This is a genomic window from Bifidobacterium thermophilum (genome assembly GCF_002846655.1).
Lineage (GTDB): Bacteria > Actinomycetota > Actinomycetes > Actinomycetales > Bifidobacteriaceae > Bifidobacterium > Bifidobacterium thermophilum.
This window is the reverse complement of the sequence record NZ_PCGX01000009.1, coordinates 56,183-113,853: the sequence shown is the minus strand read 5'-3', so window position 1 is coordinate 113,853 and position 57,671 is coordinate 56,183. Positions and strand designations below refer to the sequence as shown.

Here is a 57,671-nt window from a genome sequence, read left to right as displayed (position 1 = left end):
ACGGCCCGCTCATCCGCTCGTACGCCTCATGCGAGGAATACTACGGGTCCTGGGCGAGTACTTGGGAAAGCCAGGCGCTGATCCGTGCGCGGTATGCGGCGGGGGACGGCACGCTCGCCCATGATTTCCTTGACAATATCGCCAATCCGCTGCGCTATCCGACGGCACCGCTCAACGGGCAGCAGATCGGTGAAATCCGCAAGCTCAAAGCCCGTATGGAAGCTGAACGGCTGCCCAGGGGCGTGCGCCGCGACCGGCACCTTAAACTCGGCAAGGGCGGACTGTCCGACGTGGAATGGACCGTGCAGCTGCTGCAACTGGAGCATGCCGGAACCTGTCCCGAGTTGCGCACCGGCTCCACGATGGACGCGCTTGACGCGCTCGAAACCCAAGACATGCTCGGACGCAAGGACGCGGACACGCTGCGTCGCGCATGGCGGATCTGCACCGCGGCCCGCAACGGCAACTACCTGTGGTCCGGACGTGCCGCGCGCGCGGACATCCTGCCTGACGACCTCGATTCGCTCGGTGGAATGGCCGTATATCTCGGGTATGGGGCCAATCGCGGCCAGCAATTTGAAAACGACATCCTCGCCTTGATGCGCCAATGCCGTGAGGTCGTGGAACGTCTGTTCTACGGGCAGCAGTAAGCTCCTGGCAGGCTTGGGGCAAGCTGACGCGACCGGTCCCGGCGAACCCGCGGTGACTCCGTGGCGCGGGCCAACCCGCGCCGAACGCGAGTGTGCCGCGAGCTTGGCCGCAAGCCGCCGGCATGTCCCTGAATCGTCCTACAGTTGGCTAGGTCACATAAGGTGGCCACCTCTCAACAGGAAGGTGAGCCTTGTCTGAACTCAACACCCAGTTGCCGGCAAACGGCGTTCCTCAAGAAACCGCATCGTCCATGGTCGGCAAAAGCGTGGTCACGCTTGACGATCTGACGACATCCCAGATTGTCGATTTGCTCCATAAAGCGCAGTACATCGAAACGCATCGTCATGAGGTGGCGCATACCTGCGACGGCAGGGTGCTGGCCACCCTTTTTTATGAGCCCAGCACGCGCACGCGTCTGAGCTTCGAAACGGCGATGCTCCGGCTCGGCGGCCATGTGATTGGTTTCGCCGGCGCCCAATTGTCCTCCGTGACCAAGGGCGAATCCATCGCCGACACCGTGAAAACCGTGTCCAATCTCGTCGACGTCATCGCGATGCGTCACCCCAAGGAAGGCGCTGCGCTCGTGGCGGCCCGCGCGGCCAAGGACTTCGGCATCCCCGTCATCAACGCTGGTGACGGCGGGCACATGCACCCCACCCAGACGCTCGCCGACCTTGCGACTATCACCTCGCGTTATGGCAGAATTACCGGGCTGACCATCGGCCTGTGCGGCGACCTGACCTTCGGACGGACCGTGCATTCGCTTGTCGAGACCCTGTGCCGTTTCGGCAATGTGAACTTCGTGCTCATTAGTCCTGACGAACTGAAAATGCCGCGGTACGTGATTGACCGCATCAAACGCGCGCCCTCCTGCACCTACACCGAGGTGCGTGACCTCGCCGGCGTGATCGGCGATTTGGACGTGCTGTACATGACGCGCGTACAGAAGGAACGCTTCTTCAACGAGGACGATTACCTGCGCCTGCGCGACACCTACATTCTTGATGAGGCGAAGCTCCAGCTCGCCAAGCCTGATATGGCGGTACTCCACCCGTTGCCGCGAGTCAACGAGATTTCCGTGGACGTCGACCACGACCCGCGCGCCGCCTACTTCGAGCAGGTACACAACGGCATGCTCATGCGCATGGCCTTGGAAAGCTCGGTGGTCGGCGACACGCTGCCCGGGTATGAGGAATGGAAGAACGAGGAGGTCCACGCCTGATGGAAGTCACCAGCATCCGCAACGGCATCATCATCGACCACGTGCCCGCGGGCACCGCGCTCAAAGTGCTGCAATATCTCAAAATCGACCCGACCAGCACGAAGCTCGCGCTCATCATGAACACGGACAGCCGCCAGTACGGTTCGAAGGACATCATCAAGATCGAAGACGCGGGGGATTTGAACCTCGACGTGCTTGGCTTCATTGCGCGCCAGGCGACCATCGACATCGTGCGCGGCGGCAAGATCGTGCGCAAGGAGAGGCCGAATCTGCCTGAACACATGGTCAACGTCATCAAATGCAAGAATCCGCGGTGCGTGACCACCACGGAACGCGGGATCGACCAGATGTTCCATCTGGTGCACTCGGAACGCCAGGAATACCGTTGCGACTATTGCGACGAGGAAGCCAAGCTCTGAGCCGCGCCGCGAGCGCCGAGGAAAGGAACGATGAGTATGCTCACGCTGCACGACATCCGCGTCTGGGACACGGGGGAGAGGATCGACCTCGTGATCCCCGGCACGGACGCCCAGCGCTACTTCGACGAGCCGGGAGCCGTGTCTGACGGCGAGTTCGACGCCTCCGGGCTGACCGTGGCACCGGGATTCGCCGACCCGCACGTCCACTTCCGCGATCCGGGACAGACCTACAAGGAATCCATGCGTTCCGGGTGTGCTGCGGCGGCCTCAGGTGGCTATACGCGGGTGCTTATCATGCCGAACACGTTGCCCGCGATGGACGGCAAACCCGCCCGACCGGGAACGCCCGGCGCGGATGACGTACTCGCCGCCGGTGCCCGTGACACCATCGACTATCTTCAGCATTACGACGCGACCCATGATGGCGCGCTGCCCGCACGCTACGACCTGTGCGTGTGCGCGTCCGTGGATCGTGCCGGAGCACAGGCCACTGACCCCGAGAATTGGCGAGTGCACCTGCCCGGTGTCGGCGATGATACAAAAGACCAATACCAGTTGGCGCATCCGGTCACCGCGATCAGCGATGACGGCGCGGCCGTCCCGGACGCGATTCTCGACCAGGTGCTTGCCAACGCGAAAGCCACTGGACTCTACCTCATCGAGCATTGCGAACACCATGACAGCGGTATCATCAACGAGGGCCCGGTCAGCCGCAAGCTTGGCGTGCCCGGCATCCCCGAGGACACCGAGCTGCGCATCGTCACCCGTGATATCGAAGCTTCGCGGCGCACCGGCGTGCACGTGCATTTCCAGCATGTGAGCACCGCCGGGTCGTTCGAGGCGATTCGCGCAGCCAAGGCGGAAGGCCTGCCCATCACCTGCGAGACCGCACCGCATTATCTTGCATTGAGCGACGAGGCGATTCTCACCTACGGCGTCATGGCGAAAATGAACCCGCCGCTTCGTTCCGAAGCAGACCGCAGGGCCACCGTCGCAGCGATTGCGGACGGGACGGTCGACCTGATCGCCACCGACCACGCCCCGCACGCGCAAGATGAGAAGGCCGCGGGCCTTGAACAGGCGCCGAACGGAATCATCGGCCTTGAATGCGCGTACGGCGTATGCCATCGGGTGCTGGTGGACGGCGGCTACATCTCCGAACAGCGGCTCATCGAACTCATGTCCGTGGCTCCGGAGCACCTCATGGGGCATACGCCGACCGACGTGGCCGGACTGCTGAATACCTCCTCGCGATGCGCGACCAAACGCACCCTGGACCTTGCTGCGGTGGAGCACCACGAAACCGTGGATTTGGCGATTCTCGACACCTCCCGGCACTGGACCGTGGACAAGAACCGCTTCCATTCCAAGGCGCGCAACACGCCGTTCGACGGCTGGCAGGTCACCGGCCTGCCGCTCGCCACTATCATCGGCTCGCGGCTGGTGTTCTCCCGTATCGGAGCCTGAACCGGCAACCGTCGCAATACCCAAGCCACATGCTCACAGCGTTTTGAAAGAAGGCACATGGACAAGCTCATCGAAGCGATCAATACGACGCACAATCCAAGCGTCGTCGGGCTCGACCCGACCAACCAGGTGGTGCCGGCGCAGCTCATCGACTCCTTCCACGAGGAGGTCGCCGACCAAGTCGATGACCCGGCTGAAATCCCCGCCATGCAGCGTGCGGTCGCATATTTCGAGTTCAACCGCGCGATTATTGACGCGATCGCGGGCATCGTGCCTGCCGTCAAACCGCAAATCGCGATGTATGAAGCCTTGGGGCCCGCCGGCATCGACACCTATGAGATGACCTGCGAATACGCGCAATCCCAAGGCCTGTACGTACTCGGGGATATCAAGCGCGGCGATATCGGCTCGACGGCCGCCGCCTACGCGCGGCATCTGGTCGGGCTCAATGCGCAGGACGGCGACGCGCTCGACCTGTGGCATGAGGACGCCGTTACCGTCAACCCGTATCTAGGCACGGACGGCATCACCCCGTTCGTGGACGCGGCCAAGGCAGCCGACAAGGACCTGTTCGTGCTGGTACGCACCTCCAACCCGTCCAGCAAGGAAATCCAAGAGCTCGAGCTCGCCGACGGGACACGCCTGTACGAGCGTGTCGCCGACCTCGTCGAGCAGTGGGGCGCCGAAACGCTTGGTGCATCCGGATACACGCGTGTCGGCGCGGTCGTCGGTGCAACCCACCCTGAGCAAGGCAAACAGTTGCGCGAACGCATGCCGCGTACCTTCTTCCTGGTCCCCGGCTACGGGGCGCAAGGCGGCACCGCGCAGGATGTCGCCGGCATGTTCGATACCGAAGGCTCCGGGGCGATTGTCAACTCGTCGCGCGGCATCATCGGCGCATGGCGCAAGAACGGCGGATACGACGAGAGCATGTCCGCCGACGATGCGCTCGCCTTGGTCGCCACCAGCGCCCGGGACGCGGCAATCGCCATGCGGGACGACCTGGAGGCCGCGCTCGCCTGACACACCGCGTAACACGGCGAAACACCGAAGCAATAGAATGCACCCGTCGGCGGACGCCTCGCACGTTCAGCCGTACAGGTTCAGCCACCCACAGCTACCAAGCCCAACAGCCCAAAGGAGAGGCAATGCCCAACGCAACGTTTATCCCAACCTTCGACGTGACCGCCGAAGCATCCCGTGCGGGACGCTTCCCCGGCAGGCGCACCGTACCGGTGGTGGATAACCGCAGATTGTCGGATGGCATCTATCGACTTACCTTCCGCGACAGCTACATCGCGGGACATGCCAAGCCGGCCCAGTTCGTGGATCTGTATTCCGCGGATCCCACGCGCCTGATGCCGCGGCCGTTCGGCGTCAGCGAAGTCGAGGGCGATGACGTGAGCCTGATCTTCGCGGTCGTTGGCAAGGGCACCGAGGAGTTCTCCCGGCTGGCAGCAGGCGATACTGTTGATGTCATGGGCCCCTTGGGGCGCGGATTCGACATGAAAGCTGCCGCGAACTATGTGCTGGTGGCGGGTGGTCTCGGCGTGCCACCGCTGCTGTATGCCGCCCAGAAGCTCGCGTTGCGTGATGACGCGACCGCGACCGCCGCGTTCGGGTATCGTGACGAACGCTTCGCCGACGAACTGGTGGCAAAATACGCGGAACGTGTGGAAAGCATCACAAACGCGCAAGGCAATGTCGTCGATCTGCTTGATTCGATCGAGGATTCGCTGGTCAACGGGGAACTGCCCCCGGTCATCCTGTCCTGCGGCCCGATGCCGATGATGCGTGCCGTCGCCTCCTGGGCGGTCGCGCGCGATATCCCATGCCAGTTGAGCCTCGAGGCGCGTATGGGCTGCGGGTACGGCACCTGCTACGTGTGCGTCGTCGACACGGCGGAGGGACGGCAGAAAGTGTGCGTCGCCGGCCCGGTATTCACCCCGGAACAACTCGGATGGGACAAGTAGAGGTCAAGGCATTATGCAGGAGCAGCAGATGGACAAGCAGATCAACGTTTACGAACCGCACGAATGGAAGCACGGCACCGTCGTCGCCGGCGTCGAGTGGAAGAACCCGGTGGGCACCGCCTCAGGCACGTTCCAGTATGACGCGTGCCACTGGTTCTACGATGTTAGCCAGATGGGCGCGGTAACCACCAAGGGCGTTTCCCCGGTCCCGTGGGAAGGCAATCCCGGGCCGCGTACGGCCGAAACCCCGGCGGGCACGGTCAATTCGGTCGGCTTGCAGAACCCGGGTGTCGACCATTATCTCGTCGACGAGCTGCCCAAGCTCAAGAAGGAAGGCGCGACGGTTGTCACCAATGTGGCCGGCCATTGCGATGACGACTACGCCGAAGTGGTCGCCAAACTTGCCGATTGCTCTGCGGACATGCTGGAAATCAACGTGAGCTGCCCGAATGTCACCCACGGCGGCATGAGCGTGGGCACCGACCCGATAGCACTCAATCGGCTGATCACCCGCTTGCGTCATATCACCTCGAAACCCTTGATCGTGAAACTCACCCCGAATGTGACGGATATCGTTCCGATTGCGAAAGCCGCGGTGGACGGCGGTGCCGACGCGTTGAGCATGATCAACACGCTGGTCGGCATGCGTATCGACATCCGCACGGGCGAGCCGATTCTCGCGAACCGCACGGGTGGCGTGTCCGGGCCGGCGATTCTCCCGATCGGCCTGAGCTTCGTATGGCGTGTGCGACAGGCGTTGCCCGATATTCCGATTATCGGCATTGGCGGCATCGATTCCGGTGAAAAAGCCTTGGAATACCTGTATGCCGGAGCGAACGCCGTCGAGGTCGGTGCTGTGGCGTTGTATGAGCCGACTGCTCCGATGCGTGTGGCCCGCGAATTGGACGACCTGCTGGACTCCCGGCCCGAGCTTGCCGCGAAACTCGCCGCAGGCCAGACTTGGCGGTGACGGTCAACCCCCTTGCGGTACCCTGATGTTCCGGAAACCGTCTGCACCCAGTGCAGGCATCGGCCGTGTCCTGGAGCGTGGCCGAATAGAGAAAGGACCCTCTGACCTATGACTGAGCAGAAAGTGCCGCTCGACCGGAGATTCACCTCGTTCCTCTTGCAATCGCAGGCATTGAAGTTCGGAGATTTCACCTTGAAGTCAGGCCGTCGCTCACCGTATTTCATCAACGCGGGAGCCTTCGACAACGGTCGCAAAATTGCTTTGCTTGGCTCGTTCTACGCTGAGAAGATCAACACCGCAATTGCGGACGGAACCCTGCCTGGGGATATCGATACCGTGTTCGGGCCAGCGTACAAGGGCATCCCGCTGGCGGTTTCCACGGCAATCGCCTTGACCGCGCAATACGATATGGGCGTCGGCTACACCTTCGACCGCAAGGAGCGCAAGGATCATGGTGACGGCGGCATGTTCGTCGGGACCCAGCTGCGTGACGGCATGAAAGTGCTGCTTGTCGACGATGTGATGACCGCGGGAACTGCCGTGCGCGAGGTCGTGCCCAAGCTGCGCGAGGCGGCCGACGTGCAGATTGTCGGACTGGTGTTGTCGGTCGATCGCATGGAGAAGACGCGGGACAGCAATATTTCCGCCGTCGCCGCCGTGCAGCAGGAGTTCGGCTTCCCGGTCGTTTCCATCGCGAACGTGCGTGAGATTTTCGATGCGGCGTCGCATATGACCGGCGATGATGGCCTGCCGCTGCTCGACGAGGACATCAAGACGCGCGCCAAGGAATATCTCGACACGTATGGCGCGTGACAACCGCATGATGTGATTCGCACGTCACTGCGGACAACGGCCGGCCGGGAACCACCCTATGGGGTCCCCGGCCGGCCGTATCGTTATTGCGTTGGTGTCGGTATGCGACGTCCTCATATTCGGTGAGCGTCGGGCGACGTCTTGCGCCTTGTGGGATTAGTCGATGAGCTTGTACCCGTGGGAGGCGATTACCGTACGCAGCTTGTCCAGATAGGTCTGCGCGGCGGTCGAGAGTTTCGCACGCTCGTTGGTGATCCAGCCAAGCAGCATCGTCTCGTCCGTGTCCAGCGGCACGGTGACGATCTTCTCATTGTTGAGGTCGCCGTTGTCGATGCCCGTGCACACGGTGTAGCCGTTGAGACCGATGATGAAGTTGAGAATCGTCGCACGGTCGGTCACGTTGATCTGCTTGGGGGAGTACTCCGGCCACACCGCTTCCTCGGCGAAATAGAAGCTGCCCTCGGAGCCTTGTTCATACTGGATGAACGGGAAGGGCTTGAGGTCTTCCATCGTGACTTTTTTCTTGCCGGCCAGCGGATTGTCGCGCGAGATGAACACGTGCAGGTTCGCACGGAACAGCGGGTGGAACACGAGATGCTTCTCGCGCAGCAGCTTGTTGATCACGTTTTTGTTGAAATCGGACAGATACAGGATGCCGATTTCGGACTGCATGTTGGCGACCTGGCTGATGATGTCCTTGGTGCGCGTCTCGCGGATGGTGAACTCGTATTCGTCGGATTTGATTGAGTTGATCATTTCGACGAACGCTTCGACAGCGAACATGTAATGCTGGGTCGAGACACTGCACAGCTGCTTGCGCGGCTTCGCGTTCTTGTAGCGTTCCTCGAGCAGTGAGGCCTGGTCGAGCACCTGACGGGCGTAGGTGAGGAATTCCGCGCCGTCCACGGTCAGCGCGATGCCCTGGGAGGATCGGGTGAAGATCTCGATACCCAGTTCGTGTTCCAGTTCCTTGACTGACGAGCTCAATGCCGGCTGCGAGACATACAGCTCGTGGGAGGCCTCGTTCATCGAACCACATTCGACGATTTTGACGATGTACTTGAGTTGCAAGAGAGTCATAAGAGGATTTTATATCACGAGGATGTCAAGAATCGGGTGGTTATATCCACATGCTGGTGTTGCCCTCAACACCGGATCAGATCCGCACGCCCAACGATTGCAGCTCGCGTCTGGCGTGCGTTGCGTCATCGAACAGGAACGCATGCATGCCCACGGATTTCGCCCCCTCGACATTGCGAGGCGTGTCGTCGAAGAACACGCTGGATGCGGGGTCGGCGATGCCGAAACGGACCAAAGCCAGACGGTAGAAGCCCGCGTTCGGCTTGAACTGCTTCTCCACGCCCGACACCACGGTCCCGTCGAGCAGCTCCTTGAGCTGTGGGAACTTGTCGAACGCGAAGTGGAAGGTCTCATACGACCAGTTCGTCAACCCCCACACGCCGTATCCGGCGGCCTTCAAATCCTTGAGGAGCGATTCCGTGCCCGGGATGATCCGCGTCAGGGAATCGTCGTAGCGGGCGATGTAGTCGGCAAAGATATCGGCGATGTCATCCCCGTGGTCGCGCCTGACATCCGGGAGGATATCCGCGAGCGCCTCACCGTGATCCATACGGTCCTCATAATCGAAGAAGCCATACGGGTCGTCCGGTGCACAGATGCGGTCGACCAGACTGTCGGGGTAGCGGCCGCGCAACGCGGCACCACACTGCCAGTCGATCAGGACACCGCAGAAATCGAACACGACATCGCTGATTGCCGCAGCTTCATGTTCCGTGGGCTCTGCGTGCTTCGTGCCGTCCTGCGGTCCTGCCGTCTGCGTTGCCAGTGTCGTCATGCTGTCCCTTCCTATGAGCCTCGGCGATGGTCACCGACGGCGCGCGTCATTCATCAGTCAGCTCCGCCAGCGACGAAGCCCGCACCACAGTCTAGCGGCAGCGGCCCCCGGACTTGCGTAGACCGGCGTATCGGGGATATGAACATCTCGGGAACGTATCGCAAACAGGACGTGGCTCACTCTTCGCCTGGTTGAAACACCTGGACGTACAGGATCTGTGTGTTTTCGTCCGCGCATCCGGTGAGGCCCGTGGCATCGAGGCTGATGGCGTCCGTCTGGTCCGGCGGATAGATGAGCATCGTGTCAGCAGCTGTCGGCGTGCAATCCGCGGCATCGAAATTCTCGGCGTTCACGATGCGCAGGGCGCTGTGCGCGGATTGCCCCGGCTTGAGTGTGATCGTGGAGGCGGTGACCGTGCTGTCGCGCTTCGCTGCCGCGCCGATTTGCGTGTCCCCGTGACGCAGCGAAACGCCCGGATACCCGCGCAACGTGCAGGTTTGCGAACCGGAATTGGTCAACACCAGATACGGGTAGGAGCTTCCCGCGCCCCCGCCCGCGCCTTGTGTCAGCTTCGCGGTCAGTTCCTTCGTGGTGCATGCGCCGGTAGCGGCGGCGGAAGCGGAGGCTGATGCCGAGGTGGACGGTGAGGATGCCGACGCGGTGGAGGAGGGGGATTGCGAAGCTGCGGGGGATGATGCCGAGGCGGACGGGCTGGCATCCGTTCCGGATGTCGAACCGCACGCGCACAGGGAGCCGGCCATCACCGCCGCACTCAATGCGATTGCCGCCCATGCCCGAGCCGGGGAATGAGCCCCGGACCGCCGTGATGAACCGGCACCGGACGACAAACCGTTGGAACCATTGCCATGTCGGGAAACGATCATGATATGTCCTTCCTCAGCGAAGCGCACAAACTCTTCTACCATTCTCCTACTGTTGACGCATACGACCACGTCATGGCTTCATTGTACCTGTACCGTCGCTGGGAATGGGGAACCTGACGTTCGCGGGTTTCACCCGATGAGCTTGGCGATGGCCTGCGGAATGACGCGTATCACATCGCTTGCAATAATTGGCTCGCCGGCAACATACCCGGTATTGCGCTCGCCGGCACCGTAGATCTCGGGCGCGCGCCACCCACATTGCGTCGCATGCGAGGCGATGGCTGCCGCCAGACCGTGCAGATACACGGCCGCGGCGACGGTGTCGGCCACCGCGGGGGTGTCATCGGGTGATCCGGACACATCGGACTGGGACAGCAACGCTCCAATCATGCCGGCGAGTACGTCTCCCGCGCCGGCCGTGCCCAGCCATGCGGGGGCTCGCCCGCACAGGAGGGTCCGCGTACGGTTGTTGTCGTACGGGTCGGTTCCGGCGATGACACTGATTGCGCCTTTGAGCACAACCGTCGCACCGGTGCGCTCATGGGCGAGCTGCGCATACCGGACGGGCGCCGACATCACCTGGTCGGCTGTAACCGGCCCGTTTATGGCATCGAGTCTGGTCAACAAGCCCGCCAACTCCCCGGCGTGCGGGGTAATCACCACATTGCCGGGAACCCGGGCGGGCAGCAGGTCGAGCGCGCCGGCGTCCACGACAATGGGCGGCATCGCGTCAGGGTGGGTGTCCTTCATTGCCGCATTACCACCGTCGTCGTTGGTTCCGGACTCGTCAGTGAGCGCATAATGTGCCAGCAGTCGTGTTATCGTCTCACGTTGGATATCGTCACCGTCTGCTGTGTCCGTGGACGCGGGGACGCCCGAACCGACGACCCAGGCGTTCACATGCCCTTTGCCGATGACCGCTTCCGGCAGCGCCTGCAACACGAGATCTTGGGCGCGTTGCGGGCCGAGATAGCGTACCATGCCGATGCCTGATCTTGCGGCTGCGCTGGTCCCCAGAACCGCAGCCCCCGGATATCGCGTCGACCCGGTGACCAGCCCAACGACTCCGCGCGTGTATTTCATGTCATGTACGGACGGCACGAGAATCGCGGAGGAAGCGAGGTCGGCGTCCATCATTTCCGCAGCGGGTTCGGCTTCGTCGATATCGAACCCGAAATCGACGAGTGTGACTTTGCCACAGGCGTACGCTGCGGGAGGCAGCATGGCGCACGGCTTGAGGGCGCCGAACATCACGGTCCGGTCAGCAGTAAGGTACGGACCGGGGAGTGTACCATCGTCCACGCCGATACCCGAAGGCATGTCCACCGCCAATACCAGCGGCCGTTCGCCCGGATGGTCTTGGATCGTCTCGGAACCAGTCCGCCCGTCGATACCCCACGAATCCAATAACGCCGACGTCAATGTCGCCGCGATACCGTGCAATGCGCCGGAAACCCCTATCCCCGTCATTGCATCCATGACAAGATCCGCCTGATTGACCAGATCGACGGCTACGCGGAGACGCTCACCGGCTTCGCCTGCGGAGAAACCGGTGACGCAACCGGGGATCTCGGCTTCCGGGTCAAGGACCAGCACACGTCCGCCACTATGCGCGAACGCTGCGAAACCGGCGTCATGCAGGCCCCGTCCGACGGCGACCACCGTGACCCGGGCGTCCTCTCCGGCAAGTTGCGCCGCGGCGAACAAGCCGTCGCCGCCGTTATCGCCGGCTCCGGCGAGTACGACCACATTGGCATCCTCGAGCGCTACGCCTTGGGCGCCGAGCATGCGTTTGGCCTCATGCGCGGCGGCTGCCGCAGCCATACGCATCAGTGGGACGCCGTCATCCAACAGCGGCCGCTCCAGTTCACGTACCGTGTCCGCGGCATATGCGTTGAATCTAAGCATTTGCAGGCGTTCATGATCGATGCTCTCACCCATGGCATGGCCCCTTTCCTATCATTGGCGTCCAGGCCCGCTGCGCACGGCATCAGGACTGCTCTCCCAACTGTAGTCCCTTTCCGGGTGAATCATGCTCCACCCGTTCCCTTGTTTGCAGCAGCATACAGCAAGAAAACCCGGCTTAAGGTGTTCATCTCCCCTAGGGCGGTACAGTGGTGGGGATGAGCGAATCGGCGAACAGCCGGGAGAAGACCAAGGAGCGTGGGCATGAACGTAGTGGCGGCTGCTGAAGCGTTATGGGCGCAGCATACAATCCATCTTGATCCTGAGCCGCAGGGGGAGCGGCACGGTGTCGTCAACACCGATGATCCCGGTGACCCGTTGTCGTTCGTTGCCGTGGGTGATTCGATGATCGCCGGCTGCGGGGTCGAGAACCAGTCCGAGGGATTCACACCCGCCATGGCAGCAGTGTTCTCCAATATGCTCGACAGGCCGGTTGACTGGCGTGCCGTCGGCAAGCTTGGCGCCACGATGCGCCGCGTTCGATACCGTCTGCTCCCGCAGGTCGATCACCATGCCGATCTCATGGTGTTGTGCGCCGGTTCGAACGATTTGATGGCACGCAGGACCATCGCCCAGTGGCGTGACGACCTGTCAGCGTCGATTGACCTGGCCAAGGGGCGCGCCGACCATGTGGTCGTGTTCAGTGCCGCCCAGCTGTACCGCAGTCCTTCGCTGGGACGGTCATTGCGTCACGTAATCGCGGACATGACCGACGAGCAGACGCAGACCAGCCGTGAGATCTGCGAACAGCATGGCGTCAGGTTCCTTGACATGACCCACGAGGATGTGCACGCCGATCGAGACGATTTCTACGCGCACGACCATTTCCACCCCAGCGCATACGGGTACCGATGCATGGCGGAACGCGTCGGACAGCTGCTCGACGGATGGATGACCTCCGAACTGCGATAGCACCGGTTGGCGGCTATGGGTCCGCAACGCTGTAGCCGCAGAACCCATAGGACAGGGCTCCGTTGGCCCAGTGCCACGGTTATTCTTCGGCGACGAGCTCCAAATACCCGTCGTTCCACAGGTCCTCGTCGCCGTCGGGCATGAGCAGGACACGTTCCGGGTTCAACGCCTCGACGGCCCCTTCATCGTGGGTGACCAGTACGATCGCCCCCTCGTATTTCGCAATCGCCTTGAGGATTTCGTCGCGGGAGACGGGGTCGAGGTTGTTGGTCGGCTCATCCAACAGCAACACGTTCGCACGGGACGTGACCAGCGTGGCGAGCGCCAATCGGGTTTTCTCGCCGCCGGAGAGCACTTTCGTCGGCTTCATCACGTCATCGCCGGAGAAGAGGAAACTGCCCAGAATCGAACGCGTATGCGTGTCGTCAAGCTCGGGAGCCACATGCTGGAGATTCTCCAACACCGTCGCATCCATATCAAGCGTGTCGTGCTCCTGAGCGAAATACCCGATCTTGCAACCGTGCCCATACACCACTTCGCCGGTATCCGGCTGCTCCTCGCCGGCCAGGATCCGCAACGTCGTCGTCTTGCCGGCGCCGTTATAGCCAAGAATCACGACGCGTGAACCCTTGTCGATTGCCAGATTGATACCCGCGAACACGATATTGGACCCGAAGGCCTTGGAAATATCCTTCGCCATAATCGGGGTACGGCCGCAAGGCGCCGGTTCCGGGAAGCGGATGTCGGCGACTTTCTCCTTCTTCTCCGCCTCGCTTGTCTCTGCGAGCAACCGTTCGGCGCGGCGCATCATATTCTGGGCGGCGACCGCCTTCGTAGCCTTCGCATGCAGCCGGATGCCTTGCTTCATCAGGCGTTCCGCCTTCTTCTCCGCGACCTCGCGTTCACGGCGGCGGCGCTCCTCGTCGACCACACGCTGGTGCAGATAGGCCTTCCAGCCCAGCGAATACATGTCGATCTGGCCAAGCTGGGCGTCCAAATGCCACACCTTGTTCACAACCTCATCCAACAGTTCCGTGGAGTGGGAGATCACCAAGAAACCGCCTTCGAAACGCTTGAGATAACCACGCAGCCACTCAATCGAATCAGCATCCAAATGGTTCGTCGGCTCGTCGAGAATCAACGTGTCGGCGTCGGAGAACAAGATGCGCGCCAGCTCGATGCGCCGCCGCTGGCCACCGGACAATGTGCCCAGCTGCTGCTGCATCACCTCTTGCGGCAGACCCAGGCTATCGGCCATCGAGATCGCCTCGGACTGGGCGGCATACCCGCCTGCCTTCTCAAAATCCTGCATGGCCTTGTCATACCGGTTCATCGCCTTGGTCATCACATCAGGGTCAGGATCGGTCATATCCTTTTCCGCCTTGCGCAAACGCGAAATGATCGTCGCGATATCACGTGCGCTCATCATCCTGTCCAACGCAGTCTGCGTAGGGTCGGCGGCATGCGTGTCCTGGGGAAGATACCCAAGCTTGCCGGAAATGCGAACAGAACCCGCGGCGGGGAGCATATCACCGGTGATCACGCGCGTCAGTGTCGTTTTGCCTGCGCCGTTTCGGCCGACAAGACCGATCTTGTCGCCTTTGACGACATGGAAATCAGTGGGATGCAGCAATGTACGCGCACCGATCTGAATCTCCAGTCCCTTTGCCTCGATAGCCATGCCAACCTGCCGTTTCTTTCATCATCCGGGTCAAAGTCCAACGGGTTATCTTACCCATGGGGCGCCGACGTGCCGGGCATGTCATGGCGCGACACGCGCGGCACTCTCCCGCGGTTCAACCCAATATCGAACATCTGTTCGAATTTCGTCGTGCTTGCCTGTATCCTAGAACCCAGCACCAGACGTATCGGAGGCAAGACGTGAGCACAGCACAACAGGCGCAGTACCAGCATCGCACCACCGCGACCGAGCATATCCTCGACAGTGATTCGTTCCTGCAGCGGGAGCTCGCAAAAGCGCCATTGCGGGAGCATGACGGCTCCCTCGTCGCCGATATCAGCCACATCCCCAACGATCTGAAAATCACCATCCAAGGCGCTCGCGAACACAACCTCAAGAACGTCGATCTGTCAGTGCCACGCAATCGCATGGTGGTGTTCACCGGATTGTCCGGGTCGGGAAAATCGTCGCTGGCGTTCGACACGCTGTTCGCCGAAGGACAACGCCGATATGTCGAATCCCTAAGCGCCTACGCGCGGCAATTTCTGGGGAGGATGGACAAGCCGAATGTCGATTTCATCGAAGGTTTGAGCCCTGCGGTGTCGATTGACCAGAAAACCACGAACCGCAACCCCAGATCGACGGTCGGCACCATCACCGAAATCTACGACTATCTGCGATTGCTGTTCGCGCGTACCGGAGAGCCCCATTGCCCGGTGTGCGGCGAACCGGTGAGCGCGCAGACCCCGCAGCAGATGGTTGACTCCTTGCTCGCCATGCCGGAGCGCACCCGTTTCCAGATTCTCGCCCCCGTGGTCAGAGGCCGCAAAGGTGAATTCGTGGATCTGCTTGAACTCTTGCGCTCCGACGGGTACGCCCGCGCTTTGATCGACGGCGACATGCGGCAACTGTCCGACGACATCAAACTTGCCAAGCAGAAGAAACACACCATTGAAGTGGTCGTCGACCGTCTAGTCATCAAGGACGGCATCCGCCAACGGCTCACCGATTCCATCGAGACGGCGCTGAAACTGTCCAAAGGCCTGGTCGTCGCGGATTTCGTCGATCTCGACGAACACGACCCGAACCGTCGGCGTCCGTTCTCGGAAAAGCGGGCGTGCCCGAACGGCCATCAGCTTGAGCTTGACGAAATCGAACCGCGCACCTTCTCATTCAACGCCCCGTACGGCGCATGCCCCGCATGCACCGGCATCGGGTACAACCTGGAAATCGACCCTGAACTGGTAATTCCCGACCCGTCGAAAACCCTCAACGAAGGCGCTATCGAGCCGTGGGGGCTGACCAAGGGCACCGGTGATTATTACCGGCATGTGTTGGAAGGCCTCGGCGAGGAGATGGGATTCGATCTCGATACTCCGTGGCAGGACCTGCCTGAAGACGTCCGTCATGCCATCATGTACGGCCATGATTTCAAGGTCAAGGTCTCGTACCGCAACCGTTGGGGTCGTCTACGCGAATACTCGACGGGATTCGAAGGCGTCGTGCGCACGCTGATGCGACGCCACGACGAGACGGATTCCGACCAGATGAAGCAATACTACGAATCCTATATGCGCGAGGTGCCCTGCCAGGCGTGTGAAGGCAAACGCCTGCGCCCGGAAGTGCTGGCTGTGACGGTGGATGGCAAATCCATTGCCGACGTGTGCGATATGCCGGTTGAACGCAGTCTCGCATGGATCAAGAACCTGCGTCTGGAAGGTTCGGCCGCCGCGATCGCCGGCGAGGTGGTCAAGGAGATCAGGACACGTCTCGCGTTCCTCAACGATGTCGGATTGAGCTACCTGACCTTGTCGCGCGCGGCGAAGACCCTGTCCGGCGGCGAGGCACAGCGCATCCGACTCGCCACGCAGATAGGCTCCGGGCTCGTCGGGGTCATGTACGTGTTGGATGAGCCCTCCATCGGCCTACACCAGCGGGACAACAAGCGGCTGATCGAAACGCTTCATCATCTGCGTGATCTGGGCAATACCCTGATTGTCGTCGAGCATGACCAGGAGACAATCGAAACCGCGGACTGGCTGGTCGATATCGGCCCCGGAGCGGGCGAACACGGCGGCGAAGTGGTCTATTCCGGTCCGGCTGCGCATATCGTCGATGCGCCGCGCTCCATCACAGGCGACTACATCGCCGGGCGGCGTGCGATCGAAGTGCCGAAACGTCGTCGCCGCACCAACGCTGGCCGGAGGCTCACCGTTGTCGGCGCTCGGGAGAACAACCTCAAGAACATCAATGTGAACTTCCCGCTGGGTGTCATGACCTGTGTTACCGGCGTGTCCGGTTCGGGCAAATCCACGTTGGTGAACACGATTCTGTACCCCGTGTTGGCTGACAAACTCAATGGCGCGCGCATCGTGCCTGGGAAACATACCAGGATTGAGGGCATCGAACAGTGTGACAAGGTCATTCATGTCGACCAGAACCCCATCGGCAGGACCCCACGGTCCAATCCGGCCACGTACACCGGTGTGTGGGACAAGATTCGTGCGCTCTTCGCCAAGACGCCCGAAGCCCAGGTGCGAGGCTATGGGCCGGGACGGTTCTCGTTCAACGTCAAAGGAGGCCGTTGCGAAGCCTGCCACGGCGACGGCACGTTGAAGATCGAGATGAACTTCCTGCCCGACGTGTACGTCCAGTGCGAGGAATGCCACGGCAAGCGGTACAATCGCGAGACCCTGGAAGTCAAATACAACGGGAAATCGGTGGCCGACGTGCTCGACATGCCCATCGAGGAGGCGGCAAAGTTTTTCAAAGCCTACCCGTCCATCTCCCGGTATCTCGATACGCTCACTCAGGTCGGCTTGGGATATATCCGTCTGGGACAGCCGGCGACGACCCTGTCAGGCGGTGAATCGCAGCGAGTCAAGCTGGCGACCGAGTTGCAGCGGCGCTCCACCGGCAACACCGTCTACATTCTCGACGAGCCGACCACCGGCCTGCATTTCGAAGATGTACGCAAACTGCTCCTTGTCTTGCAGGGGCTTGTCGACAAAGGCAATACAGTTATCGTGATTGAGCATAACCTCGACGTCATCAAATCGGCGGACTGGATTATCGATCTCGGTCCTGAAGGCGGCGATGGCGGCGGCACCGTTGTCGCTCAGGGCACGCCGGAACAGGTCGCAAAGAACGAGAACAGCTGGACCGGCCGATTCCTCAAGGACATGCTCTGAACCTCAGGAAACTCCGGGAAACCGGGAACGGCATGGGCGCGGGACGTACATGTACGTCAACGCACCGGAACCGGAACGCGACAGGTAACCATGGAAAGGAACCGACGAGCAGATGGGCATCATCGAGCGCCACAGCCCTGATCGCTGGCGTGCCACAGCCAAGGGGATTCTGGCCGAGCAGGCTGCACAGGGGCATGATTCCACTACTGTGGACGGCCCTGCAGGCGACGCAACTGGCGGCAAGGTGGGCGCGTCGTGGGGCGTGAACGCGAACGGGGCTCCGCTGCTTGGCGACTCACGAGACCTTTTCCGCCCGAAAACCGGTGACATTCCCGCGGAACCCGGTGTATACAAGTGGCGTGACAGCGAAGGCAGGGTCATTTACGTCGGTAAGGCGAAGAACCTGCGTAACCGTCTGACGAACTATTTCCAGCCCCTTGACCAGCTGCATCCTCGCACCCAGACCATGGTGCTCACCGCACGAAGCTTGGAATGGACGGTGGTCGGCACTGAGCTTGAGGCGCTGACCCTCGAATACACATGGATCAAGGAATTCGACCCGCGGTTCAATGTCGTGTTCCGTGATGACAAAACCTATCCGTACCTCGCCGTCTCGGTGGGGGAAAGCGTGCCGCGCGTATGGGTGACGCGCAGCAGAAAACGGCGCGATACCAGGTATTTTGGCCCATATGCGAAGGTGTGGGATCTTCGGCACAGCCTGGACAGGCTACTCAAGGCCTTCCCGGTGCGCACATGCTCGGACGGGGTGTTCAACAAGGCGCGTCTCACCGGTAGGCCATGCCTGCTCGCCTCCATCGGCAAATGTTCCGCACCTTGCGTCGGACGTATCAGCGAGGCCGACCATCGCCGCCAATGTGAGCGGCTGGTCGGTGTGCTCACCGGAAGGGTCGGTAAATCATACATCGCCCAGCTCGGCCGGGAGATGAAAACGGCGAGCGACGACCTTGATTTCGAACGCGCTGCAAGGCTGCGGGACGAAATCGCGATGCTGCAAACCGTCATGCAGCAAAATTCCGTCGTTCTCGACCAGGATGTGGACGCCGACGTCTTCGGCCTGTCATCTGACGAGCTTGAAGCGTCGGTCCATGTGTTCTTCGTCAGGGATGGATCGATTCGCGGCGAACGTAACTGGACCGTCGAACGTGTCGAGGATATCGGGGATGACGAACTGATGTCCGATCTCATCGTCCAGGTGTATGCCGATTTACTCCATGAACGCGGTAGCGGACAAAGCTCCCGTACCGGCGAGGGCGCCCAGCCAATCAATGTTCTAGAGCGCAGGGACGCTATCGGAGCCACCCAGAGCGTCACCGCTTCGGACAGCCTCACCAGGGCGCAGGCGACAAGAACCCGCCACGAGCGGTTGGAACAAACCGGCCGCGCTGACTTGCTCGCCCCGATCGCTCCGGTGCCGCGGGAAATCCTCATGCCCATCGAGCCGGCAAGACGGGCTGACCTCGAGGCATGGCTCAGCGGCGAACGCGGATCGCTGGTCACGATTCGGGTCCCTGGTCGCGGCGAAAAACGGACCCTGATGGAACGCGCCAACGACAACGCCGCCCAAGCGTTGCAACGCAGCAAAATGAGCAGAATCAGTGACATCGGCGCCCGCACCCAAGCGATGAACGACGTCGCGGACGCGCTCGGATTGCCCCAGGCGCCGCTGCGCATCGAATGCTACGACATCTCCAACACCATCGGAGGCGCCTATCAGGTGGCGTCGATGGTGGTGTTCGAAGACGCCATCGCCAAGAAATCCGAATACCGCCGCTTCGCCATCCGCGGTGATGACGGCAAAGGCGCGCTCGACGACTTGAGCGCACTGTATGAGACTCTGACCAGACGATTCCGCCACGGAAATATCGCTGGCGACTCCGGTGACAGCATGGACAACGAGCGCAGAATCCGGCAAGCCGAACAGCATGCGCCCGAACAGCATACGTCCCTCGTCACAGACCGGTCCGAAACTGGCAACGGCGAACCGGCAGGTATGGCGACGACGGCAGAAGCTGCCGGTGCGTCGGGGTCTGCCGGCGTGTCCGGTTCTGCGCAGCCGATCCTGGCGCAGCACACGGTCAACCAGGACGCCGTACAGGATGCCGCCGTGGACGAAGTCATCCAACAGAACACCCAACGGCGTCATTTCGCCTATAAACCGAATCTCGTCGTGGTCGATGGCGGCAAACCCCAGGTCATGGCGGCGGCGAAGGCATTGCATGACTGCGGGGTCGACGATGTCGCCATATGCGGTCTTGCGAAGCGTCTCGAGGAAGTGTGGGTCCCGGATGACGACTATCCGATCATTCTCCCGCGCCAATCCGAAGGTATGTACCTGTTGCAACGCGTGCGCGACGAATCGCACCGATTCGCCATCACCTACCATCGTCAGACACGCAGAAAAGGGGCTTTGCGTTCCGCGCTCGACGACATTCCGGGCATCGGGCCGTCCTACCAGAAGCGTCTGCTCAACGCGTTCGGATCGGTCAGGGCAATGCGCGAGGCGAGTATCGAACAGCTCGAACAGGTTAAGGGCGTCGGCCACGCCAAGGCCGAAGCCGTGTACGCGGCGCTCCACGCGAAGGACGAGTGATTCGGCTACCATGGGCAATGCCGGAAACGTCGTCACCGAACGGGTGCGCGGCATGAAGACACGATTGGAACACGGGGAGGCACACGCATGATGGATATCGAGGATTCCGCGGGAGCTCCGATTACCGGCAACCAGTGCGCGGTGCTCGGCAAGCCGATTAGGCATTCACTCTCGCCGACACTGCATCAGGCAGCCTACCGTGCGCTCGGCCTCGCCGGCACGTGGTCGTATCACCGCTACGAGATCGACGAGAATCATCTTGGGCCGTTTCTGTCAGGTCTTGATTCGAGTTGGCGAGGTCTGAGCCTCACCATGCCGTTGAAACGCACCATCCAGCCGTACGGACTTCCCTCCAATATGTGGGCGCGCAGGCTTGCCGTCGCCAACACCGTGGTCTTCGACTGGGACGAGCCCGGCATCCCCGGCCCGGCGCGAGAACACGGCCTTCCCTTGATGCGCCTGTATAACACGGACGTTGACGGCATCGACCTCGCCATCCGCCACGCGTGGCAGACGGCAGGAGCGGATATGCGACCCCAGAGGCATGGTATGCACGCGTTGGTCATCGGCAACGGGAACACCGCGATGTCCGCGATTGCCGCATTGTCTCAGTTGACCTCTCCGGGGGGAGCAGTGGTACGGCGTATCACCGTAGCCGCACGCCATCCAGAGCATAATGCGGACATCGTCGCACTTGCCGAGCATCGAGACAACGGCAGATTGTCGGGCATCGGCATCGACGTCGACATCATCGTGCTCGACCGTGTCCCTGAGACGATCGCCGATTGCGATATCGTCATTTCGACGATCCCGTCGAGGGCCGCGGATCCCATTGCGGACGCCTTGGGTGAAGCCGGAGCCATGGTACACGGCACTTTGCTCGACGTCGCCTATGATCCACGTCCCAGCGCATTGAACCGCGCTTGGTCGCAGGCGGGCGGCCTGTCCATCGGCGGCGAGGACATGCTCCTGTATCAAGCCATCGGGCAGGTATGCCTGATGACCGGCAGGGGAGCGGAACGCTGGAACGGGGATCAGCCGGCAGCCATGGCGGAAGTCGATGCCCCGCTGGAAGATGCAATGAGAGAAGCGTTATTGGAGGCACTGAATGGCTGAAACGAGCGAACAAAGCCCTGCGACCGCCGCCACGGGAAATGGCGATCGACCGGATCCCGCCGATTCTTTCGAGGTGCTGCTCATCACCGGTATGAGCGGAGCCGGACGCACGCATGCCGCGGATGCACTCGAGGACATGGGGTGGTACGTTGTCGACAATATGCCCCCGAAACTCCTGATTCCGTTGGTCGATATGATGACATCCTCCGGTTCGAAGGTCCACAAGCTCGCAGCCGTGGTGGATGTTCGTTCGCGCAGCTATTTCGACGATTTGTCTGAGGTGCTCAGTCATCTTGATGACCTGGGTGTCAAGACGCGCATCCTGTTCCTCGATGCCAGCAACGAAGTGCTGATCAAACGGTACGAGTCCGTACGTCGCCCACATCCGCTCCAGCATGGCAACCGGCTGATCGACGGCATTCTCGAAGAACGTACGTTGCTCGCCAATCTCAAGGAACATGCGGATATGGTGATCGACACGTCGTCGCTCAGCATCCATCAGCTGTCCACCAAACTGTATGAGGCGTTACTCGGCTCCGGCCCCACCACGGTTTCGGTCCACATCTTCAGTTTCGGGTTCAAATACGGCATCCCGATCGATGCCGATTTCGTGGCGGATGTCAGATTCCTGCCTAATCCGTACTGGGTGCCTTCCCTGCGTGAGCTTACCGGTCTGGACAAACCGGTCAGCGACTATGTGCTCTCGAGCAAGGGTGCCAAGGAGTTCCTTGACGCCTACCAGCGAGCCATCAGTATCGCCATCGACGGTTACGCCAGGGAAGACAAACATTATGTGACCATAGCCATCGGCTGTACCGGAGGTCAGCATCGTTCAGTGGCCATGAGCAATGCACTTGCCGAGCGTCTGCGCGCGCAAGGATTGTCCGTGACGGTGTCCGCGCGCGAGCTGCATCGCCATCTGCATCAGGCCTGACCGCATGGCGAAAAGCCCCAAGCTGAATTTACACGGCTTGTCGTAATCTTGTCCAAGATATTGGATATCACAGTTACACGTTGCCACCTTGCCGGATTATGCCGGCATGTTGCAGAGGCAGTGAAGAGAAACAGGAAGTAGGAGGTTGGCTCTTGGCTCTTCTCGATGATGTCAATAGCGAACTCGCCACGATTAACGATGACCTGCCAGCTGCAATGGTGGCTCAGGCGGCCGCCATGTTCCAATTTGGCGGCGGTCTGCGTCAGACCAGCAGCAAACAGGTCGTGTTGTTCGCACAGTTCGATTCGCTGGAAGCGGCGAAATGGCTGCACAATGCCATTGTCAACCAGTTCCAGCACCAGGCTCAGGAAGTCGCGAAGAGACAGCCGTTGCACGAGCAGAACGGTGCCAAGCAACCGAAATTTGACGCTGTCATCAAGTCGGTCCGCCGTAAGACCCCGCAGGGTCAAATCATCCAGCGGTACAACGTCGTCGTCGATCATGGGGCTATGGGACTAGCTGTCTGGCTGGGACTGTACAATCCGCGCATCCATCGCGTGGTTCGTGGCCTGCCGCCCGAGATCGTGAACGGGAAAATCCCGCAGATCAAAGCCGCATGGCGTGGTGCGTTCATGGCCCACGGCCGTATCTCGGACATCGGCACGGCCGGCTATCTCGAGGTCATCTGCCCCACCCATGAGGCGGCATTGGCTCTCCAAGGCGCAGCTCATCGTCTGGGCATCAGTGCGAAAACACGTCAGGTGCGCAGCTCGGAGCGTGTGACTCTTCGTGATCCTGACGCCATCGAACGGCTGCTCAACCTGATTGGCGCACCCCAGTCCGCAAGGGAATGGACCGGCAAGCGCACCGACGGCGAACCGCGAGGCAAGACGAATCGTCTGGCGAATTTCGATGACGCCAATATGCGCCGCAGCGCGAAAGCCGCGGCCGAAGCGACCGAAAAAGTGCGCAACGCCTTCGAAATCCTCGGCGATGATATTCCGCCGAAACTGCGTGCGGCGGGACAGCTTCGCCTCGATCACCGTGACGCCAGCCTGGAGGAACTCGGCCGCCTTGCTGATCCCCCAATCAGCAAAGATGCAATCGCAGGGCGCATCCGGCGGCTGCTGCAGAAAGCGGAGAAAGTCCAGAATGCGCGGCAACAGGGGTTGTGAGCCTCTCGTTTCGCGACACGGTTGCGTTTCCCACTTTGACGGCGTCATCCTTCTCGCTGCACGCGAAGGATGGCGTCTTTTGTTCTTCGTTGCCTGTATCATCGCAATTGGCGTAGTCACGTCACCATCTTCCCGCATGGCCTGTGTGGCATGCGGTTAGGAAAGGATATTCATGAAGACACTGAAGGATCTTGGAGATCTCAAGGGCAAGCGCGTTCTCGTCCGCGCGGATTTCAACGTTCCGCTGGACGGCACCACGATCACCGATGACGGCCGTATCCGTGCCGCCCTGCCGACCATCAAGGCTTTGCGCGCCGACGGCGCCAAGGTCATCCTCATGGCGCATCTCGGCCGTCCGAAGGGCAAGGTTGTTCCTGAACTGTCTCTCGCGCCGGTTGCCAAGCGTCTTGGTGAGCTGCTGGGTGTCGATGTCCCGCTCGCCGAGGACACCTATGGCCAGGACGCCCATGCCAAGGTCGCGGCGATGAACGACGGTGACGTCGTGCTGCTGCAGAATGTGCGTTTCAACCCTGAGGAGACCAGCAAGGACGAAGCCGAGCGCGACGCCTATGCGAAGAAGATCGCCGAACTCGGCGACGTGTTCGTCTCCGACGGCTTCGGTGTCGTGCACCGCGCCCAGGGCTCCAACTACTCCATCGCCAAGTTCCTGCCTTCCGCGGCCGGCCTGCTCGTCGAGAAGGAAGTTAAGGCGCTGTCCCGCGCCACCGAGAACCCGGAACGCCCGCTGACGGTCGTGCTCGGCGGTTCCAAGGTCTCCGACAAGCTCGGCGTCATCGAGAACCTGCTCGGCAGCGCCAACCGTCTGGTCATCGGCGGTGGCATGGTCTATACCTTCCTCAAGGCCAAGGGCTATGAGGTCGGCACCTCGCTGCTCGAGGAAGATCAGCTCGAAACGGTCAAGGGCTACATCCAGACCGCTGAGAAGACCGGTGTCGAGCTCGTGCTTCCGACCGATATCGTCGTGAACGCCGGCTTCCCGGCTGGTGACACCCCGATTGCACCGGAGGTCGTCAAGGCGGATGCCATCCCGGCTGACAAGATGGGTCTGGACATCGGCCCGGATTCCCAGAAGCTGTTCCACGACAAGATCGTCGATTCCAAGACGGTCGTGTGGAACGGCCCGATGGGTGTCTTCGAAGTCGCTCAGTTCGCTGAGGGCACCCGCGCTGTGGCGCAGGGTCTGGTCGATGCGACCAAGGCTGGTGCGTTCACCATCGTCGGCGGCGGCGATTCCGCTTCTGCCGTGCGCAACCTCGGCTTCCCGGAGGATGGCTTCTCCCACATCTCCACCGGTGGTGGCGCTTCCCTCGAGTTCCTCGAGGGCAAGGAGCTTCCGGGTCTGAAGGTGCTCGAGTAATTCGCATGCACGGCGAACCGTGTGCGGGCATGTCGTGACCGGCGTGCCCGCACACGTGTTTCCCGGTGTCGTGTACGTATCGTCACCGGAAAAGTGGTGTCGGGGTTGTTGACAAAGATGGAGATGGTATGGCGGTGAATCGGATTCCGCTGGTCGCGGGGAACTGGAAGATGAACTTCAATCATCTCGAGGCGACCTATTTCGTCCAGAAATTCGCATGGCTGTTGCGGGACGCGCATGTGGACCCGCGCACGTGCGAGGTCGCGTTGATGCCGTCGTTCACGTCGATTCGCAGTGTCCAGGTGCTGGTCGAAGCCGATGATCTGCCCATCAAGTATGGCGCGCAATCCGTGTCCGTGACTTCGCAAGGGGCGTTCACCGGTGACGTTTCCGCAGATATGCTGGCGGCGCTGGGTTGTTCATATGTGATTGTCGGCCATTCGGAGCGACGCAAATACCATCCGGAAGATGACGCGAATATCGTCGACCAGGTCCGCGCCGTGCTCGCAGCTGGTATGCGGCCCATCCTGTGCGTGGGCGAAAGCTACGAGGAACGCAAGCAGGGCATCGAGCTTGATTTCGCCGTCGGCCAAGTGCGGGATGTGACCCGTGACCTGTCTGTGGAAGAGGCCACGAAGCTGCTGATTGCTTATGAGCCGGTTTGGGCGATTGGCACCGGCATGGTGGCCACCCCGCAGTCAGCCCAGGATGCAGCCAAGGCGATTCGTGACGATATCCGTGAGACCTTCGGCGATGAGACAGCCACGAGCCTGCGTATCTTGTACGGCGGGTCAGTGACCTCGAAGAATGCGTCCCAATTGATCACCCAACCCGATGTCGATGGTTTCCTGGTCGGTGGCGCGTCCTTGCACGCGGAGGAACTCGCCAAGATTGTACGGCTTGTGTCGAAATCCGGGGCGTCTGGCCGCAAGTAGCGCGGGGCCGCGCTCGACGGGATTGGTTTGGTACAGTATATCCTTGCCGTTTGTCAGGGTGCCTTGCCCCTTTCGGGGTTAGCATGCCAAAATCCCGCGGTTGCGCTATGCTTAGACAAGTTACACACAATGGAGGTTCAACTCGTGTCAGGTTTGGCTGTTCTCAAGCTGGTTATCCAGATTCTGGTCGTTGTACTCAGCTTCCTGTTGACGCTGCTCATTCTTATGCACAAGGGCAAGGGCGGCGGCCTTTCCGACATGTTCGGCGGCGGTCTCACTCAGAACGCGGGATCTTCAGGCGTCGCCGAGAAGAACCTGAACCGTTGGACGGTGATCATCGCGGTGCTTTGGGTCGCTCTGATTATCACCCTCGATTTGTTCACTAAATTCAATATCGGCGGCTGAATCGTTGCGAATTCCGGCACACAGACGATACGTTTGCAGTCTCGCCGGTTCCTTCGCTATCGTCACGGTAATTCAGCACGATAGATATCAGCGGATATCAGTCCAGCATCGTCATGAAACCGCCCTGCTTCCCATGCGGAGACAGGGCGGATTTTGTATCCATCGGCATATCAAATGCTCGGCCCAACATCACCGCTCGCCAGGAAGCAATCGCGCAACGGCGGCAATCCCATGCATCGGTCGGTTGGGGGAGAGGAAGCAACAATGATTGAGGCGACATCATCATCCCAATCGGGGACAGACACCACCCCCGAGCGTCCCGAACATGGGGACCGACTTGAACATGGTGCACCCATGAATCCCGATAATAACCGGGACCGCTGCGATACGCCCGTGCGTTTGGTCGTCGCCGATCTTGATGGAACGTTGATGCACGATGCCCCGACCTTCGAGGAACGGTATCTCACTGAGCATTCCATCGACGCCGTGTGGCGGATGCATGACGCGGGCGTTCGATTCGCCGTTGCGACGGCGCGCCCGGTGAGCACTGGATACGATGTCGTCGACAGACTGCCAGTCGACGCGTGCATCTACCTCAACGGGGCACTGATCGACACCAATCCGTCTGCGTCCGACGTCGATATGCTCACCAGCGGTGTACTGCCCGATGACGGGCATCTGATGAAAATCGGGTTCTCATCCCGACGCGCATGCGAGGTGTGCAGGTATCTTGTGCATGAATTGCCGGGGTTGAAGATCGGCATCGTCATGGATGACGTCCGGTACACGAATTTTGACGTCAGCGTCTACTGGAAAACGCAGACCTTCGTCATTACGGATTTCACGGACGTACCCGATGGCGTTGCCGACAAGATCATCATCTTTCCCGATCCGTACCAGTGGTCGGTGTTGGGTAGGCTCGTCCCGGACGATTTTTCGGTGAGCATCTCCGAAGGATCAATGTGGATGCTGATGAACCCGCAGGCGAACAAGGAACGGTCGCTGGAACGGATTTGCGCGTCGATGAATATTCCGCTGTCGCAGACTGTTTCATTCGGCGACGATCTGATTGATATCGCGATGATGCGGCGCTCGGGAACCGGTGTAGCGGTGTCGAATGCGAATCCCAAGGTGTTGGCAATCGCGGATGACATCTGCCCATCGAATAATGAGGATGGTGTGGCCCAATGGATTGAACGGCACTGGGGGATGTAAGCATCTTCCAATGGTATGAGCATCCCAAATGACGATGGTGATGCCCCCGGAATCGAATTGAACTTCCTGTAACGCTGTATAGTTCAATTTCAGACTTATCGGTTCATTGTTTTCTGGAGTTGTGCTATAGTTCCTGATAAGATTGAACATACGTTGAACTCTGGAGTGTTATGGCAGAAGGATTGTTCGCACAACGGCTCACCCAGGCGATGAACCAACGCCACCTCAAGCAGATAGACATCGTCAGGCGTGCACCCGAATTCGGCGTGCATCTTGGCAAAAGCCATGTCAGCCAGTATGTGAGCGGAAAAACCGTCCCGCGTACCGAAACAGTCAACGCCTTGGCTGATATGCTCGGCGTGAGCGCCTCGTGGCTGATAGGGGACAGCGACGAGATGACCCGCAGGAAGCCGGATGCTTCCACATCCCCGGAATCCGGCGAAGGCTCGCCTGAGCATCTCGACGTTAAGGCTGCATCAACGAAAGGAACCACCATGCGGCATTTCGGCAAGTCATCGAAGCTTGATAACGTGCTCTATGATGTCAGAGGACCTGTTGTCGACGAAGCGGCGCGAATGGAAGCCTCCGGGACCCATGTCCTCAAGCTCAATATCGGCAATCCGGCGCCGTTCGGCTTCCGCACGCCTGATGAAGTCGTATACGACATGGCGCAGCAACTGACCGATTGCGAAGGCTATTCCGATTCGAAAGGCCTGTTCTCAGCCCGCAAGGCGATCATGCAATACGCGCAGCTCAAGAATATCCCGAATGTCAGCATCGACGGGATTTACACCGGCAACGGTGTGAGTGAGCTGATCAATCTGAGCATGTCGGCGTTGCTTGACAACGGTGATGAGGTGCTGGTGCCTTCGCCTGATTATCCGTTGTGGACGGCGTGCGTCACGCTGGCGGGCGGTACGGCCGTGCATTACGTGTGTGACGAGCAGTCGGAATGGTATCCCGATATCGAGGATATGCGGCGCAAGATCACCGACCGTACGAAAGCGATTGTCATCATCAACCCGAACAATCCGACTGGCGCGTTGTACCCGCCGGAAGTGCTGCAGCAGATCGTTGAACTCGCCCGTGAGCATCAGCTCATGATATTCTCCGACGAAATCTACGACCGCTTGGTGATGGACGGTCTCAAGCACGTCTCCATCGCGTCCATGGCGCCTGACCTGTTCTGCGTCACCTTCTCAGGACTGTCGAAATCACACATGATTGCCGGATACCGCGTCGGCTGGATGGTGCTCAGTGGCAACAAGAAGATTGCGAAGGACTACATCGAGGGATTGAACATGCTGACGAACATGCGCATCTGCTCGAATGTCCCTGCACAGTCCATCATCCAGACCGCGCTCGGCGGCCATCAGAGCGTCAACGACTATATCGTTCCGGGCGGCAGGATTTACGAGCAGCGCGAATACATCTATGAGGCATTGAACTCGATTCCGGGCGTGTCGGCGGTCAAGCCGAAAGCCGCGTTCTACATCTTCCCGAAGCTGGATGTCAAACGCTTCGGTATCAAGGACGACGAGAAGTTCGCGCTGGATTTGTTGCGCGAGCAGAAGCTCCTCATCGTGCAGGGCAGTGGGTTCAATTGGCAGCAGCCCGATCATTTCCGTGTGGTCTATTTGCCGAGAATCGAAGTGCTCAAGGACGCCACCGCCAAACTGCGCAATTTCCTGGCCACCTATCATCAATAATCAGCCAAAAGCTGAAACCGTGGTCCCTGATGCTACGGGAACCGAATGCCCGTGTGTGATGGCGGCGTAACCGCGTGGCCATCGCATAATCCGGCGACCCTCAGTGTGCGTGTTCCATAGCCGATTTGTGCCAGTCCACAAACCGGCTACGCTGCGTGAGTGGATTCCGTCATCAGTTTGTGTTGCATTACAAACTAGCTACGCCGGAACCCCCTTTTCCGCAACCAGTTTGTTATGGGGTACAAACTGGTTACGCTGGGACGGCCCTTATCGTCGCCAGTTTGAGTAACACTACAAACTCGCTATGCTGACGTCGTGATATTCATAGCTGGTTGGTGCAGCGGCGGACGGTTTCCCTCCTTGGCTCGACCTGAATATGCCGCTTCTTTCTGTTCAACCGACGCTGACAGTAGTCTCACGTCGGTGGAACAGAAAGGTCAGGTGTGCTGTGACAACGATGTCACAGATAGGCGTCATCAGCAAACAGAAGATTACCGACCTGTAAGTCCCACATAGCACCGCGTCTCACCGAGCCAGCATGTGTCGATATCAGTTTCCGTCCAAAACGCAACTGGCCCCGCCTCCCAAAGTGGGGAAGCGGGGCCAGTTGCGTTATTGCTCTACTGATGAGTTACATCAGCGTGGATTCATAGTCTCAGCCGTTGACGCGGTCGATACCGGACTGGACATCAGCCAGCACGGAATCCCAAGAGGCGATGAACTTGGCGACACCGTCAGCCTCGAGCTGGTCGGTGACATCCTTGATGTTGATGCCCAGGGCAGCGAGCTTGTCCATGATGGCCTGAGACTCCTCATAGGTGCCCTTGATGGACGGAGCGCCGTTGCCGTGATCGGCGAGAGCGTTCAGGGTCTTCTCCGGCATGGTGTTGACCACGTGCGGAGCGACGAGCTCGTCGACATACTTGCAATCGGAGTACGCGGCGTTCTTGGTGCCGGTGGAAGCCCACAGCGGACGCTGCTTCTTGGCGCCCTTGGCCTCGAGAGCAGCCCAGCGAGGATCGTTCGCGAACTTATCCTCGAAGAGCTTGTAAGCCAGACGAGCGTTGGCGACAGCGGCCTTGCCTTCGAGGGCCTTGGCCTCGTCGGAGCCGTTGGCTTCGAGCAGCTTGTCGACAGCGGTGTCCACGCGGGACACGAAGAAGGAAGCGACGGAGCCGATGTGCTTGAGGTCGTGGCCGTTGGCGTCAGCCTGGGCGATGCCCTCGATGAAGGCGTCGATGACCTGCTCATAGCGCTCGATGGAGAAGATCAGCGTCACGTTGACGGAGATGCCCTTGGCGAGCGTGGCGGTGATAGCCGGAAGGCCCTCGAGGGTCGCCGGGATCTTGATCATGGCGTTCGGGCGGTTGACCTTCTCCCACAGTTCCACAGCCTGCTTCTCGGTGGCTTCGGTCTCATGGGCAAGACGCGGGTCCACTTCGATGGAGACGCGGCCGTCGACGAAGTCCGTGGCCTCGGCGATATCACGGAAGATATCGGTCGCGTTGCGCACGTCGGTGGTGGTCAGCTCGCGCACGGCGGTCTCAACGTCGACCTTACCGAGCTCCTTGAGCTGCGCATCGTACGGGCCGACCTGGGAGAGGGCCTTCTGGAAGATGGACGGGTTGGTGGTCACGCCAACGACGTTCTTGTTCTTGATGAGGTCCTGCAGGGAGCCGGACTCGATGCGGGTGCGGGACAGGTCGTCCAGCCAAATGGAAACACCGTTGTCGCTGGTGCGCTGAGTTGCTTCAGTCATGTTGTGTTACTCCTTGATATTCCTAGATGGGAACACATTTATTCTATATGGAAGGGTACCTTGAGGTTTCCTTTACGCGAACGTCTTGGTACCCTTCCGTGATGAAATGAACGGAATCAGGCGTTCACTTCGGCGATGGAAGCCTTGGCAGCCTCCACGACGTGCTCGGCGGTGATACCCAGATCGATCATGTTCTGGGCGCCGTCACCCTGCAGGCCGAACTGCTCGATGGAGATGGCCTTGCCGTAAGCACCGAGGTACTTGTACCACGGCATGGCAACGCCGGCCTCGATGGAGACGCGAGCCTTGACGCCGGCCGGGAGGATTTCCTCCTTGTACTCGTCGTCCTGCTCCTCGAACCATTCCATGGACGGGAAGGACACAACGCGGGCCTTGATGCCTTCAGCGGCGAGGGTCTTGGCGGCGGCCACGGCCCACTGGACCTCGGAGCCGGAAGCCATGACGATCACGTCCGGGGTGCCCTCGGTGTCGACGAGGACGTAAGCGCCCTTGCGGACACCGTCCTTCGCCTTGTCCTTGGTCTCGGCGAGCGTCGGCACACCCTGGCGGGTGAGGATCATTGCGGTCGGCAGGGTGTTCTTCTTCTCGAAGAAGTAACGGTAGGCCTCTGCGGTCTCGTAGGCGTCGGCAGGACGCACGACCTCGAGCTGCGGCATGGCGCGGAAGGCGGCCAGATGCTCGATCGGCTGGTGGGTCGGGCCGTCCTCGCCGAGGGCGACGGAATCGTGGGTCCACACGTACAGGTTCGGGATCTCCATGAGTGCGGCCAGACGCACAGCCGGACGCTCGTAATCGGAGAACTGGAAGAACGTGCCGTTGAACGGGCGGGTGTCGGAGCCGAGCAGGATGCCGTTGGTGATGGCACCCATCGCGAACTCGCGCACGCCGAAGTGCAGCTGGCGGCCGTATTCGGACTGCTCAGGCCAAGTGCGGGTCTCGTCGGAGGACGGACCGAAGGACTTTGCGCCGTTGATGTTGGTGTTGTTGGAGCCACCAAGATCGGCGGAACCGCCCCACAGCTCAGGCATGACCTCAGCGATGGCGTTGAGGACCTGGCCGGAGGACTTACGAGTGGCGACACCCTTGCCGACTTCCTGAGCTGCTTCGAAGGCGTCGATGGCCTCGTCGAAGCCTTCAGGCAGCTTGTGTGCCTTGATGCGCTCATACAGGGCGGCCTTGTCCGGGTTGGCCTTCTGCCAGGCGGCGAACTTCTCGTCCCACTCCTTGTGGGCCTCGAGACCGCGCTCGGCGACCTTACGGGCATGGGCGAGGGCTTCCTCGTCGATCGGGAAGTCGACGTCCGGGTCGAAGCCGAGTTCCTTCTTCAGGCCGGCGACAGCCTCGGCACCGAGCTTGGAGCCGTGGGAAGCCTCGTTGTTGGTCTTGCCCGGGGTCGGCCATGCGATGAGCGTGTCGACCTTGATGAAGTGCGGACGGTCGGTGACGGTCTCGGCCTTGTCGATGGCCGCGGCGAGCGCCTCGACGTCCTCCTTGTAGGAGCCGTCGGGCTGGATGAAGGACACTTCGTCGGTGTACCAGCCGTAGGCCTCGTAACGCTTGAGGATGTCCTCGGAGAAGGTGAGCTTGGTGTCGCCTTCGATCTGGATGTGGTTCGCATCGAAGATCACGAAGAGGTTGCCGAGCTTCTGGTTGCCAGCGAGTGAGCCGGCTTCGGAGGAAACGCCTTCCTCGACGTCGCCTTCACCGCAGATGACCCACACCTTGTGGTCGAACGGGGAGGTGCCTTCGGCGGCATCCGGGTCGAGCAGACCGCGCTCGAAGCGCTGGCCGTATGCGAAACCGACGGCGGAAGCGAGACCCTGGCCGAGCGGGCCGGTGGTCATTTCGATGCCCGGGGTCAGGCCGTACTCAGGATGGCCCGGGGTGCGGGTGTCGGCGCCGCCGCGGAAGTACTTGAGGTCGTCCAGCGTCAGGCCGTAGCCAGAGAAGAACAGCTGCACGTACTGCGTGAGCGAAGCATGGCCACCGGAGAGGATGAAGCGATCACGTCCGGCCCACTTGGGATCGTTCGGATCGTGCTTGATGTAGTGCTGATACAGCGTGTAGGCAATCGGAGCCAGGGACACAGGGGAGCCGGGGTGGCCGTGTCCAGCACGCTCGACGGCGTCGGCGGAGAGGACCTTCGCCATCTTGACGGCGCGCTCGTCCAATTCAGACCAGGTGAAATCGGTCATAGGTGATCTACTTTCCTTCCAATACTTCGGGTGGCCGCGCATTCGGCTTGTGCCGCGCCACGGACGCCCTCACATTGCCCTTCCATGCTAACTATTGCATCAGACTTCGGGGTGCGCTTTTGGCGTGTTATGGCACATTCGTGTGCTCTTGTTGGTGCAAATGAACATGATGTTTGTGCGGATTTCCCTGTCGATGAACCGATTAGCACTCTCGACTCTGGAGTGCTAAGACAATACATATCGACTTCTCATCAGAAATCATGCCTGTGTCGTGTGCTCCGGTACACAGGCGCGCACCTGCCCGCCTAGACGGGAGACCGGCATGATTCCAACAGAAGAACCCTCACGGAACGTGAAACACGAGAACGACAAAGAAACACAGAAAAGAATGAATAAGGAGGCGCGCATATGACGCAATCGAGACGCATGTTGGTCCTGCGCGCCGTGGTGGAGGACTACATCCGTTCGCAGGAGCCGGTCGGCTCGACATCGCTGACACGGAACCACCATCTCGGTGTGAGCTCGGCGACCGTGCGCAACGATATGGCCGCTCTGGAAGACGAAGGTTACCTGGTCCAGCCCCATACCTCCGCCGGCCGAGTGCCAACCGAAAAAGGATACCGATACTTCGTTGACCGCTTGGCGACCGTCGTTCCGCTGTCATCAGCGCAACGCAGGGCGATCGGCAACTTTCTCGGCGGCTCCGTCAGCCTTGAGGACACCTTGCAGCGCGCCGCCCGATTGCTTGCCCGCATCACCGGACAGGTGGCGGTCGTCGCCTCCCCGGCGTTGTCGAAATCTACGCTCAGGCACGTCGAAATCGTCCCTGTATCCATGAACAAACTGCTTGCGGTCATCATCACTGATACCGGAAGAGTCGCCCAGCATACCTTGGAAGTGCACCCGTTGCCCTCGACCGAACTGCTCGCGACCTTCTCGGAGACGGTCAACGCGCGCTGTGTCGGGCAATCCCTGACCCTGGCAGCGAAAACAATCGTCGCCTTGGGCAAAACCGTCGAACACGGCGAACTGTCGGCACTGGCACAGGCACTGTCCTGCGCACTGACCAGCATGGCAGAAGACGAACAGGCAACCGACATGTATATGGCGGGTACATCGAAACTCGCCCATCAGCATTCCGGCACAGAGATGGCCCCGCTGCTCGACGCGCTCGAGGAACAGGTCGTCATCATGAGACTCATGAATTCACTAAGCGAGGAAGTCACGGAAAACGGCGTGGGTGTCGCCATCGGATCGGAAACGCATACCCCCGAACTCATGCACGCCTCCGTCGTCACCAGCGGATACGGGCATATCAACGCGACAGTCTCCGAAGGCTCTGCCTCCGCGCAAGCCGGCAAGCCTGTCGCTTTTGTCGGGTCAATCGGTCCCACGCATATGGATTACGTCACGACCATGGCCGCGGTCCGAGCGGTCGCCAGATACCTCACCGGAATCATCGGCGAAGACGCGACAGACGCAGACAGCTGACATAGGGCTGTGACACAATACTTGCAGAAACCAACCAAAGGAAATAAGCAGTGGCAGACTACTACGAGGTCCTGGGCGTGGAACGCACGGCCAGCGAAGAGGAAATCAAAAAGGCCTATCGCAAGATGAGCCGCAAATACCATCCTGATATCGCCGGTCCGGAATTCGAGGACAAATTCAAGGAGGTCAACAGCGCCTACGAAGTGCTGTCCAACCCCGATAAACGCCGGATGTACGACCAGGGCGTCGACCCGAATGACCCGTCAAGCGGTTTCGGGTCCGGGGCAGCCGGTTTCGATATGGGCGATGTCGGCGACATCTTCGGACAATTTTTCGGCGGTGCTTTCGGCGGTGGCGCTTCGCAAGGCCCCACCCCGCGCACCCAGCCGGGAAGGGATGCGCTCGCCAGAACGTCCATTGACCTGAAAACCGCCGTGTTCGGTGGTGTCGCCCACGTGACTATCAACACCTTCGGCCTGTGTCAGGAATGCGGCGGATCGGGTGCCACAGAAGGCTCCCAGCCGGTGACATGCCCCGACTGCCACGGACAAGGGTACCGCCAGAAAGTCGTGCGCACGATGCTCGGCCAGATGATGACATCCGCGCCATGCGAACGTTGCGAAGGGCACGGCACGATCATCGAGCACCCCTGCCCGACATGCATGGGGCACGGTCGCGTACGTACCACTCGCGAGGTGGGCGTGACAGTCCCCGCAGGTGTCCATGACGACACCAGATTGCGGTTGCCGCATCAGGGGGAAGTCGGTGAAGGCGGCGGCGCCGCAGGCGATTTGTACGTCGATATCCGCATCAAGCCGGACAAGCAATTCACACGCGACGGCGACGACCTGCACTGCTGGGTGCGGATTCCGATGAGCTGGGCGGTACTCGGCCACGGGCTCGACATCGATACTTTCGACGGTTCACAGCATCTCGACATCCCCGAAGGATGCCAGCCTGAACAAACGGTGACCCTCAAAGGGCTTGGCGCCACCAAACTCGGTGAAGACAGCCGCGGAGACCTGATCATCCACGTCAATGTGGTCATCCCGACCAAGCTGAAGGACGACGAACGCCGGTTGATCGAACAATTCGGTGAACGTCATGACGGCGACAAGCCAAAAGTCGAACAAAGCTGCAAGCCGTTGAGCGGTAAGAAAGGCTTCTTCAGCAAGCTGAAAGACGCTTTGGCCTGATATCGCTGCGACGGTCCGGGCGGATCTGGACAATCGAACGGATCATCCCGATACCGATGAATACCAATGACATACCAATATGCCCGTCTGCTGTCGGCAGCGCGTTTCCACAAACGCACCATCGACAACAGGCGGGCACATACGTTGCAAGCGGGCGTAAAGCCGTCCGCAGCCGTTGCTATTTCAGCAGCGCATGGCACATCGAACGGTACTCGCTGACATAGCCGCCGCCAAAGAACACGCAATGACCGGCGATAGGGTAGAGCTGCCAGATGGTGATGCGATCCTGCCAGCCCGACTTCAACGGGTGCACTCGCTGATACCCGTCAAGAATCTCGTGCAAATACGACATGCCGAACAGGTTCAGCATCGCCAAATCCTCTTCGCGATGCCCGCCATGGGCGGCAGGGTCGATCAGCACGGCTTCCACGTCGCCACTGTCACGGGTCCACATGACATTGCCACTCCACAAATCGCCATGCACGCGTGCCGGAGTGTCATCCGCAGCGCGACCCAGCAAATCAGGCAGACGCTCGATGACCTCATCGGTCAATGCCAGATCGTCATCGGTGAGCTCACCCCGCTGGATGCCGAGTTGCACCATCGGCCTCAGCCTGCCGTCGGCCAGATAACTCACTGGATCATCCCAAGTGCCGGTGTCCATGGGAACAGGATCCTGCAACGGGCCAAAATAGCACGTTCCCGTGTATCCATCCGGAGCCGACCCGAAATGCGCGGCGCCGGCGTCATGCATATGGGCGAGCGCGGCCCCGAAATCGTATGCGGCTTTCGGCGTGGGCGAGCAGCCTTCGACACGCTCGATATCCAGCCAGTTGTCGCCCCATCCGTAGACGTCGACCACGCGCGGTCCGCCCTGGGCTTGGGCTTGACCCAACCATTGCAACCCGCGGCCCTCGCATTCGAAGAACCCTGCGGGAGCGAACATCCTGCTCTTGCGGTATTTCGCCATATGAACAACCTCCTGATCGGTTTATTCCAGTGTATGCCTTTCCCGTTGTGTGTGCTCTTTGCGGCAAAACCGAACCGTGTTGTGGGAAATATGCACACGGCCGGATAAAGTTAGTCACGTCATCTGCTGTAAGCAATACTGACAACCAGATAGACAATCGATTCGACACGATAAGAGGGATCATGAATTTCTTCCAAGCGATTATTCTCGGCTTGGTGCAGGCGCTTACCGAATATCTTCCGGTATCGTCGAGCGCACATATTCGTATCATCGGCGAGCTGATGTTGCACACCGATCCTGGGGCTGCGTTCACCGCAATCATTCAGCTGGGTACTGAACTCGCGGTTCTGTTGTATTTCCGCCGTGATATCGCGCGCATTCTGTCACATTGGTTCCGCTGCCTGTTCACCCGTCCGGTCACGGGGGACTGGAAGGAGCGGTTCGGCACGCGGGACAGGGACGCGGCCGAAGGCTGGTACATCATCATCGGCACCATTCCGATTGTCGTGGCCGGTCTGCTGTTCCAGGACGCCATCGAGACCACGTTGCGCAACCTGTGGATTACGGTGACGGTGCTGATCATCTTCGGCGTCCTGCTGTGGGTGATTGATGCGAAGGCGCCGCAGAAGAAGACGATTCGCGAGATGAACTGGAAAGAGGCGCTGATTTTCGGTATCGGACAGATGCTCGCTTTGATTCCTGGCGTGTCGCGTTCCGGCGGCACCATCACTTTCGGCCGTGCGATGGGATACACCCGTGAAGCTGCGGTGCGGGTGAGCTTCCTTATGGCGATTCCGGCGGTCTTCGGTGCGGGCATTCTGGAAACCGTGAAATCGGTGGGTTCGGCTGCTGCCGATCCGACCTTCCCGGGTTGGGGTGCGACCATCGCGGCGACTGTCGTCAGTTTCCTGGTTGGTTATGTAGTGATCATCGGCTTCCTGAAGTTCGTTTCGACGTTCTCATACCGCGCGTTCGCTATCTACCGTATCGTGATCGCTGTTATCGTCGCGATTCTGCTGATCGCCGGCGCATTGCAGCCGATGGAGCAGACGACCAAGACGGCTGCGATCGAGATGGTCAACACCGTGACGGCGATGTTCTGACCTACGGCAGGCTGTGCGTTGCCGCCACGCACGTGGCGGGCGGCGAGGGCGTCATGCGTGTGGTTCCGCGGATTCGCGGATTCATACGTGTGGCGCCCTTCGCATATCCGAAGAGCGCTGTCTACCCTGAGCAGGCCTGTGGGTATCATGCCCTTCCATGATGCAACATGTGGTTCACGGATTCGGCCCTGTATGGGACGAGGCTTCGCAAGTGCTTGTGCTGGGCAGTATGCCGAGCCCGAAATCAAGGGAGCGGGGCTTTTACTATATGCATCCCAGAAACCGGTTCTGGCCTGTGATGGCGGCGGTGTTCGGCGGCAATCCCGGGCGCGAGCCGGCCACGCGTGCGGCGTTCGCGTTGAACCATCATGTCGCATTGTGGGACGTGCTTGCCTCCTGTGATATTTCGGGGGCGAGCGACGGTAGCATCCGTAATCCCGAGCCCAACGACATCAGCATGATTCTGCGTGGCGCGCCGATACGGCTGGTGATGACCACTGGAAGCAAGGCTGGACAGCTGTACGTCAAACTTGTCGAACCCGGACTCAAACGGCTCGGTATTGATGTGGAGATGATGACAGTGGCGTCCACGAGTCCGGCAAATGCAGCCAAGTCGCTGGATGATCTGGTGTCGATTTATCGAGCGGCGTTCGCCCGTGCAGGGGTGCTTGGGGCGGGAGCCGATTGTGGCGGTGCATGCGGCAACTGACGTGTCCGCGGGCGGGAGAAGCAGGGCCGCGGAGGGGAAGCCTACAGTGGAAAACAAAAATCCCGGGCTTGACACCCGGGATGATGGAGCGGACAACGGGACTCGAACCCGCGCTCTCGACCTTGGCAAGGTCGCGCTTTACCAACTAAGCTATGTCCGCATGTTCTTCTGTCACAACGTAACCGCACGACTTGGAACGTGGATTACTATAGCGTCATGTTGACCGGCCGACAAATCCACGGCGTGTCGGCCGGTCAACACGACTGCTGAAGGTGAATCGCCGTTTTACTCCATGCGTTTGAGAAATGCCTCAGCCTCTTTGACCAGCTGTTCGGCTTGCGGCGCCCCGAGCGAGGCTATGGTGCGGGCGCGCTGGGCGAGGTCGTACTCGCGCTCTAGCTTGGCGATATACGCTGACAGCCGGTCGTCACATGCGGCGATTGTGGACGCCTTCATCTTCCATGTCTCCGCCCTCGCCGCCAGATCCTTGGTGTCAAGCGGCACGCCGAGAATCGTGGACAGTCCGTGCACAAGTTCCAATGTACCCTGCGCACACATATCCGTATTCATGTACTTGGGAATGGACACCCACATGGATGTCGTACGCATGCCAGCGTTGCAGGCCATCTGGTCAAGTATGGTGGTGATACCGATGGGGCCGCTGTATTCACGGTCGAGCTCGCAAGAGCAGGTGGCACTGGAAATGTCTACCGGCAGCGGCCTGGTGTGCGGGCATGCGGCGTACATCGAGCCGAGCGTGATGACATGGGTGACGTCATAGTCCTCGGCGACATGCAGGACCTCCCTGCAATAGTCTTTCCAGTGATAATTCGGTTCGGGGGCGATCTGGACCAGAACGTGTAGGTCGGGGGAGAGGGTGATGTCGTAGAACGAGGTGTGCGGCCAGATGATGCGTGCCCGGCCGGTGATATGGCAGAGCATCGGGCGGGTGGCCTGGTAGTCGTAATAACCATCCGAATTGATTTCGTGGATGAGTTTGGATTCGTAGTGGCCGATGAGGTAATGGATGACTTCGCTTGCGGCTTGGCTCGCATCGTTCCAGCCCTCGAAGGCGGAAATCATGAATGTCTCATGCATCGGTTCTGCTCTCATAGCCTCTAATGTATCTGTTCCTCGCGGTGTGTGCCGGCGCTTATGCCGGTGGTGAATCCTCTCAGCCCTTGGAAATATTGAGCTTTCCCTGCTGATGGGAACGACGACGGCAGAAAGCGACACGCCGAGGAAGGCACTCGATTTTGCAAATCACATGGATGTCGTTATAGTAATTACTCGTTGCTTCAAACACAGCAATGTGGTTGAAACGCGGACATAGCTTAGTTGGTAAAGCGCGACCTTGCCAAGGTCGAGAGCGCGGGTTCGAGTCCCGTTGTCCGCTCTAAGGTCCGATGAGTTGACGACCTTACGGTGGGTTAGCCAAGCGGTTAGGCAGCGGCCTGCAAAGCCGTATAGACGAGTTCGACTCTCGTACCCACCTCTGGCGAGGAAGGCGTAAGTCTTCCAAACCAAGACACAACCTGGGCGGTTGGCGCAGAGGTAGCGCACTTCCCTGACACGGAAGGGGTCACAAGTTCGAATCTTGTATCGCCCACGAGTCCGGAGGAATCCGGCTTTCTTCACCAATCGGGTGATTGGCGCAGCGGCTAGCGCACTTCCTTCACACGGAAGGGGTCGCAGGTTCGATTCCTGCATCACCCACATCATCAGGAACGTCACGCACAGCGTGGCGTTTTTTGTTTTCCATGCAATCACTCGTCTTTCCGGGGATTTCTCGGTTATTGCTGACATGTGTGTCCGGTGGCGGGTCAGTCGGGGGTGCCGTGGTATTCGGTTGGTGTGTGGAATTCGTTCCAATCGATGCCGGTGCCGTATCGCATCGGGATTCGGGTCGTCTGCCATGCACCCGGCGCTGGGCGAACCGTTCTTCTTCATCATCCCGTGGCATTTGGGGCATCGTGGAGTGTTCATTCCACCAATCCGGCACATTCGAATCGCCTGCATGCCTTGCGCCGCAACGGGGCCGCGCCGGTTTCGGACACACATTCTGGCCGGGCTCGAAAGTGGCGGCATGAGGATTCGAAACCGCGACACGCTCGGCAGGACAACCCCTACACCCGTTTTCCAGACACACATTTTGGCCAATAAACCAACAATCCTTTGTCGCATTAGGTTAGAACATGAGAACACACCGGTTCGGTAGCATCACCGAAAAGAAGAACAAGCAGGGCAAAACGGTCGGGTGGATGGCGGCGTACGCGCATCCCAAACAGTCCAAAAGCAAGGTCAGGCGTCAGTTTCCCACGGTCGCGTTGGCGCGTGAGTGGTTGGAGGGTGAGGAGTTGTTGGTGTGCGCGTACGGACGCGGCACGGCGGACTGGATTCATCCTCGCGAACGTGACGCGCGTGAGCGTGCACGGGCGTATTGTTCATGGATTGGGCGGACGAGTGGATGGATAAGTGGGGCCGGTTCCATTCCAGTAGCGCGCGTGAACCGTTGGCGCCCGCACATTGCGGCGCAAACGCCTACTGTTGCACCGGGTCAAACAGGTGTTCGGGATGCGTGTCTTGGAGGAGATCAGTGTGGAGGACGTGAACCGATGGCTAGATACCTGCCCGTTGGACGCGACACCCAAACGAGAGGCGTACATCATGCTGCGCACGATCATGCGGTGCGCGGTGCAACCGCCGGGCGGGCGTCGTTGTTGGACCGGTCGCCGTGCATGGCGCCGATCCCGATCCTCTTGATCGCATACGCCAATGAGTAGCGGAGAGCGCGATCCATCACCACCGTTCGGCAATTCATACCATGGCCGCAAAAACAGTGACGGCCAACACTGGCGGGCCATTGCGCACAGCCATCAGATGTGGATTTTACGAATCAGGGAAACCACCCAGGAAAGGGGACGACACATGACTGGAATCGCTCCCGATGTGCGTTTATCAGAACCGTTGGATGACGGACAACGTTGGATTCTTGAAAATGCGCACGGTGAAAAAATAGGCGTATCCGCTGATGTCGCAACCTTCATCACCGCAATGCAGGACTCTACGGACCTTTATGAGGTGAACCGCAGATTCGGTAAGGACAATGTAAGAAAGGTCATAGATTCTTCTATCCGGATTCCATGTGTTCCTCAACGAGGAACCGAAACCGGGACACAAGGATGCGCCTGCCTATTTCCAAAAAGACAGACTGATGGTGGTATCCCCCTCATCCATACAATTCACCTTACTGCGCAATCCGTTACGCATTTTCATCCCCATTCGCTCGTTTCCCACGGTGTCCGTCATGGTAAACTGTCACCAACCTCATCACCATAATTAGGAGCAAAACAATGAAAAACAACAACTCGAATACCGATATAGTCCTCTCGCTCTCCACGACCGTTTGCCTGCTTGCGGCACTGATGGCCATTTTCCCAACCGGCAACATAGCGCTCATGGCCGTGATCATCCTGGTCATGCTTGCCAATCTGACTTATACAACGGCAAAGATTCTCAGGAAACCCAATGAGCCAGCCTCGAAAAAAGAGGAACAGTGATATCCATGGCCGAACACGCCCTTCCACGGCAATATGTCGTGGAATTCCTCAATATGCTTGATAATCCACCGGTCAGTGTTTTAAACACTATTTCATTGCATGCGATGTGGAATCCCTATCCTCAGTCCAAAAGGCAATGAGCACCCGGCAACATACGACTCTGCGAGATCTTGAATCCTGCATCGATGACTTCGACATCGACGACATCGGGAAGAAGAACCGCGTTCGCCGGCGTGTCAGCTATCGTATCGGGACATGCCAGTGACCGTCGCCCAGAACAATGCTGACATTCGCCTAGGTGTGTCATCGCGCCGCGCTTCTGGATGCACGTCTTACCGAGCCGTCTTACTGTGTGCGTCTTTCGCATGCACGCAAAGACGCTTTCGCATGCACGCCTCACCATGGACGCCTGGCACGTTCATGCCGTGCCTGTCCGTAATGTCGTGTCCCGCATTTACCGTAAACGAGGTAACACACAGTCCAGGCCTGCACCTTAGTACCGCGGGCCCCGATAGCAAAGGACACCTCATGGCAGAACAAACCATCTCCATAACAGTCAACGGTGAAGTGAAGGAGGTGGATGCAAGCCAGACCGGCGTCGATCTCTTCAGCGACAACAAAGACATCATCGCCGTGCGTCTTAACGGCGAACCCCGTGACCTGTACACCCCTCTTCACGATGGTGACAAGGTTGAGTCGATCGCCCTCGATTCCGAGGACGGTCTGGCCATCATGCGGCACTCCGCAACCCACGTCATGGCACAGGCCGTGCAGGAGATTCGTCCTGATGCCAAGCTCGGCATCGGCCCTGTCATCAAGGATGGCTTCTACTACGATTTCGACGTCAAGGATCCGTTCACTCCGGAGGATCTCAAGGAAATCGAAAAGCGCATGCAGCGCATCATCAAGTCCTCCCAGTCCTTCCGCCGCCGCGTGGTCAGCGAGGAAGAAGCTCGCGCCGAAGAAGCGGGCCAGCCCTACAAGCTTGAGCTGATTGGCGCCAAGGAAGCCGAAATCGACGAAGCCGCGTCCACCGAGGTCTCCGGCAAGGGCGAGCTGACCATGTACGACAATGTCGACCGTGAAGGCAATGTGGTGTGGAAGGATCTGTGCCGCGGACCTCACCTGCCGAACACGCGCTACATCAAGGCATTCAAGCTGGAACGCACCGCAGCCGCATATTGGCGCGGCGATGAGAAGAACCCGATGCTTCAGCGTATCTACGGCACCGCGTGGGCGAGCAAGGACGACCTGAAGGCCTATATGTCCCGCATGGAAGAGGCTGCCAAGCGCGATCACCGCAAGCTCGGGCAGGAAATGGACTTGTTCTCCTTCCCGGAGGAGATTGGACCTGGTCTCGCCGTGTTCCATCCGAAGGGCGCCGCGGTCATCAACGCGATGGAGGATTACTCTCGCGAAATGCATCGCAAGGCCCATTACAGCTTCGTGCAGACCCCGCATATCACCAAGGGCGGCCTGTATGAGACATCCGGGCATCTGCATTGGTACAAGGACAATATGTATCCGCCGATGCGCGTTGACGAGGAACGTGATGCGGACGGCAACGTCACCAAGCAGGGCTTCGACTACTACCTCAAGCCGATGAACTGCCCGATGCACAATCTGATTTTCAAGTCGCGCCAGCGCTCGTACCGCGAACTACCGCTGCGGCTGTTCGAATTCGGCACGGTGTACCGCTACGAGAAGTCCGGCGTGGTGCACGGCCTGACGCGAGTCCGCGGTCTGACTCAGGATGATTCGCATATCTACTGCACGCGCGAGCAGATGAAGCCTGAGCTTCGCCGCCTGCTCACCTTCGTGCTCAAGGTGCTCAAGGACTTCGGCCTCAATGACTTCTATCTGGAATTGTCGACCAAGGATCCCCACAAGTTCGTCGGCTCCGACGAGATCTGGGAGGAAGCGACCAATACGCTCGCCGAGGTCGCCAAGGAATCCGGACTCGAACTCGTCGACGATCCTGCTGGTGCCGCGTTCTACGGCCCGAAGATCTCTGTTCAGGCGCGCGATGCCATCGGCCGTACCTGGCAGGTGTCCACCATCCAGCTCGACTTCAACTTGCCTGAGCGCTTCGGCCTCGAATACATCGCCGCCGATGGCACCCACCAGCGCCCGGTGATGATTCACCGTGCCCTGTTCGGCTCCATTGAGCGTTTCTTCGCCATCCTGCTCGAGCATTACGCCGGCGCCTTCCCGGTGTGGCTCGCCCCGGTGCAGGTCACGGGCATCCCGGTCGCCGACGAGTTCGCCCCGCATCTGCAGGCGTTCATTGACGATCTCGAGGAGAACCTCGTGCGCTGCGAGATGGACAACTCGGACGATCGCTTCGGTAAGAAGATCCGCAATGCGTCCAAGTCGAAAGTTCCGTTCACGCTTATTGCCGGTGAGGAGGACGTCAAGAAGAACGCTGTCAGCTTCAGGTTCCGTGACGGTAGCCAGCTCAACGGCGTGCCGGTGGACCAGGCTAAGGCGTGGATCCTCGAAGTCATCAAGAAGCGTGTCCAAGTGAACAACGCCGACGATTTCGCGGCCGCGACCAAGTGACCAGTACGGCATTGCGCTGAACGGGTTCGGGCGGCACTGGACATTTCAGTGCCGCCCGATTCGCCTGCCGATAATCGACAAGAAAGGTATTGAAGACAATGCTGGAACATTGCCGGGGACTGTGGAAGAAACTGACCGAACCCATCGCCCGTGTCTGCGTGCGTATGCATATGAGCGCCAATGGCATCACCATCACCGGGTCGATTCTGTCCATAGCGTTGTCCGTCGTGATCGGCATCACCGGTTGGATCATTCCGCTCGTGTTTTTCCTCGCGATTGTCGTGCTGTTCGATTCCCTGGACGGTTCTGTGGCCATGCTGACCACCGGGGGAACGAAATTCGGCGCATTCCTTGATTCAACCCTTGACAGAATCGCCGATTGGGCGGTTCTCATCGGCTGCATCCTGATTTTCTACCTGCATAGCGACTGGTGGATGCACGGCGGATCCGGCGAGGACGTCATCTCTCATGTCGGCATCGGCTGCGCGCTCGTTTCCATCATGACCTCATTCGTCACCTCCTATGCCCGTGCCCGTGCGGAATCCGTGGGGTATGAGGCGAAAAACGGCATCGCGACACGCGCTGATCGCCTGTTCATCATCCTGGTCGGCATGTTCGTGACCGGATTGACCCATAACGGGCTGTGGCTTGCCATCGCGATGGCGCTCTTGGCTGTGCTCGGCCTGATTACGGTGTTCCAGAGGATTTTCGAAGTGCGGCGTCAGATGAAAGCCGATGAGCGGGATTCCAATATCGGCACCAACGAGCGGTAACACCGGCCATGCTTGACAGGGTCCTTATCTTCATCGCCAAGCACGCCGGCATGCTGCCTGAGCGGCTGGTCAGGGGGCTGTTCCTGTTCGCCGCTGATATCGCTTGGCTGACGCGCGCCGGAGGCGTCAAGCAATTGGAACGCAACCTGTCACACGTATTGCATGACCGCAACCGGTCTGAACATGACGGCGTATGGGCGGCAATCCAGAACAGGATGCATCTGCGGCATGTTTCCCACCGGGCGATGCGGTCCTATTTCACCTATTTTTCTGAAGCCATGACGGTCGGCGGCAGAAGCGATGAGTGCCTGAGTGCCCGTGTACGCGGGGCCGGCCCCGGGTGTGCGCTGATCATCGAATCCACGCGTGCGCAAGCCGGTTCGGCGCCCATCGCTATGGGACATCAAGGCAATTGGGATTACGCCGGGTATTGGGCGTATCGCGATGTCGCCCCGGTGACCACGGTCGCCGAACGGCTGAAGAACGAAGAACTGCTCAAGACTTTCGTGGACATCAGACGGTCCCTGGGCATTTCAATCCTGCTCACCGGTCAGCCCGGCCTGATCGGCAAACTGGAGGAAAAACTGGTCAAGCCGCATGTGGTGGTGCCGCTACTCGCAGACCGTGATCTGAGCCGTCACGGCGAATTCGTCCACGCCTTCGACTCGATGATTCGTGTGGCGCGAGGGCCTGCAACCTTGGCCTATGACACCGGCTTGCCCCTGTATGTCGTCAATATGTATCGTGAACGTCTGCATGGAGAAAGACGCAGGACAGCCCGTACCCCATACGGGTATGTCTGCCATGTCAGCGCTCCAATCGATGTCGCCCGGTTCGCTGGTCTTCCCCGCGAACAGGCGATTCACGATATCAGCCAGGCGTGGGTTGACGTCTGGTCACGGGGAATCGCGCAGCATCCGCAGGATTGGCATATGCTTCAGCCGATTTTCATTGAGGATCTTGACGTCTCGCGGCTCAAGGACGTGCCGGATGAAGTGCTGGCATTGATTGAACGTCGTCGCCGCGGCATATGACCGCTTCACCGACGTTTGCAGGCGGTGTAGGCTATGACTATTGCCTTCCGACGGAAGAAAGGACATGATGTCGAACGCAGATTTTCGCGACGATACAGACTGTGATATGCACGATCAGCACGATCCACTGCATGGCCGGAAACTACGCGTCGGCATCATATCGCCATATTCCTTCGAAACGCCGGGCGGCGTGCAGTTCCATATCCGTGATTTTGCGAAGGAACTGATTGCACGAGGCCACGAGGTCGAGGTCCTCGCGCCCGGACGACGGACCAACGATATGCCGTTGTGGGTGCAGACGGTCGGTACCTCCTTTGCGATTCCCTACAACGGTTCAGTATCGCGGCTGAGTTATTTCGGATTCGTGGGGGCTCAAGTGCGTCGTTGGGTCAGACAAGGGCATTTCGACATCGTGCATCTTCATGAACCAGAGGCGCCGTCCCTGAGTCATAAGCCGTTGACCATGGTGCATCATCCTCCGTTGGTCGGAACTTTCCATGCCGCGTTCAATGATTATCCATTTGCACTGCGTTTCTTCCAGGGCTATCTCAACCGGTATTTACGGCCGTTGGCCCACGCCATCTGTGTCAGCGATGCCTCCCGAACCGTCGCGCAACGGTATCTGCCGCAGGATATGCCCGTATCGGTGATTCCCAATGGCATCTCCACTCGCCAGTTTTCTCTTGCGACGCCCATACCCTCTTGGCAGGGCGACGACACCAGTCCCACCATCGGGTTTCTCGGCAGAATGGGGGAGGAGCGCAAAGGCTTTGCAGTGTTCTGCCGCGCGACCGCAAGGATTCTCGACCAATACCCCGAGGCCCGGTTCCTGTGTGCAGGTGATGGCGAACGCGAAGGCAAAACCATCGTCAACACTGTCGACCCGTCCGGGCATCTGATGGATCATATGGAATTCCTTGGCCGAATCAGTGACGACGATAAAGCGAGGTTCTATCGCTCGCTCAGCGTCTACGTGGCGCCCCAGACCGGCGGTGAAAGCTTCGGTATCGTGCTTGCCGAAGCGATGGCGGCGGGATGCCCTGTCGTGGCTTCCGATCTTCCTGCATTCGTGGCTGTCGCAGATGAAGGCCGTGCAGCCGCGTTGTTCGGCAACGGCGATGATCGTGATTGCGCTGCCGTGGTCTGTTCGTTGATCGCTGACCGTCAAACCCGTGAGTCACTTGGGCAAGCCGGGCAGCACCGCGCATTGCGGTATGACTGGAGCAGCGTCGTAGACCAGGTGCTCGGCGTGTACGCCGAGGTCTTGTCTTGAAAGCGCTTTACAATCGGTGTGTTTATCGTACCCGTATCTGCTAGGAGCATTATGTCAGGGCATTCCAAGTGGGCGACCACCAAGCATAAGAAGGCCGCCATTGACGCCAAGCGCGGCAAGCTGTTCGCGAAGCTGATCAAGAACATCGAGATCGCAGCCCGTCTGGGCGGCGGCGACCCCGACGGCAACCCGACGCTGTATGATGCGATCGTCAAGGCCAAGAAGGCATCCATGCCTGCCGACAACATCAAGCGCGCCGTCAAGCGTGGCTCTGGTGAGGAAGACGGTGCCGCCAACTACGAGGACATCGTGTACGAAGGGTATGCGCCTGCCGGCGTCGGCCTCATCATTGAATGCCTGACCGATAACCGCAACCGCGCCGCGGCTGAAGTGCGTTCCACACTGACCAAGGGCAACGGTTCCTTGGCCACGTCCGGCGCCGTGAGCTTCAACTTCGAGCGCAAGGGCCAAATCGAGGTGCCGTCCGAGGGCTTGGATTACGACAAGCTCTTCGAGATCGCAGCCGAAGCCGGCGCCGAGGATGTGTCCGACGACGGTGACGTGTTCAGCGTGATCACCGATCCCGCGGATCTCATCACGGTCCGCAAGGGTCTCCAGGAAGCTGGCATCGACTACGATTCCGCCGATCTGGTCATGATTCCGAAGAACGAGATTGAGCTCAGCCTCGACGACGCCCGCAAGGTGTCCAAGCTGATCGACAACCTCGACGACCTCGACGATGTCCAGAACATTTACAGCAACTGGACCGCATCCGACGAGGTGATGGCCCAATTGGAGGAAGAGGAGTGATCTGTTGATCATCCTTGGCGTTGATCCCGGCCTGACTCGGTGCGGGGTCGGCGTGGTGGAAGCCGGCGCATCACGCCGGCTTTCTTTTATCCATGTCGATGTCATCCGCACCAGCCCCGACACTTCCCAGGATTTGAGGCTGCTTTCGATTTACAACGGACTGGTTGATAAAATCGAACGCTTTGTCCCTGACACGGTATCCATTGAACGCGTGTTCGCGCAGGCCAATCGCAACACCGTGCTCGGAACCGCGCAGGCGGCGGGGATGGCCATGCTCGCTGCCGCGCAGCGGGGGATACCCGTCGCTTTGCACACCCCGACCGAAGTCAAACTCGCGATCACTGGCAACGGCAAAGCGGACAAGCTCCAAGTCGAACGTATGGTCATGCGTATCCTGAACCTGTCCGAGATGCCCACCCCGCCTGATGCCGCCGACGCGTTGGCGCAAGCGATGTGCCATGCGTTGAGGCCGGCAGGGGCGTTGCAGGGCGGCGAACGCGAGCAACATCTGACCGCTGCGCAACGACAGTGGGCGGTCGCAGCGCAGCGGGCGAAACGTCGCCGCGGAGTCGACCGCGGCATGTAAGCTATCGAACATATGTTCGATTGATGGTCACACAGTCTGAAGGAGGCAATATGATCGCCATGCTTCATGGGCAGGTCGCAGCGGTCGACCAGTCCGGGGTCGTGCTTGATGTCAGCGGTGTGGGCTTTGACGTCCGTATGCCGCAGACTGATCTCGCCTCATTGCACTCAGGGCAATCCGCTACCGTGTACATCTCCATGGCGGTCACCCAGGATGCCATCACGTTGTATGGATTCCTGTCGTCCGCTGAGAAAAAGATGTTCCTCCAGCTGCAAAAAGTGAGCGGCATCGGCCCGAAAGTCGCCCTTTCGCTCTTGTCTACCTTGCCGCCTGACCGTCTTGCCAGGGCGGTTGCCGACGGGGATGCCACCGCGTTGGCCAAAGCGCCGGGGCTCGGCAAGAAGGGGGCACAGAAAATCATCCTAGAGCTTAAAGGCTCGCTTGATCTGTCCCAAGTCGAGGGTGCATCCGCCCCAGCTCAGTCGCCGGTGGACACGGGTGCCCAACAGGTCGTTGAAGGGCTTATCTCGCTTGGATGGCGTCAGCAGGATGCCTTGAATGCCGTCGAACGCGCATGCCGCGACCACGATATTGAAACTCCGATAGGCGAGAAGGACGTGCCTCGTGTGCTCAAACTGGCGCTGACCGAACTTGACCGCGGGCGATAATGCATGAGAAGGGCACAGGTGAGATATGCGACAATCTGAAGACACGACGGTGAACAATGATGGCGCCAGGGAAGAATCCCTGCGTATGGTATCTTCGCAGCCATTGGACAGCGAGCCAGTGAGCGATGAGGAGCTGCGTCCCCATGTCCTTGAAGGGTTCATCGGGCAGCCACGGCTCAAAGCACAATTGCAGCTGTTCCTTGACGCAGCACGCAAACGTGAGGTTCCCCCGGACCATATCCTCCTGGCGGGCCCTCCAGGACTGGGCAAGACCACACTCGCCATGATCGTGGCCAACGAACTCGGCGTGCCGATCAGGGTAACTTCGGGGCCTGCCATCCAGCATGCGGGGGATCTCGCATCCATTCTCAGCTCGTTGGACGCCGGAGAAGTGCTGTTCATCGACGAGATCCATCGTCTGCCTCGGCCGGCAGAGGAGCTGCTGTACATCGCCATGGAGGATTTCCGTGTCGATGTCATGGTCGGCAAGGGGCCCGGTGCATCATCCATCCCGTTGACTTTGCCGCGCTTCACGGTGATTGGCGCCACCACAAGGGAAGGCATGTTGCCTTCGCCGCTTCGGGCGCGTTTCGGTTTTACCGCGCATCTGGATTTCTATCCACATGAGGAGTTGGAGAAACTCATCGAGCGGTCCGCTTCGGTGCTTGGCGTGGAATTGGAAGAAGGCGCGGCGCATCAGCTATCCCTGAGATCCAGGGGGACGCCGCGTATCGCGAACCGGTTGCTGCGTCGTGTGCGCGACTGGGCAATCGTCCATGATTTGGAAAGTGTGGACGTCGATGCGGTCACTCAGGCGCTGGCTCTGTACCAGATCGATTCCGAAGGATTGGACAGACTCGATATTGCCGTATTGCAGGCAATCTGCCGTAATTTCAACGGCGGACCAGTTGGCTTGAACAATCTGTCGGCGATGGTGGGCGAGGAATCGGAAACCGTGGAGACGGTATGTGAGCCGTATCTTGTCCGCGAGGGATTCCTCGTACGCACTCCGAAAGGCCGTGTCGCAACGGCTAAGGCCTGGAGACATCTCGGCCTTGAACCCCAGGATGATGTCAACAAGCTATTCTAAGGTTAGATATTTGGATAGCACCCCGCTAGCACGTCAGGAGTCCCATGTCTCAGAATCTCGATCCTAATATGGTTATGATCGTCATCCTCATCCTGTTCATCTTCATGATGTGGATGAGTTCACGGCGTATGAAGAAGCAGCAGAAGCAGCAGCAGGAAGAATTGCGCGAGGCCATGGTCCCGGGCACTCTCGTCGTGCTTCGTGGCGGCATCATCGCCACGATTGTATCCGTGGACGAGAAGTACGAGGAAATCGTCGTGGATTCCGAAGGCTCTCGTCTGCGCTTCAAGCTCAACGCCGTCGCCGGAAAGTACGTGCGTCCGGCGTTCATCGATGACGACGAGGCCGAAGCCAATGATTTGCAGCAGGAAGATGCCAGCAGCGAGGGGGCCGAGGGCACGTCTGTGGCGTCCGAGACTGAGGTTTCTGACACCGAGCGAACCGACGTGCAGAATGCGTCATCGGCGGATGGCACCGCTGATACAGCTGCACCGGCTGAAGCAGGTAAAGCCGATACCGAAGACAAAGCATCCGACAACGAAGCCAAATAACCTATCATAGTCGGTTTCCGTCTCGATTTGCAGCCCGGCGAATCCGGCAACACAGCAACCAGAAAGATCAGGTCCCATCGATGGCATCCGATATCCATATCAGACAACTGGAACTAGTAGGCAGGGACAAGGCCGAATACATGACCTCCCTGTTCCGTTCAGTGCTTGGATTCCCCAAGGAAGGCATCAACTTCCGTGATTTCATGCCGGTTCTCGAGGACGCGAAAGGTCTGCAGATCCTCTTGGAAGGCCTTGAAAAGGCATTGCCGGTTCCTGCTGATTCCTTTGACTCTGTAGCAGGGCTGGAAGCCAGGGGCTTTCTGTTCGGTCCGGCGCTTGCCGCCCGACTTGGCAAGGGGTTCATCGCAGTACGCAAGGCGGGCAAGCTGCCGCCACCCGTCATCGGCGAGGATTACACCTTGGAATACGGGCAAGCCCGTGTGGAAGTGGAATCCGATGCGGTCAGCTCCGGCGAACGCGTACTGATTGTCGACGATCTCATCGCAACGGGCGGCACAGCGAAGGCGGCAACGGACCTGATTCGCAAATGCGGCGGCACCATCGCCGGTTTCAGCTTTGTGATGCAACTCGAAGGGCTTGACGGAATCGGCAGTCTCGGTCCATACCCTACGAGCACACTGGTGTCCATGCCGGCGTGACCGGATGAAGAGAGGCAGAAATGGATTTATACGAGTATCAGGCTCGCCAGCTGCTTGACGAGCAAGGAATTCCCACCCCAAGCGGGATTTATGCGTCGAATGCCGACGAAGTCGCCCAGGCTGCGGATACCATCGGATATCCGTGCGTCATCAAGGCTCAGGTGAAAATCGGCCATCGCGGTCAAGCAGGCGGCGTCAAGATTGCCCATACACGCGATGAAGCTGTCGCTGCGGCGAATGCCATCTTCCCCATGGTCATCCATGGCCATCAGGTTCGTGGCGTACTGGTCGCGGAAGCCAAGAACGTCATCCACGAATACTATGTCTCGATTTCAGTGGACCGCACCTCGCGTGATTTCGATGTGCTCGCGACAGCGAACGGTGGCACCGAAGTCGAGGAAATCGCCAAGGCCCATCCCGAATCGGTCAAGCGCCTGCACATCAACGCGTTGGACACTTTCGACCTCGATGCCGCGACTGAAATGGCGCGCAACATTGGGTTCTACCATGCGGACGTCGACCAGGCTGCGCGCATCCTGCTGAATATGTGGCAGTGCTTCAAGACCAACGACGCTACGCTCGTGGAAATCAACCCGCTCGCCAAAATCGGCGACCCGCAAGATGAATCAAGCAAATCGTTGTGCGCGCTCGATGCCAAGATTTCGCTCGACGACAACGCCTCGTACCGGCATGACGGTTGGAAGCGTTTCGAAGGCGCCACGCAGCTTGACCCCTACGAGCGCAAGGCGAAAGAACTCGGACTGCACTATGTACATCTGACCGGACAGGTCGGCGTCATCGGCAATGGCGCAGGACTCGTCATGAGCTCGCTTGATGCGGTTTCGGGAGCCGGCGAGGAACAGGGCACCGGCATCAAGCCGGCGAACTTCCTCGACATCGGCGGCGGCGCCTCAGCCGAGGTCATGCGCAACAGCTTGGAGATTGTGCTGTCTGACCCGCAAGTGCGTTCTGTCTTCGTGAACGTCTATGGCGGCATCACCTCATGTGAGCAAGTCGCCGCCGGCATTCTCGGCGCATTACAAGCCATCGAGACCGTCAAGCCGATTGTTGTCCGATTCGATGGCAACGCTGCACAGGAAGGTCTGCGCATGCTCGCTGATGCCAATGACCCGAACCTTCATGTCTATGACACCATGGAGGAAGCAGCACAACAGGCCGCACGCATCGCTGCCGCATCGTCCAGCAAGGAGGCCACGAAATGACGTTGTTCGTTGAAGATGGTGCCCCGGTCATCGTCCAGGGCATGACGGGCCATCAGGGCATGACACATACGGCAAGAATGCTCAAGGCGGGGACGAATATCGTCGGTGGTGTCAATCCTCGCAAGGCAGGCACGACCGTCACCTACCCGAAGGCCCGTGAAGGCAAGGATGCGGTCATTCCCGTATACGCGACATGCAGCGAAGCGATCAAAGCTACCGGAGCCAAGGCGAGTGTCATCTTCGTACCTCCGCGCTTCGCCAAAGACGCTGTTGTCGAAGCGATTCAAGCCGGTATCGGCACGATCGTCGTCATCACCGAGGGCATTCCCGTTGCCGATTCCGCATACTTCGTCGAACTCGCCTTGCGCAAGGGCGTCCGTATCATCGGACCGAACTGCCCGGGCCTGATTACATTGCCGGCGACTGACGGTGCTCACGGCGTCAACCTTGGCATCATCCCCGAGGGCATCGTCCACCGCGGTCCGCTCGGCCTCGTGTCGAAATCCGGTACGCTCACCTACCAGCTCATGGGTGAACTCTCCGACATTGGTTTCACCGCGTGCGTAGGCGTGGGAGGTGACCCCATCGTCGGCACGACACTCCAGGAAGCGTTGGAACAGTTCGAAGCCGATGACGCCACCAAGGGCGTCGTCATGATTGGCGAGATCGGCGGAAGCGCCGAACAGGATGCCGCCGCATGGGCCAGCAAGCACATGACCAAGCCCGTCGTCGCCTATATCGCAGGTTTCACGGCTCCTGAAGGCAAGCAGATGGGTCATGCAGGCGCCATCGTCTCCGGTGGAAAAGGCACCGCGCAAGATAAAAAGATTGCGCTGGAAGCCGTCGGGATTCCTGTCGGCAAGACACCGCGTCAGACCGCTGACCTCATGCGCAAGGCATTGCAATCCATCGCCGCATGAAAGAACGGTGCGTTTCATTCGTTAAGGGGGTCGTCTTCGCGGCGGCCTCCATGGCGTTATATGCGCTTGCGCTCTGGTTGCTGATTTCACTGCTTCTGCTAGTCATATCCATGGAAGAGGGTACCGGCGGTCTGACAGACTATGCCTTCTCACTGACGCAAAGCATGATACTGCTCAGCCAAGGGATTGGATTCCAGACCAGCGCAATCACCCTGAGTGTGATTCCTCTGACACTGACGCTGTTGATGGTGTGGTTGCTCGCATCCATCGCTCGCAAGCGTCATCTGTCTTGGGCCGCATATTTTGGCGGGCTCATCACATGGATGTCCCTCAACATGGCCTTCACCTTCCATATCTCCGTGGGCCTGCTTGACAATATCGGCATCGTGGCGGTAAAAACCGGCTTTGTATTCACTGTGGCCTTTGTACTCGGGGCGTTCCCGGTAAGCCAATCGTGGCAACGCATCAAGGCGTTCGTCAGCCAGCATGTGTCCCGTGAACTCAGGCGGGCGCTGTCGCTCGGCGTGGCACTGGGCTTGACGCTGCTAGGCATATACGTTCTGTTGGCGTGCATCGATGTGGTGGTCTGGATTGTCTACGGCGCCGATGCCGTATCCAAGATTTTTGAACTTGATGCGATGGGCGTGGGATCACGCATCATGACATCGGTATGTTCACTCGCGTGGCTGCCCAACCTGTGCATCTGGTCCTTGTCTTGGATGTTCGGGTCTGGATTCCGCATAGGGGAGCTTGCACATTTCACGATGTGGATCGGACAGTCCACGGACCTGCCGGGTGTGCCGCTGTTCGGCATTTTCCCGCAAGCCATCGGCAATGATGGGTTGCGCTCGTTCCTCTTGTCGCTTCCGCTGATTATATCTCTCGTCTGCGCCCTCGCATTCATGTTGTCGCCGACCGGTTTCGCCATTAGGGCGCCCCGCGCCGGAGACGACCGTGCCACAGTGGTGAGCGACATTATCATGTTCGCCTATCCGCTTGGCTCATTCTGCATTTCGGGGGCGCTCGTGGCTTTGGGGTCGTCGTGCATGTTCGCCTTGTCCAACGGTGCGTTGGGAGCGCATCGGCTCGCGCACGTCGGCGTCGACGTCGTGGCTTCGACACGCGCCGTAGGACATCCGACCATCGTCGGATTATTCGTCACATGGGCGGCGGTCATCGTTGCCGATGCGGCATGGTATGGATTACGCTTGTGTTGGTCGCATCTGCGCCCGGCCAAGAACAGTCAGTCAACCGGGAATACGGCTGACAGACAACCGCGAGGTGTCGCCAGCGCACCTATCGTCGCCGATTATGCGACAACAACCACCAAGGAGGAACAGGATGGCATCAACGAACAGGCCGATTAAACGGGCCCTCGTATCCGTATTCCACAAGGAAGGCATCGACGTGCTTGCACAGGCGTTCATCGCCGCAAGCACTGAAGTCGTCTCCACCGGTTCGACCGCCAAGCGTCTCGCCGAACTTGGTGTCAACGTGACTGAGGTCAGTGAAGTCACCGGCTTCCCGGAAAGCCTTGATGGCCGTGTCAAGACCCTTGATCCTCACATTCATGCGGGCATCCTTGCCGATATGACCAACCCCGAGCATGTCAAGCAGCTGCAAACGCTGGGCATCAAGCCTTTCGACCTGGTGGTGGTCAACCTGTATCCGTTCGCGGATACCGTCCGTTCCGGTGCGAATGAGGCGGACACCATCGAGAAAATAGATATCGGCGGCCCGTCCATGGTTCGCGCAGCGGCGAAGAACAGCGCCACAGTCGCCATCATTACCGATCCCGCTGACTATGCGCTGGTGGCCAAGCGCATCGAAGACGGTCGTGGGTTCAGCCTTGAGGAGCGTCGTTGGCTCGCCGCCAAGGCTTTCGCCCACACAGCCGCCTATGACGCGACCATCAACGAGTGGACGTCCAAACAGTGGCCGAAGCCGGAAAGCATCACCGCCGACCAGTCTGCGGCGGATGACGACATTCCCAATGAGGATACCGTGTTCCCGAAGGCATACACGCGTACGTGGGATCGCTCCCATCTGCTGCGGTATGGCGAGAACCCGCATCAGCAGGCAGCTCTCTACTTGGATCCGCTGAACCAGAACGGGTTCGCCCATGCCGAACAGCTCGGCGGCAAGCCCATGAGCTACAACAATTACGTTGACGCCGATGCTGCTTGGCGCGCCGTGTGGGATTTCGCCCCGAGCATTGCCGTCGCCGTCGTCAAGCACAACAATCCTTGCGGTCTGGCTCTCGGCAAGACCGTCGCCGAAGCCCACAAGAAGGCGCATGCCTGCGACCCGATGAGCGCTTACGGCGGTGTCATTGCCGCGAACACCACGGTGACGCTTGAAATGGCCCAGAACGTGCGGCCGATCTTCACTGAGGTCATCGTCGCCCCCGACTATGAGCCGGAAGCCCTTGAGCTGCTCAAGACCAAGAAGAAGAACCTTCGTATCCTGAAGGTCGCCGAACCTCCTCGCGCCAAGCAGCAGTACCGTCAGATCGACGGGGGACTGCTCGTGCAGACCACTGATCTTATCAACGCCCCCGGCGACAGCCCAGATGCGTGGAAGCTTGTCTCCGGCGATCCCGCGGATGCCGATACGTTGCGCGACCTCGAGTTCGCTTGGCGTGCCATTCGTTGCGTGAAGTCGAACGCCATTCTCATCGCCCATGATCAGGCGACCGTCGGCATCGGCATGGGACAGGTCAACCGTGTGGATTCCTGCCATCTCGCCGTCGAACGTGCCAATACGCTGGCTGATGGCGCCGACCGTACCACTGGCTCGGTCGCCGCTTCCGATGCGTTCTTCCCGTTCGCCGATGGCGCGGAATACCTCATCAACGCCGGTGTCAAGGCGATTGTGCAGCCCGGTGGATCCATTCGCGATGAGGAAGTTTTCGAAGCGGCTCGTAAAGCCGGCATTACCATGTACGTCACGGGAACCCGCCACTTCTTCCACTGATTCGCGGTTTTCGGCGTAACGGCCGGTTAGGGGCGGTGTCTGGTCTTCGGTCCGGGCGCCG

The 57,671-nt window shown here is 59.8% G+C and carries 48 protein-coding genes, 5 tRNA genes and 1 pseudogene (1 of these 54 cut by a window edge); 44 read left to right on the top strand and 10 right to left on the bottom strand.

Annotated features, from left to right (window positions below; translation table 11 throughout):
- The 8 genes from CQR48_RS05500 to pyrE form a co-directional block, all read left to right on the top strand.
- Nucleotides 1–650: the 3' end of a bifunctional [glutamine synthetase] adenylyltransferase/[glutamine synthetase]-adenylyl-L-tyrosine phosphorylase gene (locus CQR48_RS05500; protein WP_015450620.1), read on the top strand. Its footprint begins 2,506 nt before the window's first position; the window shows 650 of its 3,156 coding nt (coding positions 2,507–3,156); its start codon lies off the left edge, out of view; the stop codon is at nucleotides 648–650.
- Nucleotides 651–901: 251 nt separating this feature from the next.
- Nucleotides 902–1,873, top strand: a complete 972-nt coding sequence (gene pyrB, locus CQR48_RS05495) for an aspartate carbamoyltransferase (RefSeq protein ID WP_029576693.1) — start codon at nucleotides 902–904, stop codon at nucleotides 1,871–1,873.
- Complete coding sequence (locus tag CQR48_RS05490; RefSeq protein ID WP_015450618.1) at nucleotides 1,873–2,292, top strand: aspartate carbamoyltransferase regulatory subunit; 420 nt, start codon at nucleotides 1,873–1,875, stop codon at nucleotides 2,290–2,292. Before pyrB ends, CQR48_RS05490 begins: the two co-directional genes overlap by 1 nt.
- A gap of 36 nt (nucleotides 2,293–2,328) precedes the next feature.
- A complete protein-coding gene (locus CQR48_RS05485; RefSeq protein WP_015450617.1) occupies nucleotides 2,329–3,759 on the top strand; it encodes a dihydroorotase in 1,431 nt (476 codons plus the stop codon).
- Nucleotides 3,760–3,816: 57 nt separating this feature from the next.
- A complete protein-coding gene (gene pyrF, locus CQR48_RS05480; RefSeq protein ID WP_101452287.1) occupies nucleotides 3,817–4,782 on the top strand; it encodes an orotidine-5'-phosphate decarboxylase in 966 nt (321 codons plus the stop codon).
- 125 nt (nucleotides 4,783–4,907) lie between these two features.
- A complete protein-coding gene (locus CQR48_RS05475; RefSeq protein WP_029576697.1) occupies nucleotides 4,908–5,732 on the top strand; it encodes a dihydroorotate dehydrogenase electron transfer subunit in 825 nt (274 codons plus the stop codon).
- 13 nt (nucleotides 5,733–5,745) lie between these two features.
- Nucleotides 5,746–6,702, top strand: coding sequence for a dihydroorotate dehydrogenase (locus CQR48_RS05470; protein WP_026650688.1), 957 nt, complete (start codon nucleotides 5,746–5,748; stop codon nucleotides 6,700–6,702).
- 108 nt (nucleotides 6,703–6,810) lie between these two features.
- Entirely contained in the window at nucleotides 6,811–7,515 is a 705-nt protein-coding gene (gene pyrE, locus CQR48_RS05465) for an orotate phosphoribosyltransferase (RefSeq protein WP_044091898.1), read from the top strand.
- A 156-nt stretch (nucleotides 7,516–7,671) separates the two neighbouring features.
- Here the strand turns inward: pyrE and CQR48_RS05460 are convergent, their stop codons facing one another.
- From CQR48_RS05460 to CQR48_RS05445, 4 genes are all read right to left on the bottom strand, one after another.
- Nucleotides 7,672–8,595, bottom strand: a complete 924-nt coding sequence (locus CQR48_RS05460; protein ID WP_015450612.1) for a LysR family transcriptional regulator — start codon at nucleotides 8,593–8,595, stop codon at nucleotides 7,672–7,674.
- A 76-nt stretch (nucleotides 8,596–8,671) separates the two neighbouring features.
- Complete coding sequence (locus CQR48_RS05455; protein WP_015450611.1) at nucleotides 8,672–9,370, bottom strand: HAD family hydrolase; 699 nt, start codon at nucleotides 9,368–9,370, stop codon at nucleotides 8,672–8,674.
- 176 nt (nucleotides 9,371–9,546) lie between these two features.
- Complete coding sequence (locus CQR48_RS05450) at nucleotides 9,547–10,296, bottom strand: DUF4232 domain-containing protein (RefSeq protein WP_052401535.1); 750 nt, start codon at nucleotides 10,294–10,296, stop codon at nucleotides 9,547–9,549.
- Nucleotides 10,297–10,383: 87 nt separating this feature from the next.
- On the bottom strand, nucleotides 10,384–12,195 hold the full coding sequence (locus CQR48_RS05445; protein WP_101452286.1) for a bifunctional ADP-dependent NAD(P)H-hydrate dehydratase/NAD(P)H-hydrate epimerase: 1,812 nt from the start codon (nucleotides 12,193–12,195) through the stop codon (nucleotides 10,384–10,386).
- A gap of 228 nt (nucleotides 12,196–12,423) precedes the next feature.
- On the opposite strand from CQR48_RS05445, the gene CQR48_RS05440 reads away from it, so the two are divergent.
- Complete coding sequence (locus CQR48_RS05440; protein ID WP_101452285.1) at nucleotides 12,424–13,131, top strand: SGNH/GDSL hydrolase family protein; 708 nt, start codon at nucleotides 12,424–12,426, stop codon at nucleotides 13,129–13,131.
- 79 nt (nucleotides 13,132–13,210) lie between these two features.
- On the opposite strand, the gene CQR48_RS05435 is transcribed toward CQR48_RS05440, so the two are convergent.
- Nucleotides 13,211–14,812, bottom strand: a complete 1,602-nt coding sequence (locus CQR48_RS05435; protein ID WP_033492498.1) for an ABC-F family ATP-binding cassette domain-containing protein — start codon at nucleotides 14,810–14,812, stop codon at nucleotides 13,211–13,213.
- A 254-nt stretch (nucleotides 14,813–15,066) separates the two neighbouring features.
- On the opposite strand from CQR48_RS05435, the gene uvrA reads away from it, so the two are divergent.
- The 10 genes and pseudogenes from uvrA to CQR48_RS05385 all read left to right on the top strand — a co-directional run bounded on the left by uvrA (nucleotide 15,067) and on the right by CQR48_RS05385 (nucleotide 29,481).
- A complete protein-coding gene (gene uvrA, locus CQR48_RS05430; protein ID WP_101452298.1) occupies nucleotides 15,067–18,003 on the top strand; it encodes an excinuclease ABC subunit UvrA in 2,937 nt (978 codons plus the stop codon).
- Between the two features lie 262 nt (nucleotides 18,004–18,265).
- A pseudogene (gene uvrC, locus CQR48_RS05425) lies at nucleotides 18,266–20,602 on the top strand (excinuclease ABC subunit UvrC); the annotation flags it as partial.
- A gap of 99 nt (nucleotides 20,603–20,701) precedes the next feature.
- Complete coding sequence (locus CQR48_RS05420; protein ID WP_052401538.1) at nucleotides 20,702–21,730, top strand: shikimate dehydrogenase family protein; 1,029 nt, start codon at nucleotides 20,702–20,704, stop codon at nucleotides 21,728–21,730.
- Nucleotides 21,723–22,664 carry an RNase adapter RapZ gene (rapZ, locus tag CQR48_RS05415; RefSeq protein WP_015450602.1) on the top strand — a complete coding sequence of 314 codons (942 nt, stop codon included), beginning with the start codon at nucleotides 21,723–21,725 and terminating at the stop codon, nucleotides 22,662–22,664. Before CQR48_RS05420 ends, rapZ begins: the two co-directional genes overlap by 8 nt.
- A 152-nt stretch (nucleotides 22,665–22,816) precedes the next feature.
- Nucleotides 22,817–23,839 carry a DNA-binding protein WhiA gene (whiA, locus tag CQR48_RS05410; protein ID WP_015450601.1) on the top strand — a complete coding sequence of 341 codons (1,023 nt, stop codon included), beginning with the start codon at nucleotides 22,817–22,819 and terminating at the stop codon, nucleotides 23,837–23,839.
- 172 nt (nucleotides 23,840–24,011) lie between these two features.
- The gene (locus CQR48_RS05405; RefSeq protein ID WP_015450600.1) at nucleotides 24,012–25,217 is read left to right on the top strand and encodes a phosphoglycerate kinase; all 1,206 of its coding nucleotides are present in this window, start codon (nucleotides 24,012–24,014) and stop codon (nucleotides 25,215–25,217) included.
- A gap of 128 nt (nucleotides 25,218–25,345) precedes the next feature.
- On the top strand, nucleotides 25,346–26,152 hold the full coding sequence (gene tpiA / locus CQR48_RS05400; RefSeq protein WP_015450599.1) for a triose-phosphate isomerase: 807 nt from the start codon (nucleotides 25,346–25,348) through the stop codon (nucleotides 26,150–26,152).
- 153 nt (nucleotides 26,153–26,305) lie between these two features.
- Nucleotides 26,306–26,557, top strand: a complete 252-nt coding sequence (gene secG / locus CQR48_RS05395) for a preprotein translocase subunit SecG (protein ID WP_015450598.1) — start codon at nucleotides 26,306–26,308, stop codon at nucleotides 26,555–26,557.
- A 354-nt stretch (nucleotides 26,558–26,911) separates the two neighbouring features.
- The gene (locus CQR48_RS05390; RefSeq protein ID WP_044282420.1) at nucleotides 26,912–27,772 is read left to right on the top strand and encodes an HAD family hydrolase; all 861 of its coding nucleotides are present in this window, start codon (nucleotides 26,912–26,914) and stop codon (nucleotides 27,770–27,772) included.
- 170 nt (nucleotides 27,773–27,942) lie between these two features.
- Entirely contained in the window at nucleotides 27,943–29,481 is a 1,539-nt protein-coding gene (locus CQR48_RS05385; RefSeq protein ID WP_101452283.1) for an aminotransferase class I/II-fold pyridoxal phosphate-dependent enzyme, read from the top strand.
- A gap of 655 nt (nucleotides 29,482–30,136) precedes the next feature.
- On the opposite strand, the gene tal is transcribed toward CQR48_RS05385, so the two are convergent.
- Together tal and tkt are read right to left on the bottom strand one after the other, a co-directional pair.
- Nucleotides 30,137–31,240, bottom strand: a complete 1,104-nt coding sequence (gene tal, locus CQR48_RS05380; protein WP_015450595.1) for a transaldolase — start codon at nucleotides 31,238–31,240, stop codon at nucleotides 30,137–30,139.
- A gap of 116 nt (nucleotides 31,241–31,356) precedes the next feature.
- Nucleotides 31,357–33,456, bottom strand: a complete 2,100-nt coding sequence (tkt, locus tag CQR48_RS05375) for a transketolase (protein ID WP_015450594.1) — start codon at nucleotides 33,454–33,456, stop codon at nucleotides 31,357–31,359.
- A 408-nt stretch (nucleotides 33,457–33,864) separates the two neighbouring features.
- Between tkt and hrcA the strand changes: the two genes are divergently transcribed.
- Nucleotides 33,865–34,947 carry a heat-inducible transcriptional repressor HrcA gene (gene hrcA / locus CQR48_RS05370; protein WP_101452282.1) on the top strand — a complete coding sequence of 361 codons (1,083 nt, stop codon included), beginning with the start codon at nucleotides 33,865–33,867 and terminating at the stop codon, nucleotides 34,945–34,947.
- A 50-nt stretch (nucleotides 34,948–34,997) separates the two neighbouring features.
- The gene (gene dnaJ / locus CQR48_RS05365) at nucleotides 34,998–36,143 is read left to right on the top strand and encodes a molecular chaperone DnaJ (RefSeq protein WP_101452281.1); all 1,146 of its coding nucleotides are present in this window, start codon (nucleotides 34,998–35,000) and stop codon (nucleotides 36,141–36,143) included.
- A 178-nt stretch (nucleotides 36,144–36,321) separates the two neighbouring features.
- Here dnaJ and CQR48_RS05360 read toward each other — a convergent pair whose 3' ends face one another.
- Nucleotides 36,322–37,113, bottom strand: coding sequence for a fructosamine kinase family protein (locus tag CQR48_RS05360; protein WP_101452280.1), 792 nt, complete (start codon nucleotides 37,111–37,113; stop codon nucleotides 36,322–36,324).
- A gap of 182 nt (nucleotides 37,114–37,295) precedes the next feature.
- On the opposite strand from CQR48_RS05360, the gene uppP reads away from it, so the two are divergent.
- Nucleotides 37,296–38,216 (top strand): undecaprenyl-diphosphatase UppP, encoded by a 921-nt coding sequence (gene uppP, locus CQR48_RS05355; protein WP_101452279.1) that lies wholly within the window; start codon nucleotides 37,296–37,298, stop codon nucleotides 38,214–38,216.
- A 157-nt stretch (nucleotides 38,217–38,373) separates the two neighbouring features.
- On the top strand, nucleotides 38,374–38,925 hold the full coding sequence (locus tag CQR48_RS05350) for a DNA-deoxyinosine glycosylase (protein WP_101452278.1): 552 nt from the start codon (nucleotides 38,374–38,376) through the stop codon (nucleotides 38,923–38,925).
- An 84-nt stretch (nucleotides 38,926–39,009) separates the two neighbouring features.
- On the opposite strand, the gene CQR48_RS05345 is transcribed toward CQR48_RS05350, so the two are convergent.
- Nucleotides 39,010–39,085 (bottom strand) — tRNA-Gly (locus CQR48_RS05345).
- A gap of 125 nt (nucleotides 39,086–39,210) precedes the next feature.
- Nucleotides 39,211–40,038, bottom strand: a complete 828-nt coding sequence (locus tag CQR48_RS05340; RefSeq protein WP_015450588.1) for a PAC2 family protein — start codon at nucleotides 40,036–40,038, stop codon at nucleotides 39,211–39,213.
- Between the two features lie 210 nt (nucleotides 40,039–40,248).
- Between CQR48_RS05340 and CQR48_RS05335 the strand changes: the two genes are divergently transcribed.
- From CQR48_RS05335 to purH, 21 genes are all read left to right on the top strand, one after another.
- Nucleotides 40,249–40,321, top strand: a tRNA-Gly gene (locus CQR48_RS05335).
- Nucleotides 40,322–40,349: 28 nt separating this feature from the next.
- Nucleotides 40,350–40,420: transfer RNA gene (locus CQR48_RS05330), tRNA-Cys, on the top strand.
- 42 nt (nucleotides 40,421–40,462) lie between these two features.
- Nucleotides 40,463–40,534: transfer RNA gene (locus CQR48_RS05325), tRNA-Val, on the top strand.
- A gap of 34 nt (nucleotides 40,535–40,568) precedes the next feature.
- Nucleotides 40,569–40,641: transfer RNA gene (locus CQR48_RS05320), tRNA-Val, on the top strand.
- 1,059 nt (nucleotides 40,642–41,700) lie between these two features.
- Complete coding sequence (locus tag CQR48_RS09015; RefSeq protein ID WP_143252499.1) at nucleotides 41,701–42,264, top strand: hypothetical protein; 564 nt, start codon at nucleotides 41,701–41,703, stop codon at nucleotides 42,262–42,264.
- Between the two features lie 14 nt (nucleotides 42,265–42,278).
- Nucleotides 42,279–42,485 (top strand): hypothetical protein, encoded by a 207-nt coding sequence (locus CQR48_RS05315; protein ID WP_101452277.1) that lies wholly within the window; start codon nucleotides 42,279–42,281, stop codon nucleotides 42,483–42,485.
- Nucleotides 42,486–42,621: 136 nt separating this feature from the next.
- Nucleotides 42,622–42,750 (top strand): hypothetical protein, encoded by a 129-nt coding sequence (locus CQR48_RS09410; RefSeq protein WP_257468012.1) that lies wholly within the window; start codon nucleotides 42,622–42,624, stop codon nucleotides 42,748–42,750.
- Between the two features lie 263 nt (nucleotides 42,751–43,013).
- Nucleotides 43,014–45,047: a threonine--tRNA ligase gene (gene thrS, locus CQR48_RS05310; RefSeq protein ID WP_033505630.1), complete on the top strand. Its 2,034-nt coding sequence runs from the start codon at nucleotides 43,014–43,016 to the stop codon at nucleotides 45,045–45,047.
- Between the two features lie 98 nt (nucleotides 45,048–45,145).
- Nucleotides 45,146–45,820: a CDP-alcohol phosphatidyltransferase family protein gene (locus CQR48_RS05305; protein ID WP_101452276.1), complete on the top strand. Its 675-nt coding sequence runs from the start codon at nucleotides 45,146–45,148 to the stop codon at nucleotides 45,818–45,820.
- Between the two features lie 8 nt (nucleotides 45,821–45,828).
- Nucleotides 45,829–46,854, top strand: coding sequence for a phosphatidylinositol mannoside acyltransferase (locus tag CQR48_RS05300; protein WP_101452275.1), 1,026 nt, complete (start codon nucleotides 45,829–45,831; stop codon nucleotides 46,852–46,854).
- 106 nt (nucleotides 46,855–46,960) lie between these two features.
- Nucleotides 46,961–48,127: a glycosyltransferase family 4 protein gene (locus CQR48_RS05295; protein ID WP_101452296.1), complete on the top strand. Its 1,167-nt coding sequence runs from the start codon at nucleotides 46,961–46,963 to the stop codon at nucleotides 48,125–48,127.
- Between the two features lie 51 nt (nucleotides 48,128–48,178).
- A complete protein-coding gene (locus tag CQR48_RS05290) occupies nucleotides 48,179–48,937 on the top strand; it encodes a YebC/PmpR family DNA-binding transcriptional regulator (protein ID WP_015450581.1) in 759 nt (252 codons plus the stop codon).
- 4 nt (nucleotides 48,938–48,941) lie between these two features.
- A complete protein-coding gene (gene ruvC / locus CQR48_RS05285; protein ID WP_015450580.1) occupies nucleotides 48,942–49,523 on the top strand; it encodes a crossover junction endodeoxyribonuclease RuvC in 582 nt (193 codons plus the stop codon).
- Between the two features lie 50 nt (nucleotides 49,524–49,573).
- Entirely contained in the window at nucleotides 49,574–50,191 is a 618-nt protein-coding gene (gene ruvA, locus CQR48_RS05280) for a Holliday junction branch migration protein RuvA (protein ID WP_101452274.1), read from the top strand.
- A 25-nt stretch (nucleotides 50,192–50,216) separates the two neighbouring features.
- Nucleotides 50,217–51,281, top strand: coding sequence for a Holliday junction branch migration DNA helicase RuvB (gene ruvB, locus CQR48_RS05275; protein ID WP_015450578.1), 1,065 nt, complete (start codon nucleotides 50,217–50,219; stop codon nucleotides 51,279–51,281).
- A 44-nt stretch (nucleotides 51,282–51,325) separates the two neighbouring features.
- Complete coding sequence (locus CQR48_RS05270) at nucleotides 51,326–51,832, top strand: preprotein translocase subunit YajC (protein ID WP_081965225.1); 507 nt, start codon at nucleotides 51,326–51,328, stop codon at nucleotides 51,830–51,832.
- Between the two features lie 80 nt (nucleotides 51,833–51,912).
- Nucleotides 51,913–52,491 (top strand): adenine phosphoribosyltransferase, encoded by a 579-nt coding sequence (locus CQR48_RS05265; RefSeq protein WP_101452273.1) that lies wholly within the window; start codon nucleotides 51,913–51,915, stop codon nucleotides 52,489–52,491.
- A 20-nt stretch (nucleotides 52,492–52,511) separates the two neighbouring features.
- Complete coding sequence (gene sucC, locus CQR48_RS05260; RefSeq protein WP_015450575.1) at nucleotides 52,512–53,714, top strand: ADP-forming succinate--CoA ligase subunit beta; 1,203 nt, start codon at nucleotides 52,512–52,514, stop codon at nucleotides 53,712–53,714.
- The gene (gene sucD / locus CQR48_RS05255; protein WP_101452272.1) at nucleotides 53,711–54,634 is read left to right on the top strand and encodes a succinate--CoA ligase subunit alpha; all 924 of its coding nucleotides are present in this window, start codon (nucleotides 53,711–53,713) and stop codon (nucleotides 54,632–54,634) included. Before sucC ends, sucD begins: the two co-directional genes overlap by 4 nt.
- Nucleotides 54,631–56,001 carry a cell division protein PerM gene (locus CQR48_RS05250; RefSeq protein ID WP_101452271.1) on the top strand — a complete coding sequence of 457 codons (1,371 nt, stop codon included), beginning with the start codon at nucleotides 54,631–54,633 and terminating at the stop codon, nucleotides 55,999–56,001. Before sucD ends, CQR48_RS05250 begins: the two co-directional genes overlap by 4 nt.
- Nucleotides 55,976–57,610, top strand: coding sequence for a bifunctional phosphoribosylaminoimidazolecarboxamide formyltransferase/IMP cyclohydrolase (purH, locus tag CQR48_RS05245; protein ID WP_101452270.1), 1,635 nt, complete (start codon nucleotides 55,976–55,978; stop codon nucleotides 57,608–57,610). Before CQR48_RS05250 ends, purH begins: the two co-directional genes overlap by 26 nt.
- The last annotated feature ends 61 nt before the right edge of the window (nucleotides 57,611–57,671 follow it).

Excerpts from the sequence above, each read along its gene's own strand:
- CQR48_RS05305 (WP_101452276.1), top strand. The coding sequence starts at position 45,146 with ATGCTGGAACATTGCCGGGGACTGTGGAAGAAACTGACCGAACCCATC.
- uppP (WP_101452279.1), top strand. The coding sequence starts at position 37,296 with ATGAATTTCTTCCAAGCGATTATTCTCGGCTTGGTGCAGGCGCTTACC.
- CQR48_RS09015 (WP_143252499.1), top strand. The coding sequence starts at position 41,701 with ATGAGTAGCGGAGAGCGCGATCCATCACCACCGTTCGGCAATTCATAC.
- CQR48_RS05405 (WP_015450600.1), top strand. The coding sequence starts at position 24,012 with ATGAAGACACTGAAGGATCTTGGAGATCTCAAGGGCAAGCGCGTTCTC.
- ruvB (WP_015450578.1), top strand. The coding sequence starts at position 50,217 with ATGCGACAATCTGAAGACACGACGGTGAACAATGATGGCGCCAGGGAA.
- CQR48_RS05250 (WP_101452271.1), top strand. The coding sequence starts at position 54,631 with ATGAAAGAACGGTGCGTTTCATTCGTTAAGGGGGTCGTCTTCGCGGCG.
- CQR48_RS05435 (WP_033492498.1), bottom strand. The coding sequence starts at position 14,812 with ATGGCTATCGAGGCAAAGGGACTGGAGATTCAGATCGGTGCGCGTACA.
- CQR48_RS05390 (WP_044282420.1), top strand. The coding sequence starts at position 26,912 with ATGAATCCCGATAATAACCGGGACCGCTGCGATACGCCCGTGCGTTTG.
- CQR48_RS05440 (WP_101452285.1), top strand. The coding sequence starts at position 12,424 with ATGAACGTAGTGGCGGCTGCTGAAGCGTTATGGGCGCAGCATACAATC.
- tal (WP_015450595.1), bottom strand. The coding sequence starts at position 31,240 with ATGACTGAAGCAACTCAGCGCACCAGCGACAACGGTGTTTCCATTTGG.
- CQR48_RS05290 (WP_015450581.1), top strand. The coding sequence starts at position 48,179 with ATGTCAGGGCATTCCAAGTGGGCGACCACCAAGCATAAGAAGGCCGCC.
- tpiA (WP_015450599.1), top strand. The coding sequence starts at position 25,346 with ATGGCGGTGAATCGGATTCCGCTGGTCGCGGGGAACTGGAAGATGAAC.
- ruvA (WP_101452274.1), top strand. The coding sequence starts at position 49,574 with ATGATCGCCATGCTTCATGGGCAGGTCGCAGCGGTCGACCAGTCCGGG.
- CQR48_RS05490 (WP_015450618.1), top strand. The coding sequence starts at position 1,873 with ATGGAAGTCACCAGCATCCGCAACGGCATCATCATCGACCACGTGCCC.
- CQR48_RS05340 (WP_015450588.1), bottom strand. The coding sequence starts at position 40,038 with ATGAGAGCAGAACCGATGCATGAGACATTCATGATTTCCGCCTTCGAG.
- CQR48_RS05475 (WP_029576697.1), top strand. The coding sequence starts at position 4,908 with ATGCCCAACGCAACGTTTATCCCAACCTTCGACGTGACCGCCGAAGCA.
- CQR48_RS05300 (WP_101452275.1), top strand. The coding sequence starts at position 45,829 with ATGCTTGACAGGGTCCTTATCTTCATCGCCAAGCACGCCGGCATGCTG.
- CQR48_RS05270 (WP_081965225.1), top strand. The coding sequence starts at position 51,326 with ATGTCTCAGAATCTCGATCCTAATATGGTTATGATCGTCATCCTCATC.
- CQR48_RS05450 (WP_052401535.1), bottom strand. The coding sequence starts at position 10,296 with ATGGTAGAAGAGTTTGTGCGCTTCGCTGAGGAAGGACATATCATGATC.
- CQR48_RS05315 (WP_101452277.1), top strand. The coding sequence starts at position 42,279 with ATGAAAAACAACAACTCGAATACCGATATAGTCCTCTCGCTCTCCACG.
- sucC (WP_015450575.1), top strand. The coding sequence starts at position 52,512 with ATGGATTTATACGAGTATCAGGCTCGCCAGCTGCTTGACGAGCAAGGA.
- hrcA (WP_101452282.1), top strand. The coding sequence starts at position 33,865 with ATGACGCAATCGAGACGCATGTTGGTCCTGCGCGCCGTGGTGGAGGAC.
- CQR48_RS05350 (WP_101452278.1), top strand. The coding sequence starts at position 38,374 with ATGATGCAACATGTGGTTCACGGATTCGGCCCTGTATGGGACGAGGCT.
- thrS (WP_033505630.1), top strand. The coding sequence starts at position 43,014 with ATGGCAGAACAAACCATCTCCATAACAGTCAACGGTGAAGTGAAGGAG.
- CQR48_RS09410 (WP_257468012.1), top strand. The coding sequence starts at position 42,622 with ATGAGCACCCGGCAACATACGACTCTGCGAGATCTTGAATCCTGCATC.
- CQR48_RS05485 (WP_015450617.1), top strand. The coding sequence starts at position 2,329 with ATGCTCACGCTGCACGACATCCGCGTCTGGGACACGGGGGAGAGGATC.
- CQR48_RS05470 (WP_026650688.1), top strand. The coding sequence starts at position 5,746 with ATGCAGGAGCAGCAGATGGACAAGCAGATCAACGTTTACGAACCGCAC.
- CQR48_RS05265 (WP_101452273.1), top strand. The coding sequence starts at position 51,913 with ATGGCATCCGATATCCATATCAGACAACTGGAACTAGTAGGCAGGGAC.
- tkt (WP_015450594.1), bottom strand. The coding sequence starts at position 33,456 with ATGACCGATTTCACCTGGTCTGAATTGGACGAGCGCGCCGTCAAGATG.
- CQR48_RS05460 (WP_015450612.1), bottom strand. The coding sequence starts at position 8,595 with ATGACTCTCTTGCAACTCAAGTACATCGTCAAAATCGTCGAATGTGGT.
- pyrF (WP_101452287.1), top strand. The coding sequence starts at position 3,817 with ATGGACAAGCTCATCGAAGCGATCAATACGACGCACAATCCAAGCGTC.
- pyrE (WP_044091898.1), top strand. The coding sequence starts at position 6,811 with ATGACTGAGCAGAAAGTGCCGCTCGACCGGAGATTCACCTCGTTCCTC.
- rapZ (WP_015450602.1), top strand. The coding sequence starts at position 21,723 with ATGGCTGAAACGAGCGAACAAAGCCCTGCGACCGCCGCCACGGGAAAT.
- CQR48_RS05385 (WP_101452283.1), top strand. The coding sequence starts at position 27,943 with ATGGCAGAAGGATTGTTCGCACAACGGCTCACCCAGGCGATGAACCAA.
- CQR48_RS05455 (WP_015450611.1), bottom strand. The coding sequence starts at position 9,370 with ATGACGACACTGGCAACGCAGACGGCAGGACCGCAGGACGGCACGAAG.
- CQR48_RS05420 (WP_052401538.1), top strand. The coding sequence starts at position 20,702 with ATGATGGATATCGAGGATTCCGCGGGAGCTCCGATTACCGGCAACCAG.
- pyrB (WP_029576693.1), top strand. The coding sequence starts at position 902 with ATGGTCGGCAAAAGCGTGGTCACGCTTGACGATCTGACGACATCCCAG.
- CQR48_RS05295 (WP_101452296.1), top strand. The coding sequence starts at position 46,961 with ATGCACGATCAGCACGATCCACTGCATGGCCGGAAACTACGCGTCGGC.
- purH (WP_101452270.1), top strand. The coding sequence starts at position 55,976 with ATGGCATCAACGAACAGGCCGATTAAACGGGCCCTCGTATCCGTATTC.
- sucD (WP_101452272.1), top strand. The coding sequence starts at position 53,711 with ATGACGTTGTTCGTTGAAGATGGTGCCCCGGTCATCGTCCAGGGCATG.
- CQR48_RS05445 (WP_101452286.1), bottom strand. The coding sequence starts at position 12,195 with ATGGGTGAGAGCATCGATCATGAACGCCTGCAAATGCTTAGATTCAAC.
- CQR48_RS05360 (WP_101452280.1), bottom strand. The coding sequence starts at position 37,113 with ATGGCGAAATACCGCAAGAGCAGGATGTTCGCTCCCGCAGGGTTCTTC.